The sequence below is a fragment of the Peptostreptococcus sp. MV1 genome (assembly GCF_000758885.1).
Taxonomy (GTDB): domain Bacteria; phylum Bacillota; class Clostridia; order Peptostreptococcales; family Peptostreptococcaceae; genus Peptostreptococcus.
In genome coordinates this window covers 1-46,805 of sequence record NZ_JRNB01000006.1, presented here as the reverse complement: position 1 = coordinate 46,805, position 46,805 = coordinate 1, and the positions used below count along the sequence as shown (strand labels likewise).

29 protein-coding genes and 2 pseudogenes are annotated in these 46,805 nt (G+C 29.7%); all 31 read right to left on the bottom strand.

The genetic code is table 11. From position 1 onward, the window contains the following. Window positions 1-160: 160 nt before the first annotated feature. The gene (locus HMPREF1639_RS00965; RefSeq protein ID WP_036762298.1) at window positions 161-5,278 is read right to left on the bottom strand and encodes a cell wall-binding repeat-containing protein; all 5,118 of its coding nucleotides are present in this window, start codon (window positions 5,276-5,278) and stop codon (window positions 161-163) included. A 104-nt stretch (window positions 5,279-5,382) separates the two neighbouring features. Then, the gene (locus tag HMPREF1639_RS00960) at window positions 5,383-6,045 is read right to left on the bottom strand and encodes a hypothetical protein (RefSeq protein WP_156955920.1); all 663 of its coding nucleotides are present in this window, start codon (window positions 6,043-6,045) and stop codon (window positions 5,383-5,385) included. A gap of 54 nt (window positions 6,046-6,099) precedes the next feature. Continuing rightward, window positions 6,100-8,841, bottom strand: a complete 2,742-nt coding sequence (locus HMPREF1639_RS00955; protein WP_036762294.1) for a hypothetical protein — start codon at window positions 8,839-8,841, stop codon at window positions 6,100-6,102. 215 nt (window positions 8,842-9,056) lie between these two features. After that, window positions 9,057-10,970: a lysine--tRNA ligase gene (lysS, locus tag HMPREF1639_RS00950; RefSeq protein ID WP_036762291.1), complete on the bottom strand. Its 1,914-nt coding sequence runs from the start codon at window positions 10,968-10,970 to the stop codon at window positions 9,057-9,059. 31 nt (window positions 10,971-11,001) lie between these two features. Continuing rightward, the gene (gene greA / locus HMPREF1639_RS00945; RefSeq protein WP_036762289.1) at window positions 11,002-11,487 is read right to left on the bottom strand and encodes a transcription elongation factor GreA; all 486 of its coding nucleotides are present in this window, start codon (window positions 11,485-11,487) and stop codon (window positions 11,002-11,004) included. Between the two features lie 291 nt (window positions 11,488-11,778). Beyond that, a complete protein-coding gene (locus HMPREF1639_RS00940; protein ID WP_036762286.1) occupies window positions 11,779-13,794 on the bottom strand; it encodes an ABC transporter permease in 2,016 nt (671 codons plus the stop codon). Continuing rightward, a pseudogene (locus HMPREF1639_RS00935) lies at window positions 13,784-14,404 on the bottom strand (ABC transporter ATP-binding protein); the annotation flags it as partial. The pseudogene HMPREF1639_RS00935 and the gene HMPREF1639_RS00940, both read right to left, overlap by 11 nt. Window positions 14,405-14,485: 81 nt before the next feature. Beyond that, complete coding sequence (locus HMPREF1639_RS00930) at window positions 14,486-15,289, bottom strand: KilA-N domain-containing protein (RefSeq protein ID WP_036762283.1); 804 nt, start codon at window positions 15,287-15,289, stop codon at window positions 14,486-14,488. 185 nt (window positions 15,290-15,474) lie between these two features. After that, window positions 15,475-16,995, bottom strand: a complete 1,521-nt coding sequence (locus HMPREF1639_RS00925; protein WP_036762281.1) for a recombinase family protein — start codon at window positions 16,993-16,995, stop codon at window positions 15,475-15,477. Continuing rightward, complete coding sequence (locus HMPREF1639_RS00920; RefSeq protein ID WP_036762280.1) at window positions 16,988-18,730, bottom strand: recombinase family protein; 1,743 nt, start codon at window positions 18,728-18,730, stop codon at window positions 16,988-16,990. Before HMPREF1639_RS00920 ends, HMPREF1639_RS00925 begins: the two co-directional genes overlap by 8 nt. Further along, a complete protein-coding gene (locus HMPREF1639_RS00915; protein ID WP_036762279.1) occupies window positions 18,723-20,441 on the bottom strand; it encodes a recombinase family protein in 1,719 nt (572 codons plus the stop codon). The genes HMPREF1639_RS00920 and HMPREF1639_RS00915 overlap by 8 nt, the downstream gene beginning before the upstream one ends. Before the next feature lie 98 nt (window positions 20,442-20,539). Then, window positions 20,540-20,707, bottom strand: coding sequence for a hypothetical protein (locus HMPREF1639_RS00910; RefSeq protein ID WP_000332792.1), 168 nt, complete (start codon window positions 20,705-20,707; stop codon window positions 20,540-20,542). 415 nt (window positions 20,708-21,122) lie between these two features. Then, on the bottom strand, window positions 21,123-21,533 hold the full coding sequence (locus tag HMPREF1639_RS00905) for an RNA polymerase sigma factor (RefSeq protein WP_005956601.1): 411 nt from the start codon (window positions 21,531-21,533) through the stop codon (window positions 21,123-21,125). A 239-nt stretch (window positions 21,534-21,772) separates the two neighbouring features. After that, window positions 21,773-23,137 (bottom strand): MATE family efflux transporter, encoded by a 1,365-nt coding sequence (locus tag HMPREF1639_RS00900; RefSeq protein WP_036762278.1) that lies wholly within the window; start codon window positions 23,135-23,137, stop codon window positions 21,773-21,775. A 41-nt stretch (window positions 23,138-23,178) separates the two neighbouring features. Beyond that, complete coding sequence (locus HMPREF1639_RS00895; RefSeq protein ID WP_052045363.1) at window positions 23,179-23,433, bottom strand: AAA family ATPase; 255 nt, start codon at window positions 23,431-23,433, stop codon at window positions 23,179-23,181. A gap of 2 nt (window positions 23,434-23,435) precedes the next feature. After that, a complete protein-coding gene (locus HMPREF1639_RS00890) occupies window positions 23,436-25,178 on the bottom strand; it encodes an ABC transporter ATP-binding protein (protein ID WP_036762276.1) in 1,743 nt (580 codons plus the stop codon). A gap of 1 nt (window position 25,179) precedes the next feature. Further along, window positions 25,180-26,892, bottom strand: a complete 1,713-nt coding sequence (locus tag HMPREF1639_RS00885; protein ID WP_036762275.1) for an ABC transporter ATP-binding protein — start codon at window positions 26,890-26,892, stop codon at window positions 25,180-25,182. Window positions 26,893-26,895: 3 nt separating this feature from the next. Continuing rightward, window positions 26,896-28,311, bottom strand: a complete 1,416-nt coding sequence (locus HMPREF1639_RS00880; protein ID WP_036762274.1) for an ABC transporter ATP-binding protein — start codon at window positions 28,309-28,311, stop codon at window positions 26,896-26,898. A 12-nt stretch (window positions 28,312-28,323) separates the two neighbouring features. Continuing rightward, window positions 28,324-29,010 carry an energy-coupling factor transporter transmembrane component T family protein gene (locus tag HMPREF1639_RS00875; protein WP_036762273.1) on the bottom strand — a complete coding sequence of 229 codons (687 nt, stop codon included), beginning with the start codon at window positions 29,008-29,010 and terminating at the stop codon, window positions 28,324-28,326. Further along, window positions 29,011-29,604: an MptD family putative ECF transporter S component gene (locus HMPREF1639_RS00870; protein ID WP_002842188.1), complete on the bottom strand. Its 594-nt coding sequence runs from the start codon at window positions 29,602-29,604 to the stop codon at window positions 29,011-29,013. It abuts the gene before it with no gap. Window positions 29,605-29,775: 171 nt separating this feature from the next. Beyond that, window positions 29,776-30,174: a hypothetical protein gene (locus HMPREF1639_RS00865; RefSeq protein ID WP_036762271.1), complete on the bottom strand. Its 399-nt coding sequence runs from the start codon at window positions 30,172-30,174 to the stop codon at window positions 29,776-29,778. A gap of 60 nt (window positions 30,175-30,234) precedes the next feature. Continuing rightward, window positions 30,235-30,357, bottom strand: a pseudogene (locus HMPREF1639_RS09670) (TetR/AcrR family transcriptional regulator); the annotation flags it as partial. 140 nt (window positions 30,358-30,497) lie between these two features. Next, entirely contained in the window at window positions 30,498-31,154 is a 657-nt protein-coding gene (locus tag HMPREF1639_RS00860; RefSeq protein ID WP_036762269.1) for a hypothetical protein, read from the bottom strand. Window positions 31,155-31,177: 23 nt separating this feature from the next. Then, the gene (locus HMPREF1639_RS00855) at window positions 31,178-33,349 is read right to left on the bottom strand and encodes a class I SAM-dependent methyltransferase (RefSeq protein ID WP_036762265.1); all 2,172 of its coding nucleotides are present in this window, start codon (window positions 33,347-33,349) and stop codon (window positions 31,178-31,180) included. A 67-nt stretch (window positions 33,350-33,416) separates the two neighbouring features. Beyond that, entirely contained in the window at window positions 33,417-38,789 is a 5,373-nt protein-coding gene (locus HMPREF1639_RS00850) for an AMP-binding protein (protein ID WP_036762262.1), read from the bottom strand. A 19-nt stretch (window positions 38,790-38,808) separates the two neighbouring features. Then, window positions 38,809-39,858 (bottom strand): Gfo/Idh/MocA family oxidoreductase, encoded by a 1,050-nt coding sequence (locus HMPREF1639_RS00845; RefSeq protein WP_036762259.1) that lies wholly within the window; start codon window positions 39,856-39,858, stop codon window positions 38,809-38,811. Between the two features lies 1 nt (window position 39,859). Beyond that, window positions 39,860-40,933: a hypothetical protein gene (locus HMPREF1639_RS00840; RefSeq protein WP_036762256.1), complete on the bottom strand. Its 1,074-nt coding sequence runs from the start codon at window positions 40,931-40,933 to the stop codon at window positions 39,860-39,862. After that, on the bottom strand, window positions 40,930-42,306 hold the full coding sequence (locus HMPREF1639_RS00835; protein ID WP_036762254.1) for a phosphopantetheine-binding protein: 1,377 nt from the start codon (window positions 42,304-42,306) through the stop codon (window positions 40,930-40,932). The genes HMPREF1639_RS00840 and HMPREF1639_RS00835 overlap by 4 nt, the downstream gene beginning before the upstream one ends. 24 nt (window positions 42,307-42,330) lie before the next feature. Beyond that, the gene (locus HMPREF1639_RS00830; RefSeq protein WP_036762252.1) at window positions 42,331-43,788 is read right to left on the bottom strand and encodes a condensation domain-containing protein; all 1,458 of its coding nucleotides are present in this window, start codon (window positions 43,786-43,788) and stop codon (window positions 42,331-42,333) included. After that, on the bottom strand, window positions 43,785-44,849 hold the full coding sequence (locus HMPREF1639_RS00825) for a Gfo/Idh/MocA family oxidoreductase (RefSeq protein WP_036762250.1): 1,065 nt from the start codon (window positions 44,847-44,849) through the stop codon (window positions 43,785-43,787). The genes HMPREF1639_RS00830 and HMPREF1639_RS00825 overlap by 4 nt, the downstream gene beginning before the upstream one ends. 22 nt (window positions 44,850-44,871) lie before the next feature. Continuing rightward, window positions 44,872-46,805: condensation domain-containing protein (locus HMPREF1639_RS00820; protein WP_036762248.1), on the bottom strand; the 1,934-nt coding region annotated here is incomplete at its 5' end.

Here is a 46,805-nt window from a genome sequence, read left to right as displayed (position 1 = left end):
TGATTTAAATTATACATGAGATTTGATGTGTGTTCCTATTTTTTTGCAAAAAATTCAGCGTTGGGAGAGAATTTTTTCTCTCACCAACGCTAAATATTATACAACCAAAAAAAGACCCAGGTCAGTACATATAGCACCACCTGGGTCTCTTCCATTCAATTTAGTTTATTAATTTGTTATACACGCTATTATTAATAGTATTTTTACCACCAACTACTATAATACTATCCTCATCTAAATTTTTAAGTCTAGACTTCACACTTGATGGTATACTATTTTTATTTATAAGAATAATAGGTGCTTTTGCAATGTTAGTTATTGCGCCTGCAGAAAGAGCATCTATTGAGTTATATCCATTTGCTAGTATTGCCTTTTCTAAATCCGGATAAACTTCATCAGCTATCTTTATAGCAGTTTCAAATCTATCTTTTCCTGCAATCCTCCTAGTTTTTACGTCTAACTGTTTTGTCATCCTAGCCTTCATAGATGAATTTCCACCAACGATTATCACTTCATTTATATCATTATCTTTTACAAACTTCTTAACAGATTTTGAAACATTGTTTCCATCTGTCATGACAACCGGTAGTGATTCACTTGTAGCCAAAGATGAAACAGTAAGAGCATCTGCATTCTTACGTCCATTTATAAGCACTAACTTGTTAGAACCACTATTATTTACCACTTTTTTCGCCAATTCTATAGAAGTAGCATATCTATCACTTCCAGAAACTCTACTTACAGCCAATCCCTTCTCCTTTAGCTTTTTCTCAACAGAAGAAGAAACAGAAGCCTTTCCTCCTACTATAACAACCTCACTGGCATTTAATCTTTCAATTTCTGATAATGTTTTATTAGGTAGGTCTTTGATCTTAGTTAGTAGGATTGGTGACTTTGACAAATCAGCATAGGAAGCGGCTACTAATGCATCTGCATCATTCATTCCACTAGCCAAAACTACTTTATCAGCCTTTTTAAAGTACGCTTTAGATATTTCAACAGATGTTTCATATCTATCATCACCAGATAATCTACCCTTCACTTCTACTTTTTCATCTTTTTCATCTTTATCATCCTTGCTTCCAATAAAGTTTGATTTATCAGTCTTTCTTGCCTTGCTCCAATCGAATCTTAGTATTGCAGACTGTGCACCAGCTCCCTGCTTGATTTCATCATATGAATGAATGTCACCCCGCTTACCACTTTTACCAACTGATGAAAGTGAATCCATAGCATCTACATTTACTCTTACATATATTTCGTCTTCTTTTTCACCCCTAGAAAATTCAAATATTTCTGGGAACTTTTTCCTTAAACCTTTAATCAAAGACTCATCTTCAATGTGCTTTAATACCTTCATTTCAGTTTTTTTACCATTTGAGTCTGGCGTCATATTTGACCCCTTTTTCACTTTTTCATCAAATACAAACAACTTTGTCACATGACCGTGTAAATTCATAAAATCTAAGCCTTTGAATTTGATTTGATATGTTGGCTTGCCTTTTTCAACCTTTACAATAGCAGTCTTTATTATGGCATTATCACCCATAGATGGTGTATTGTCAGCATATTCTGTTTTACCTACATGCATTAATCTTACCGGCACTTCATAATAAGCTAAATCCTTGTCAGCTTCCTCAACCTTGTCTATAGAAACTGAAACTTCGTCTGATTTTGAAGGATCCTTCTTTGATGTAGCCTTTACCTTTAGCTTAGTAGAGCTTTCTTTTGCTGCTATACTTAGATTTCCGTTTTTGTCGATATTTGTTGCTGTAAGTTCATTTCCAGATATACTCCAGTCTACAGCCTTGTCTTCATCAGACAAACTTTCACCCTCCACCTTGGCAGTTAGCTTATATGTTTTTCCTGCTTTTGCTTTAATGTTTTCTTGTTCAATCTTAACTGATTTTACTTTGGCAGGATTTTGAGGGTCTGGTGTTGGTGGGTTTGGTGCTGGTGGGTTTGGTGATTTTACATCTGATGTGATTATTACATCACCTAACCTTGAAAGACCGAATATAAGAGTATTTCCAACTATTCTAGCCCCCTGAATATTTTCTAACTTGTTTCCATTTACAAAATATGGCTTAGGATTCTTTAAGTCCTTGCAATCTACTTGATAAGTAAATATAGGTTCACTTCCTATACTTGTATCCTTTGGTATAGAAGTATGGATTAGTTTTGAAATTTCCTTACCCTTTAATTCAGCAAGATTCTTAATCTTTTCACTTACCTCTTTTAGTTTTTCATTATCCTTAGAAGTAGATATGCCTACATTTAACTTGGCATTGTCGCCTACATTGGCTAGGCTTACAGAAGTCTTCTTGTCCTTTGATACTATCTTCATATGCTTAGGTTGGTTGAACTCTACAAACTTCTTTTTTAAACTATCTATAGTTAAATCTTGTTTTCTATTAGTATTAAATTTTAAATCAGCAATCTGTTCTCCTTTTCCTTCACCTTTGCCCATATCCATAGCATCTACATTTACTCTTAGGTATATTGTATTTTCCCCCTCCTTAAAATCTGTATTTCCCAGATTAAATACATAAGGGAATAACATTTCACTTCCACTGCCTAAAGATTTACCTCTGTTGTAAGAAAGCATATCGCAAAGGATGTCATTTGCATGTCCTGTCTCGATCTTATTATCCTTAAATGAAAATAATTTTGTGAGTCTTCCTTCTACTCCTCCAGCCACTGTCCTCTTATCAAAGACTAGATATGCCTTTTTGACACCACCCTTTTCTGTGACAATCATCTTCTTATCATTAATAAGAGCATCTTCTGCCATAGAATGATACTTATTATTTGAATGATTAATTAGCTCTACTGGAATTTCATATGCAGAGTCTATATCTTCATAGATAGGTTTTGCAGCTATATTGTTATTATTCTCATCATATTTTGTCAAATCTCCACTTGGTGTCGGTGTCACAGTAGATTTCTTGATGACAAGGTCTGCTTGATCTGATTTTGAAGAATCCTTTTCTGATGTAGCCTTTACCTTTATTTTTTCTGCATCTTCACTCTTTGATACTTTAAGGTTTCCATCTTTGTCTATAGTAGTATCCTTATCATAACTTCCTACTAAATTCCAGTCTACCTTTTTATCTTCTGCCTTTAGGTTCTTTCCTGCTACATCTGCTTCAAGCCTGTAGCTTTTTCCTTTTTCTATTTGAATGTCTTTATCCTTGATTGTTACTGAATCTACACTTGCCTCTTCCTCTTGTGGTTCTTCACTATTTGGTTCTGTTGTAGATTTTGACATATCAGCGTCAATAGGAGTATATGGCATTTCATCTGGATAATTATTTACTTCATCCATTCCAAAATTCAAAAAATCGATATCACTATCAGTAATAGTACTTCCATCTTTTTTTACTAGATTTTCCTTTATTTCATTTCTAACTGCTTCAATAGCTTTTTCTGTTTCTGCATAACTAATCACAGGAAAAACTTTATTGATATTTGAACGATTCTCGGACTCAAGATTAAATACTTTAATTATACTATCATCAGTAAATATTTTGGTTTTTTCTTGGAAAAATTTCGATCTCATATCTCTTATGTGACCATTTTCATCCTTATTCATATAAAAGGCTTTAAATATATTTTTTCTAAAATTATCTAATTTACTATAATTCTTGTAATTAAAACCCTCATAGTTTTTCATGTCAGATATGTAAAAAAGGCATACTGGCACATAGCCATATTCCATCGCTTCAACACAAACAGACTGTTCAATAACCCATCTCTTATTCTCCTCTTCATAAGGTGTTTCTTCCTCATTTAAAGGAAATGTAGGTATCTCTATCTCTGCTTCATCGTATACATACCCTTCGTATGCATGCTTACAAAAAGTACCCTCCTTTTCGCATAACTTTTTAGTTTCAGCATCAGTTGAATACATTTTTTTTGCTAAATTATTTGTTAACAAGGGGTTAATCTGGTAAAAGTCCTGTCCGCCCATATACGATATTCTACCATTTAACCCATCCGTAGCAAAAAATGTCCTATTCATTTTTATCTTCAAAAAATACTTGTCGGCTCTTTTTATTATTTGTCCACATCTTTCTACACAAGCACCTTGTCCTTTAAGACCATCTGCCATGGATGCTTCAAGGCTTTGTTCAAATTCTTTCATATCAGATATAGGTTTGTTAGGAACCATATTTTCTTCTATATAATCAGAGTTTGCACTCTCTTTTACTACTCTCACTAGTACATCTTTTATTTTTTTAGGCTTGTTAAATTCTTTTTCTGTTGCCTTCCAAGAACTATCTAATTTAACATTGCAGATAAGTTTTAATTTATTATTTTCTTTTACAAATCCATTTAATTTAATTTGTCCATCTTTAATGTATGATATCCTTTTTTGTTTGTAGTAAGATATAGCTTCTTCAGCTTTCTTTTCCCAATCAGTCTTATCCTCTTTATACTCTTTATAAGCTAACTCAAAGGCTTCTTTATCATCTTTAATTTTTATATAATGCGCTATTTTATTCCTTAGTTCCTTATACTTTAATTGTTTGACGATATAAGGTTTGTACTGTTTAATTTTTTCATCAAATTTTTCTGATGTCATATCTCCATCATAACTAAGAACACCCTTATAAGATGACTTTACGCTTTTTGTGTCAACAAGTTCAAACTCAAACTTTAAATCGCTTATGTCATTTATAGACTTGTCAATTATATATGTAGCTTGATCAAGTCGTTCCAATCTATCTCCAAGAAAATAATCCTTAACCATAGTTTTATTACTAGGCTCAATTTTTTGTTTACCCATGATCAAACGTGCATTAGACAAGGCTATTTTTTGAGCATTACCAGGATTATCATAATGATTATCATAAAGAGAAGTCACATTAAATCTAAGGCTAACTTCCGTTTTACTGTTAGATATTTTTTTAAACTTTATATATTTTGTAATTAATACTTTAGCCTGACCTATTTCGCAATTTCTTATATAAAAGCTGTAGGCCTCGTCTAATTTTTTTTCATTTTCTTTACTATAATTACTAGAACTTCTACCTCTTAAATAGCTTACTACATCTTCTTGATACACGCCATTAAGTACTTCGTCCATTTTTTTTGTATTCTCATTATCTAAATATGCTAAAAAACGACCATCTACTATCTCTTCAACATCCTCTATCTGCTTAAATATTGCATTATCATCATCAGATTCTTGTGCATTTACCAGAGGTAGAAGATTGAAAATCATAGAAAAAGCCAACAACAAAGATAATAATTTGCTCTTTTTTTCTTTCATAATATTATATGGTGATAGGGCTGACGCAAAAACTCACCTTTATGCTCTCTTCCTCTATTGGTCAGCCTATCACTTTTCTCCTTATCTATTTTTATCTATTTTTATTACTCAACTATCAGTACGTTTGCCTTCTTGACATCCTTGCCTGCATTTTCTTGCATTGCAGGTACTTCAAAGCCTAAATACGCTCTCTTATATGTCTTGCCATATTTAGTTATTTCTCTTACTGGTATTTCAATTGTTCTTACTTTCATCTCTGTACCAGAACCACTGCCTACATATCTATACATCTGATCAGCTGGAACATACTGAGAAATTTCATCTTCATTTACTATCTTATACTGTGATAGAATACTAGTTTCCTCTACATTGCAATTATATTCTGTATCATCATTAGTAACAGTTATCCAATTGAATGTTGGTGAATAAACTATTTTATCTATATATGATGGTCTTTTGAACATTCCTGATGAAAATGGGGTAAATATAGCTTGCTTGAATGTTACTCTTACTTTTTCTTCTCCATTTACTGTTACAAGTCTAGCATTATGTTCAACAAGCTCATTAGCCATTGATTCTGCTTTTGGTTTCTTAATCCTCTTTTCTGATTTCCACAAGCTTACTGTTACTGGAGTTCCTTCATTTGGGTTATAAGTACTAGTATTTACTACTTCAGCATTAAGATCTTCAATTATTTCCGCTTCTGAATTCACATTAAATGCTGATAAAGATACTGCTGTTATTGCTACTGCCAAGGTTATTTTCATTATATTTTTTATTTTCATATTATATCCCTCCTATCATTTCTTCATAGTTATTGCTTAATTAAATACATAATACGCTACTGGCTCATGTGGATTCATTGCTGGCACTGAGAACATGGCATATACTCCTTCTTGATTTGGATCTTGTATAGGTATTTCAAATGTTTTTATCATTTTTCCCTGTGCGATACCAGTTGATATATTATATACCTCAAGTATTCTAACCGGTATCTCTGGATCGTCAGATGTTACATCATTATTTGGAAAACTCCACACATACTTTACATAAGCAGGTAAACCATTTATTTCAACATTCTTTTTGAATCCTAGTTTTGCATAGTAGTTTCCATTTCTTTTTACTATCTGTCCTTTATTTTCTATAGCAGGAGAAGCCATTGAGTTCGAACCATGATCTTCTTCTTTTACCAATCGAACATTTACCTCTTTTATTACTTCTTCATTCTCTTCTGGAAGTATTGGTTCTACCTTCCAATCTTGTCCCGGCTGCGGCTGAGGATCTGAGCCACCATTGTCATATGGTTGACCACCATCTACCTCTTGAGCATTCGCATAGTCAAGCCTCAATCTCAAAAACGGTCTGCTAGATCCCATGGCATCGTTTTCCACCTGTACTAGTATGTATTCTTCATTTGTACTGTCTCTGTCTATGCTGATTACCTTAGGGAATATGGCTTTTACACCATCATAGCCTACTGCCTGCATTGTTTCATCAATATTTGCTTCTTTTGCTTCTGCATTTGATGACATATTAGGATATACAAACAACTTTTCGAGATGAGCAAACTTGTCTCCAACTTTCATTTCTTTTAGTCCAATCGTTATCCTAGACTTTCCATCAGTATTTTTGACTATTGCCATATTTTGGAATACACCGGCAGCCATTGAAGGCTTATTATCCTTTTCCTTTAAGGCCTGTAGCGGTACCTTGTAGTACTTGCCTGCCGGAACTAGATTTTTAAGGGCTGTGTTTAGGGCTTCTATTTCTTCTACTATCTGACTAGGATCGTTTGAAGTCTTTACTATCTCCTTAGCCCTAGCAAGTTCAGCCTTTAAGGCTTCTACAGAAGTCTTGCTCTTTGATTGATATAGTTCTTCCTTGTCTGCATTCTCTATGACTATATTCAACCTATCCTTTAATTCTGCTACCGTAAGTTGAGGAGCTTCATTAAAGGCCCTTATTGAATTTTCTAACTCAAGATTTGCTCTTTCCAGTTTGAAGACATAATCATCATACTTCTTGTTTATCTTTTCAATCTTATTGTCTACTGATAAGATACCGTTTCTTAATTTTGTAGCATAACTTATATCCTTTAGTCCGGCATCCCCATCTAGTATATCTTGTGCCTGTGCCTTTAAATTATTAGCATCTCTTAGCGCAATTTGCTTTGCCTTACTTCTTCCATTTGGAACTATTATATACTTTGCATCCGATAGATTTGTATCTATCTTTACTAAACCGGCACTTGTCAACATTGCTGGCAATAATTTTGCCTTTGAGTTTTGTATCGTATATACAGCTATATCGTTTGCATCACTGTAGCCATCAACAGCCAACTGCTGAATATACTCTGGGAAACTTTGTCTGCTCAAAGGTTTATAGCTCTGATTACCTTCTCTTAGCTGAACATCAAATGCCTTATAGTTTGATATGCCTATATCATACATGGCATTCGAGCAGGCATTGTCATTGCCATTACTTATATTTATTGCACTGTCATATGGTATTGCGCTATTTGAGTCTGTAAGCGAAAAATTCCATGTTTGACTACTAAACCAACCCCCTTCAGAATATGAATTTTCTACCTTGTATACACCTCTTTTACCATAAGGTATTGTATATGCCTTTGTAGATAGCATAGCTTTATTATTTTCATCAAAGTATTTTACCTTCAATGTCAGCTGTCCACCATTCTTTCCCACATACTTTTTGACATCTTCCGGTTTGATATTTACGTTTTCATAGATAGTAGGTAAACCATATCCCCTAAAAGACAGGTGTTCTGCCTCCATAGAATTTGAATTTGGCTCACTACCATCTAGGGTAAACCTCAGTTTCTCTCCCTTACTTACACCAAAATTAGGCTTTCTAAATCTTAAATTTATTCCCTTTGTTTCACTCTGCATAAATTTACCTAACTCTCTTGAGTCGTAAGGACTAAGTTTTCTTCCGTTTATATTCATTACATATGGAAGATTTGACTCTTCAGCATTCATAGGAAAAATTTTTGTCTGTGCTGTAAATAATATGTCTGGGTTTTCTAGTGTATCTTCTGAATTGATTGTATCCTTAATTGATATTATGCAACCTTTGACATTACCTTCAATCTCACTCCATAAGTATACTTTGGAAGTCATAGAAGCTAATTTTAGATTTATCTTCCTCAATTCATAGTTGATACCACCAGCATTTCCACTCTCGACTACTGTTGATTGAAGATTTTCAGGATTTTTATATTCAGCTGTTCTTGTCACCTTTATATTGTCAATCCCTGATTCTTCCAATTGACCTGTCGATCTGTAATAATTATATTTTGAAAAATAGTAGATTTCTAAATTCATGCCATCTGCTGTCTTGTACAGCTTGGCCTGTGGTTCAATCATTCTTTTTAAGGAATATCCTGACGTACCAATTTCAGAAACCACCAAATTAGCAACATCGTTTGACATATTGATAGCCTTTGTTGGTGGGATTATCCAAAGTCCTGCCAACATTACAAGTGCTAGTGTCAAACAAGCTACTTTTTTCAAAACTCTTGTACTAGCTTTACGAAAAACCATTTTTGCATCACCTCTTTCAACTAAAAAATAGACTGGCTTTATGTAACGATAGCTAATTTCAGTTTCATTATATCATAAATTTCTATAAATTTCTATAAATTTCTATAAATTGCTTTAACTTTTTTTATTTTTTTAACTTTATTCACAAAAAGAATTCAAATCAAAAAAAACAATGTAGTATAATCACTACATTGCTTTTATATTTGTCATTTATCCTAATATAATTTTGCTCCTGCTGGAATCTTATCATCTACCATTAGAAGGTTTAGAAGCTCCTCGCCATCATAGTCGCATACTGCTGATATCAGCATACCACAAGATTCAAGGCCCATCATCTTTCTTGGTGGTAGGTTAGTGATTGCAACTAGAGTTTTGCCTACTAGCTCTTCGGCTGAATAGTGCATCTTGATTCCAGATAGGATTACCCTATCCTGGCCAGATCCATCATTTAGGGTAAACTTTAATAGCTTGTTAGACTTAGGTACTTCTTCACACTTTAGAACCTTAACTACCCTAAGGTCTGACTTAGAGAAAGTCTCAAAGTCTACGTCTTCCTCAAATAGAGGCTCTACCTTTACCTTAGATAGGTCTATCTTAACTTCCTTCTTTTCAGTTTCTCCATCAGCTTCTGATGAACCATCTCTTAGAGGCTTCATTGTTGGGAATAACAATACGTCCCTAATTGTTGTAGAGTTTGTAAGTAGCATGATTACCCTGTCTATACCTATTCCTAGACCACCTGTTGGAGGTAGACCTACCTCTAGGGCATTTAGGAAGTCTTCATCCATTTCACAAGCCTCATCATCACCTAGTTCTCTCTTTCTCACCTGATCTTCAAACCTACCCCTCTGGTCAATTGGGTCATTCAATTCTGAGAAGGCATTGGCAAGCTCCCACCTATTTGCAAAGGCTTCAAACCTGTCTGTCTTTCTTGGGTCTTCTACATTTCTCTTTGCAAGTGGAGATACCTCAACTGGATGGTGAGTTATAAATGTTGGCTGGATTAACTGGTCTTCACCAAATTCTTCAAAGAAGGCATTGATTACCTCACCCCTTCTCATGCCTGGAGTGATTTCTATACCCTTTTCTCTAGCTATAGCTAGGGCCTCTTCATCTGTGTTTATTTCAGAGAAGTCCACACCTGAATATTCCTTTACACACTCTTCCATAGTCATTCTCTTCCATGGTGGTGTGAAGTCTATTTCAGTTCCCTGATAGTCTATCTTCATACTGCCTGTAGCTACCTCAGCCATATGAGAGATTACATTTTCAGTGATTTCCATCATATCCTTGTAGTCTGCATAGGCCTGGTACAACTCTATAGCAGTATATTCTGGGTTGTGCTTCATGTCCATACCTTCGTTTCTGAACATCCTACCCATTTCGTATACCTTGTCAAATCCACCAACGATTAGTCTCTTTAGGTACAATTCGTTGGCAATCCTTAGGTACATTGGTATATCTAGTGTATTGTGGTGAGTGATAAATGGTCTAGCATTTGCACCACCAGCAATTGTGTTTAGTATTGGAGTCTCCACTTCTAGGAAACCTCTGTCGTCAAGATAGCTTCTTAGGGCCTTTAGGGCCTTTGTCCTAGTAAGGAAGGCATCCTTTACTTCCGGATTTACTATCAAGTCTACATATCTCTGTCTGTATCTTAGGTCAACGTCCTTTAGACCGTGGTACTTTTCAGGTAGTACCTGTAGTGATTTAGATAGTAGAACTAGCTTTTCTACGTGTACTGATACTTCTTCTGTCTTTGTCTTGAATACAAAACCTTCTATACCTACTATATCACCTAGGTCATATGACTTGAACAACTTGTATTCATCAGTACCTATATCATCTCTCTTTACATAGGCCTGAATCCTACCGTTCTGGTCCTGTAGGTGCATAAATGACGCCTTGCCCATTATTCTCTTTGACATGATACGTCCAGCTAGGCTGACCTTCTGACCTTCTAACTGGTCATAGTTGGCTATTACCTCATCTGAATGGTGAGTCACATCATATTTACTAATCTTGAACGGGTCCCTGCCCATTTCCTGAAGGTCCCTTAACTTGTCTCTTCTAACCTGCAGAACTTCGCTTAAATTTTCTATCTGACTTTCTGGCTTATTGTTTTCCATTACGTCCTCCTATTAATTTATTTTTCTTATATTATCTCTTTATATCTAAAACCTTAAGCTTGATTATTCCATCTGGAACAGTTACTTCAACTACTTCTCCCTTGCCTCTACCTAATAGAGCCCTTCCAACTGGAGATTCATTAGATATCTTGCCGTTGTATGGGTCGGCCTCTGCACTACCAACTATAGTGTACTCAACCTCTTCATCAAAGTCTTCATCATATATCTTAACTATAGATCCTATAGTTATAATGTCTAGGTTTACATTGTTTTCATCTATTATCACAGCTACCCTTGTCATATTTTCTAGCTTGATAATTCTTTCTTCTAGGGCAGCCTGCTCCTTCTTGGCTTCATCGTATTCAGCATTTTCTGAAAGGTCACCAAAAGATATGGCAACTTTTAGTCTCTCTGCAACTTCCTTTCTTCTTGTAGTTTTTAATAGCTCTAATTCGCTTTCTAGTTTGTCATAACCTTCTTGCGTAAGTATGATTTCTTTGCTGTTATTTTCTTCCATTTTGACCTCCATATAGATATTTATCTTATTAAATTTATTACTTCCATTTTTATCTTAACAAAATAAATTGTGTCAATATTTGACACAATTTATCATATATCCGCTATATTATAGTCTAAAATGGCCAAAAAGTCAAGGTTTTCTAGGGCTTTCAGTGTATAATCTTACTTGTAAAAATAAATTCTACCCTGATATGGAATTTACTATTTGCTTGCCGATTCTTATTGACAAAAGAAAAGAGACCCCCTTCTCATGGTAGGTCTCATCTATTTATCAATTAACTTTAATATATTAATTAACTATCTTGTAGTAAATTGAAGATGTAATCTTAAATAGGACTAGATAGAATACTATAAACGCCAGTATAACTATGGCTATATTTTTTATCAGTATCCATGCTGACCACACACCGAACAGGCCAAGCAAGGAAGACAATATCTTTGTCGCAACCGCCGTATGCACTATTGCTACAAACAGGGGTATAAATAGCATCCATATTATCTGACTGGAAGCAGTCTTCTTGATCATTTCCTCAGGTAGGCCTACCTTCTTCATTATCTGGTACTTGTCCCTATCCTCGTATCCTTCTGTCAGTTGCTTGTAGTAGGTAACCAAGACTGTTCCAACTAGGAACATCACCCCTATCAAAACACCTATAAATAAAAATCCTCCATTAAAGCCGTATATCTCATTTCTTATATCAACCTTTGAGTTTAACTTCATTCCTTTTTTCTCCAACAGATTTTTCATGTCCTTATTATAGTTATCAATTCCCTTGTCTCCAAGATTTTCCTTATCAATATCCCAACATATAGTCATATCTATAGGAGAAGCCTCTCTTTTGCCTTTAGTTTCCATATAATAATACTTGGCCATTCTTATAAGTTCAGAGTGATCTTTTACCACTATATAATAAGCATCAACTGCTATCTCATTTGGGCTTCTTTCTCCTGATTTAATGACCTTATAAGATTTTCCATTTATACTATACTTGTCATAGTTTAAAAGATGTTTATTGTTAGAAGATATTATCACCTGATCATCCTCTAACTTAATTCTATTTCTTGTTACCTTATTGTAGGTATCTATAGTCTCTATCTTTGCGTAAATGGGTATTCCTTTATCCTTATTATAATTTGTTCTCGTCAAAGGTAATAATCTATTATTTATCTTCATCATAGGAACAAAAGAATACTTACTCACATATATATTTTTTATATACTTCTCATCAACAACTGAATGTCTTATCAAATCTTGTAGTTCTCTTTCAGCCTTATTAATCTTTTCTATGCTATCGCTTGGTTGAAAAGAATTTTTGTAGTCTATAGAATAATCTCTATCCAAGTTTTTATCAACAACCCCCTCTATACCAGAGTATATAGACATAGTCGAGCCTATTGTAATTATAAGGGCTGTAGACATAACAGCAATGCTTGCTAGACCTATACCATTGGCCTTCATCCTATAAATCATACCAGATACTGACAAAAAATTTTTAGGTTTGTAGTAAGACCTTCTTAATTTCAACATCTTTAATACTCCTATAGAAATAGTCACAAACAGAATGTATGTAGCCAAAATCACTAAAACAACAGCTATAAAAAAGCTCTTTATACTAGCCAAAGTTCCATCTGTAGTAAGGGCAAGATAGTATCCTACCCCCAATAAGACCAAACCAATTAAAGACAACAATGCTCTTGCTTTAGGCTCTTTTTGACCCTTTCTTTGATTAGCCAATAAGTCCATTGGACTAACTGACCTTAAATTCAAGCAAGATACCATATACACAACTACAAATGTAAAGGCTATAAAAATTAGACACAATATAGCAGCGGACGGTGAAAAAGTATAATGCATCAATTTCACTGTAAGATCTTTCATTATTTTATTTAGATACATAAAGGCCAATTTCCCAAATATATGCCCCCCAATTATGCTCAAGGCACTTATAATCACAAAAATTAGCATTTCTTCTATAAATAAAATCGTCTTCGCATGCCTATTTTCCATACCCAGTATGGAGTAAAGCGCAAATTCCTTAGACCTTCTTTTAACTAAAAATCTATTGGCATACAAAATAAATACAAATGCGAATATGGCAACTATTACAGAACCAAACCCCATAACCATCGGAAGCGAAGAATGTCTTTTGATTACATATTCATTATTCATTAATGCTCTCATTATATACAATATAGCCAGCATCACGCTACTGGACAAGATAAAGGGTACTATCATAACCCTATTAACCCTTAGATTTTTTATAGCCAGGCTAGTCAATACAGATAGTTTAGACTTACCTCTCATCCTGACCACCCCTCTTTCCTAGCATCAGCATAGACTGGTTGATCCTCTCCATAAAAGTATGCTGGTCTTCATCACCTCTATATAACTCATGGTAGACACAACCATCCTTTATAAATAGGATCCTTGATGCATAGGATGCCGCCCTAACCGAATGGGTAACCATCAAAAGAGTCTGTCCATTGGAATTAATTTTTTTAAATAGATTTAATATCATTTCAGAAGATCCTGAATCAAGGGCTCCTGTAGGCTCATCTGCTAGCAATATCCTAGGATTTGTAATGATAGCTCTGGCTATGGCTATCCTCTGCTTCTGTCCACCGGATACTTCATATGGATACTTGTCAAGTAACTGTTCTATACCAAGAGCATCCTTTATTTGATTCAATTTAGTCCTCATCGACCTCTGTTTTTCTCCTGATAATACTAGTGGGAGATATATATTATCCCTATTGTTGAAGGTATCCAAGAGGTTGAAGTCCTGGAATACAAATCCTAGCTCATTTCTTCTAAAGGCAGCCAAGTCCTTTGGCTTCATATTGCTCAAGTTTTTGCCAGCCAAGTAAACATCACCTTCTGTCGGCTTGTCCAGACTGGATATTATATTCAAAAGGGTAGTCTTTCCCTACAATGTCAAGCAATTGTTACATAAAATTAGACGATATTTCTATCGCCTAATTTATATACAAAACTTTTATTTTAACTTTTTTATACGTTCACTTTCTGTTAGAATCCTCATTTGTTCAATAGCAATTGCATTTAATTTTTCTATCCTTTCAGTTGCATCCATTCCCTCATTTATAAAAACAGCATTTAAGTTCTCAAGATTTGATAAACACACTAATTGTGATATATCAGCATAGTCTCTCATATTTCCTTTTAACTCCGGATTACTTTCACGCCATTCTTTTGATGTCATTCCAAACAAAGCTACATTTAATATATCTGCTTCACTTGCATAGATATAGTTTATTCTTTCCTTTGATAATTTCTCAGGGACAAGTTTATTCTTAATTGCATCTGTATGAATTTTGTAATTTATCTTAGCTAAATTCCTCTTGATATCCCAACCTAATTGTTTTTGTTCTTCTTCTTTTAAGCGCTCAAACTCTTTAATAAGATAGAGCTTAAAATAAGGTGATACCCACGATGCAAATTCAAAAGCTATGTCTTTATGTGCATATGTTCCACCATATCTTCCTGCTTTGGCAACAATTCCGATAGAATTCGTCTTATTGACCCATTGTTTAACCGATAAAATAAAACGATTAAAACCTGCTTCATTTTTAATTCCCTCGAATTCGGTGGAATTAAAATTCGCATTATACATTTCTTCCCATATTCCTAAAAATTCAATTGTATTTTTATTCCTTAGCCATTTTTCTATTAGTGCCACACCATTTTCAAGATTTCTAACCATGTCGGTTAAAGAAATATAATCTCTATTATCTATGGCAATAATGCTAATTTCTGATCCTTCCACATTTATTTTAGACACAAAAATCACCTCACAATATCTCATTTTAACTATAATTATATCATTTTTTTGTTCCTAAATATTTACCTTATCAACTCATAGTAAACAGTACTATTTGTTTCCGCAAATTTTCTCGCCATTATTTTTATTTTGGCGTATTAAAATTAAAGTTGGCGAGATTATGAGTTACTTTTAATGCTATTCATCTATTTTTCTACAATTTCTCTTTCTCCACTTCTTGATACAACTATTTTATCAATAGAACTATCTACATAGGCTTTCAATAAATTATTCTTATCTAAGGAATTACCATCAAATTCTTTCTTCAAATCAATCTCCTCTGACTTCAATTCTTTCAACTTACTCTCCAATAATATCTTTTTATTTTGTATAAGAGATTTTTTCTTTAAATAGTCCTCTTTTGAAATATTTTTCTTTTTATAGTTTTCATAGATGATTTGTAAATTGCTGTTTAATATGGATATTTCCTTTAGAATCTCTTCTTTTACATTTTTGTGTTCTATAACTTTCTCTTCATTTAATGTATTTTGAATCTTAAAATCTTTTAATTTTGGTTTTATAAGTTCAATAATATCTTTCTCTTTGATATTGTTTGGTGTTTTCTCAGCTTTACATAAATTACAATAATAACTTTTATACTTGTATATTTTATCTGAATTCTTCTTTTGTCTACTGTCACATCGTAAACTCATATGTCTACCACATTCTTTACAAAAAATCTTATCAGAAAAAATAGAACGATTTTTGTTTCCTGTATATCCCCCAAAACTTCGTTTTTCTTTTATTTTCTTAACCTTATCAAACACTTCTCTGGAAATAATAGCTTCATGGGTATTTGGAAGTATTTTCCACTCCTCTTCAGGAAGTAAAATTCTTTTTCTTCCTCCTATTTTTGTTTCTTTGAATTTATTATATACATAATCTCCTGTATATAGTTCGTTCCTTGTAATCTGTGAGATAGCTGCGTTTGTCCAAACTCTTTTCTTTACCTCACTTCCAGTAATTAAATTTCCAGTATAATCAGAAAGTTTCAGTTCTTCTTTTCGTTCAGAGCGTGTAATGTAACCTTTTTCATTAAATATATTAGCTACTTGAATACACGAATATCCTTTTAGCAATAAATCAAAAGCTTCTTTAACTATAAAAGCTGTTTTTTCATCAATGATGATACTATGTTTATCTTTTGGATCTTTAATATATCCAAAAGGTGCTGCCCAATTTATATTTTTCCCCTGCGATTTAATTTGCCTAATAGAACCTCTTACCTTTTCAGATAATTCCTTACTGAATAAATCATAATACAATGTCTTAAACTGTGTATCTGTATCTAAGCCATTACCTTGTTCTTTTAAAGAATCATAGTTGTCATTAATAGCAATAAATCGTATTTTTAGAAATGGTAATATATTGCTTAAGTAATCCCCAAGCAAAATATAATCTCTTGAAAACCTAGACATATCTTTTACAATTATAGTTCCCACTTTACCACTCTTTATATCCTCAATAAGCCTTAAAAAGGAAGGTCTATTTGTATTAGTAGCAGAATATCCATCATCTACATATTCTTCTATTTCACAACTTTTTAAAGATGTTTCATTTTCAATGTAGCTTTTTATATAATCTCTTTGATTTGCTATACTTTCACTTTCATCCACTTTGTGATAATCTTCTTCAGAAAGTCTTAAATATATAGCTATCTTATTCATGCTCTACCTCCAACTGCTTTCCCACATCTTTATCAAGTTTAAACTTAAAATATATGGTAACCTGCTTATACTCTGATATTTCTATATGACTAATTAATGTATCGACCAATTCTTTATCAACTTCTATGCTTTTAGCATCCAAGCAGCAAAATAGTACATCTATAAATTCTATAATTTCTCTTTTTTTCTTTTTTATATTTCTTATTCTTTCAGCAAAAACTTTTAATTCATTTTTTAAGGTTTTTATTTGATTATTTATTTTTTTACTTTCTATTTTAAAATCACTTAAAAGAACCTCTCCTTTAACATAGTTTTCATATTGTTCTTGTAGATTGATCCTAAGAGAAGCAATCTTTTTATTATTTACATCTGTTTTTAGAGAAACTTGATTTATCTTTTCAGTACTTATATTTTCTAAATATATTTTTAGTCGTAATCTTTTATCCTTTTTATAAAAGCTTGAAACCAGTCTTTTTAAGGTATCTACTAAAATTTTATCTAGGTCTGTTTCGTATATTCTTACATGAGATTTTTCTAAGTTTAATCTATCTCCACCTTTACAATAATAACAATAGCAAATCTCATCATGATATTTCAGTCCTCGTGGTCCATATTGTTTTTTCAAATATCTGCCACAAACACTGCACTGTATGAGGTCGTCATACTTTCCTTCTTTTTTATGATCTCTTTGAATTTTTACTCCAACATTTTCTTTTCCGTCTTTTATTATGTTTTTCAGTGAATGGTAAGGTAGATAGTTTTGTTTTTTCTCCTTTATCTCTCTGATATTTTCAAATGTAGTTTTGTCTATTAAACCTTCGTGGGTGTTCTCTGTTATAATCCACTCTTCTTTATCACGAAACTTACTTTTCCTACTTGGATCATGTCTATTTGAGTATACTCTTTGAATCAAATTCCCAATATATACTTCATCAGAAAGCATTTTTGATATATGAGAAATATCCCATTGTTTTGTATCGTCTTTATCCTTAAAAATTTTACCTGTTCTTTTATATTCATCAGGTGTTGTATATGTTTTAGTCAATTCTCTTGCTATTTGCATATTGGATTTTCTTTGACTTGCCATATAAAAGATAAGTCTTACTACATCTGCTACCTGTTCGTCCATCACCAGAACTCTTTTACCATCAATTTTATCAACCTTATAGCCATACGGAGCCATCGCTCCTATAAAAGACCCTTGTTTCATTTTTATTTCTTTAGAGGCTTTTATTTTCTTTGAAATATCTTTTGCGTATAAATCATTGAAGATATTTTTTATTGCTATTTCATAACTCTGATCTGATTTTATACCGTCTTTAGTATCTAGATTATCATTTACGGAAATAAATCGAACTCCCAAAAATGGAAATACTTTTTCGATATAGTTTGAGATTTCTAAATACTCTCTACCAAACCTTGACATATCTTTTACGATTATACAATTTATCCTACCTGTTCGGATATCTTCCATCATTTCAATAAATGCAGGTCTTTTAAAATTTGTTCCAGAATACTCATAGTCCTTGTACACTCTTAAAATCTTTATATCTTTTTCGTTTGCAGCATTTATACAAAGTTCTTCCTGCATTTCAAGTGAATTACTTTTATCCCTGTAAGCTTCCTTTCTTTCCTGTGATAATCTAGCATAAATACCGGCAATGTATATTTTTTCAATCACTTTTCCAACTTCTGTTTCTGATTGTGATATATGCCTATTTTTTGTTCTAGCCACAGCATACCTCACTTTCAGCACTTACAAGACTTTTATTCATAACAGTGGGGATAGTTTTTGACTTCCTGCTTTTATCGATACTTTTCTTTTTTATAGTGTTAGTTTTAATATCAGGCTTATCCGTTTTTGTCATTTCTTCAAGTAAAGACAATTCTTCAGTATGATTAAATCTAACATCTATCGTCTTATATTCAGAAATAAAAATTTTATCAATAAGCATCACAACAGACAATCTATCTATTTCAGATAAATTTTTATACTTGTTAATGTCGATGATCCAACTCTTATTTTTGTCAATCTTCTCCTTAGTATCTTCCTGTTTTTTTAATCTATACTCGATACTTTCATCTAATTTAGTCAATTTCTCTGTATAGTTTTTCCTAAAAAGTTGATATTCTTCTTTACTAATAACATCTTCTTTAAGGTCAAGGTATAGGGAAGATAAGAGTTCTTCTGTCATTGCTTTTTCTCGTTTTAGTATAGGAATTTGATTGTCTTTCAAATTTTTATTTATATCTATACGTTGAACTTTAGAATATAGATTTTCATTAAATTCAATGTAGGACTTTATTATTTTAGATACTGCTTTTATCAAGGTTTCTTCTTTTATGCTGTGTCTTGTGCAAGATTTTTCCTTGTTGTACTTTGAACAGATATAGAATATCTCTTCTCTTTTTTTATACTTTACAGTCCTTCTAATCAAAGAACTTCCACATTCTTTACAAAAAAGCATTCCTGTAAAAATATCAATTTTGTCCTTTCCACGAGAGTTATTCAAATCTCTTTTTAACATCGTATTTGCAATAGTAAAAACTTCTTTACTTATAATTGCTTCATGGGTATTTTCTACTCTTATCCATTCTTCTTTCTCTTTTTCTATCTGCTTTTTATTTTTGTAACTTAAAGTAACACTCTTTCCTTGTAAGGTATTTCCAATATATACTTCATTTTCTATAATTCTATTTACTGTCTTTGCTGACCAGGTTCCACCTTTTGTGTTTTGAAATCCATTACACTTAAATCCTTGACTTTCTTTATATTTTCTTGGAGTTAAAACTCCTAAATGATTTAGTTCATCTGCAATTGCCTTTGAGGAATATCCCAAGAGTTTCATATCAAATATATTTTTGATAATATCCGATATCTTTTTATCAATCACTAACTTGTTTTTATTCTCCTCAGACTTTTTATATCCATAAGGTGCAAAAGCACTGATAAAATCTCCTTTTTCTCTTTTTATCTTTTGAGAGCTTTTTACCTTATTGGAAATATCTCGGCAATAACTATCATTGATGAAGTTTTTTATAGGAAGTATAAGATGTGTATCGTTTATACCTGCACTTTTACTATCGTAATTGTCATTTACTGATATAAATCTTATACCGTTTTCCGGAAATATTCTTTGAATATATTTTCCAGCTTCTATATAATCTCTTCCGAATCTCGATAAGTCCTTTACAATAATTGTATTGAACTTTCTATCATAGGCAGCCTTTATCATTTCTTTAAAATTGGGACGATCAAAATTTGCACCTGAATATCCATCATCTACATACTCTTTGACTATTGGAATTTGATTTCTTCTTGCATAAGAGTTTATAATTTCTCTTTGATTGGATATAGAGTTACTTTCTGTTTTTTCACCATCTTCTTTTGATAATCTTAAATACATAACTGCCAAATTTTCTTTTGGTAAATTGTTTTTAAACATAAAAAAGCCTCCTTTAATTCGATTTACATACAATAAATCAAACCAAGGTTAGGCTTCCACGAAAATATTATAACGCTCCTTATATTTTTTGTCAGCCCCTAATAGACAGAAAATTTTTCTTTGATGTATTCCTCTACTAAATTTTCTAAGCTAAATCCATTTTCATTAAATTTAACTTCTATGTTCCAACCATCAATTTGATTTATCATCTGTTTATCTTTTTTATCTGTTTTCATTTCTGTATTTATATTATGTTCATCACACATAATATCTTCTCCTTATCTTTAATTTTTTTAAGTTTTTTGACATTAACAGGCGTGTAGGTCACGACATTGGAATTTCACCACCGCCCCTTTTCAAGATGAGCCGGCAACAACTGTAGAAGTATCATTATCCCCATTTGCTTCAATGCATCAGTTTCCTAGGCTGAATATATAATTTCTTTTTGTCGCTCGTTTTCTTTTATCCTTCTTTTAACTAGAGTATTTATTTAAACCGAAATCCTTATCAGCAGAAAAGTTATGGCGAAGAAATTATAAAGCTCCACAAATGGTTAATGTCCTGTCTTGGTCTATTCAGTTGTCAAGGTTCAAAATTCTTTCAATTTCTTTTTTATATAAAAGAGGACAAAATTCCCCTTCACTTTATAAAGGAAAATTTGCCCTCTTTGGTAACCAGAATTTATAGTTCTTCTATAAATTTCTTTAGTTTTTCTAAAATTTTATCTCGTCTTTTAATTAAAGTTGGATGTGAGATATTTTTAGTCTTTGCTACTGCACGAAGTGTTTCATCATTGAAATATAATCTTTCTATGATTTCCCGTTCATCCTTATTTAACTTTGACATTGCATTTCTTAGTGCTTCAATCATCATTTGTGTAGCTACAACTTTTTCAACATCAACATTTTTATCTTCTAGATTATCTTCAAAATTCCCATCGTGATTTAGAGACGAAAAAAATAGCAAGTGGTTTTTCTTGTCCACCTGCTCTAAATATTTTTCGTGTTCTCTTTCTTGCCAGTAGACTTTGTATATCTGCTCACTTACTTTGATTTTTTGCCCACCGACATAAAGGTAATATTCTTTTGTCATTTATATTTCCTCCATTCTTTTTTTGTCTTTATGTTTTCAGACAAAAAAAGGAGGACTCCTGCTCTTGGGCATGGTTAGTCCTCTAGAATGAAAGAAACTCTTTCTAATAGTAATTGTATTTAATTTTTTAACTGAGTTATCTAACTTGTAAACAGCGTAAACCAAAGAAAAAAGGTAAATTTACTTTAATTATATTTTTTTGCATATTTTACCTCCATTCTTTTAAATCAATCCACTCATTATTCATTACTTGAATTTTTCAAACCAATTTTATCCATCCTATTTAGTTCCCCAAACATCATTACTACACCAACTATTATCATAATTAAATCTACAAGGGGTTCAGCAAACCATACTGCTTTAACGCCAAATATCATTGGTAAAACAATCATGGCAGGTACGAACAAAAATAACTGTCTTAGCATTACTATTATGCCAGCTTTTTTAGCGCTTCCTATTGATTGGAAGAATGTTATAGTCATTACCATTACTCCATATAGGATAAAGATAGAATAAAATAATCTAAAGTTCCCTATCCCTTGAGTTATAATACTTTCTTCTACTCCAAATAAGGAAAGTATATTCTTTGAAAATGCTAATGCTGGTATCCAAAATATTGATGCAAGAACTAATCCTCCGATAGAAAATACTTTCATAGCTTCTTTTACTCTGTCGTATTTTTTCGCTCCAAAATTTGTACCAACTACAGGTTGTAAACCTTGACTCATTCCCCAAAGTGGAATGAATGAAAAGGCATATATTCTAAGTGTTGCTGCCATCAAGATAGCATTTGTATCTCCGCCATATTTAAATGACATTTTATATAGCATTGTTTGTTGAATCATAAATAAAATTTGCATCATCATAGCAGATGACCCTACGCCAAACATTTCTTTTTTTATTTCCTGATCAGGTTTGATTTTATTTATTTTTACTGCTTTACTTTTATATTTGAAGTAATGGAGTGTTATTATCGCTTGAACAAATTGTGCTGTAATAGTTGCAAGTGCAGCCCCTTCTATTGCGTATTTTCCCATTAATTTCATTAGAATGGGATCAAGAATTATGTTTAAAAAAGCCCCTAGCCCCATAATGAGCATTGCTTTTTTCATTAATCCTTCTCCACGCATAACCATGTTTGCTGATTGAGTAAAGTTTACAAATAGAGAACCAATGAAAATTACTCGTAAATATCTGATACCATATTCTTTAATTTCTCCACTTGCTCCAACCATATCTAAAAAATGTGGTGCAAGTAAAATTCCGCCTATTGTAATAATTAATGAGAATAGAATAACCCAAAAGATTAAATTTCCCATAATTTTATCAACTGTTTTTTGGTCACCCTTTCCTATAGCTCTTGATAAAACTGATGCTGAACCTACACCTATGAGTGTAGATACTCCACTATTAAAAAAGGTAAGTGGCATAGCTACACCACAAGCTGTCATTGCAGTTTGTCCTATAATATTTCCTGCAAAAATTCCATCCATTAGTGGATAAAGACCTATTACTATCATTCCTATTACAGCAGGGACAGATAATTGAAAAAGTAAATCTATGGGTCTTTTTGTTAATAATTGTTCTTTCATATCTTGTTTCATAAAATTACCTCCTTTTTTCGTCCATATTTTTTAAGCAAATTTTAAGTTTGATTGAAGAATTCCCTAATTTTTTCCATATTCTTTTCATCTTTAATACCATGCCATTTGACTTTTCCATTATCCATAAACATAAAATAATCACAACAACATTCTACTAATTCCGGATCATGTGTGATAATAAAAATAGTTTCTCCGTCCTCTTTAAGCCTCATCATTTCATTAGAAACTTCTTTCATATTCCTAAAATCCAAACCACTTGTAGGCTCGTCAAAAATTAAAATTGATCTATTACTCAAATTTAAATCTTCCACTTTTCAGATTGTTTTCTGATTTCAATAAAATCCTTATATATTCCATGTTTAGATGCAAGTTCACTATGTGTTCCTACTTGTTTTATAACACCGTCTTTTAAAACAACTATCTGATCTGCATTTTTTACAGTAGAAAGCTTGTGTGCAATTACAATAACGGTTTTGCCTTTTAATAAGTTTTTCAAAGCAATCAATAATTCTTTTTCATTTTCTGGATCTACGCTTGAAGTTGCCTCATCAAGAATTATAAATTTACTTGGCTTTAACATAGCTCTCGCAATAGATATTCTCTGGCGTTCACCTCCCGATAGGTTTGAACCCCCTTCTTGCAAAACAGTATCATAAGCTTGTGGCAATTTCATAATAAAATCATGGCACTGAGCTTTTTTGGCAATATCTATCATTTCTTCATCTGTTGCATTTGGATTACCAAACTTAATATTGTTTTTTATGGTATCATCAAAAAGATACACGTCTTGAAAAACAAAGCTAAAATTTGAAAGCAATTCATCATACTTGTACTGTTTAATATTTAGATTTCCAACTTTTACTTCGCCAGAATTTACATCCCAAAACCTCGCCATTAAATTGCAAAGTGTTGTTTTACCACTTCCTGAAAATCCAACAAGAGCAGTTGTTTTTCCATCTGGAACAAGCATACTTAGATTATTGAAAAGATTTTCTTTTCCATAAGAAAATGAAATATTGTTCATTGATATTTCTGCTTTATCTACTTCTGTCATTTCACCTTCTTCAATTACAGGTAAATTTCTTAAATTTATAACAGTATTAAGATTTCGTACAGCAACACCCTTAATACTCTGCATACTTCCTGCTAATTCAAATCCAGAAAAAACAACAAAACTCATAACAATTAATATAATAGCTTTAGTAACTTCAATATCCCCTGATAAATATCTTATTATAGAACTAAAAATTATCACACAAATACCAAGTTTAAATACTAACAAGAATAAAAACTGTGTTGGAACTAAAATTTTTTCTACAGCAAGGAAACCTTTGCGACTTTTTGTAATACTTTCGTTTAGTTCCTTAACTGTATTTTTATCTTTTCCAAATGCTTTAGTTATTCCTATCCCATTTACATACTCAAGCATTTTTTCACTTAAATCCAATTTAAGTCCTAACAATCTCTCTGTTAGTTGATCTGTGCTTTTTTGTGTGAATAAGTTTACTAAGGTTCCAACAATCAAAGTCAACAATATAATTATAGCTGTTGCAAAATCATAAGGTAGTATGAAAATAACCATAATTAGTGTCTGTATTGTACCTACAAGCATTTGCTCAATAATAAAAACTCCTATTGTTTCAAGTTCACCTATAACAGTTGACAATGCTCCTGCTATATTCCCTAAAGAATTTGTGCTGAAATATCCCATGTTTACATTTTTTAAACGATCACCAATATATAATCTATTTTCTGCTCCTAAATTGTACGAAGCAATATATTTGTTTTTATCAGCCAGATATCCAAATATAATTTTCCCCACCAAACTTATAGCTGCAAAAATAAAAACAATATACACATCTCTCATTAAAATGCTTTGGTTCGTAAATATATTTTCACAAATTTTGGTCAAACATAATAGAATTGCACCTAAAGAAACTCCTTCAAATACTCCCTTAAATACATCAAAAATGAGCATTTTTGTTATTTTATTTGAATATGACCCTGACACCTCATATAAAGTTTTTATCAATTCTCTCACTTTATATCACCTCGATTTCTTTAGATTCTGTATATACATCCCACATTTTTTTGTATCTCCCATTTAACTCGAGTAATTGTTTATGAGTGCCTTCTTCAATTACTTCTCCATTATCCACCACAATTATTTTATTTGCATTTACAATTGTAGATAACCTGTGAGCTACCATAATCACTGTTTTATCTTTAATTAACTTATCAATAGACTGTTGAATAACTGATTCATTGTCAGGATCAGAATATGCTGTTGCTTCATCAAGTAGTACAATAGGACTATTCTTTAAAAAACACCTAGCTATTGCAATTCTTTGCTTTTCTCCTCCAGAAAGATTTGCTCCTCCCTTCCCTACAATAGTTTGATATCCATTTGGTAGGCCCTTTATAAAATTATAGCAACTCGCTTTTTCACAAGCCTCTTTAATTTCATCCATACTCGCATCTTCCTTCGCCATCTTTAAATTTTCTAATATTGTTTTATTAAAAAGAAAGTTTTCTTGCGACACATAGCTAACAAGCTCCATATTCTGTTTTAAAGGCAATTCGTTCAAATTTGTTTTTCCAATCAAAATTTCTCCATTAGAAACATTCCAAAATCCTGCGATTAGTTTTGTAATAGTAGACTTTCCACTACCTGAATTTCCAACGATTGCAGTTAACTCATTTTCATTTGCTTTAAACGAAATATTATTTAATACATTCTTTGACTCTTCATATGCAAATGTAACATCTTTAAACTCTACATCATAAGATTTTATATCTCTTACTTCTTCTCCTCTTTTTAAGTTAGGAATTTCCATTATTTTTTTTATTTCTTCAAATACAACTTTTATATTTGCTATTGTTTCCATATGACTCATAGCTTTTATTAATGGTTTATATGAAGCATATGATAGCAATATACACATGATAAGAGTCCCTACTTCAACACTACCCTTCATAAAGAAATACAAGGAAGCTGGTAAAACAAAGACCATAGTTGACGGGATAGTTTCCATAGTTGCTGTCATTGAAAAACAAACACTCAAGTACCAATCAAGCATTGCGTTCTTATTTTCTTCAACAGTCTTTCTAAATTTCCCAAATGATGATGCTGATTTATTAAATGCTTTTATAACTTTAATACCATTTACATATTCAACCATTGTCGTATTCATAGCTTTAGCTGCTTCTTGGTATCTTTTAGATTTTTCTTCATAACCTCGCATCATTAACATTGAAAACAATAATCCCAATGGAATTGTAAGTAAATTCGCAATTCCTATTCTCCAGTCCATTATAAAAATTGTTATGACCAATACTATAGGAATGAATATATTAGCAATAACTTCAGGAATCACATGAGCAATCGGTTTTTCCATTTTATCAAGTGTTTCCACCATAAATTGAGACCACTGTCCGCTGCTTTTTCTTTCAACTTCTCCCATAGAAATTTTACTTAATTTGTCAGCTAATAACTTTCTTTTATCTTCAATAATCCTGTAGGCAAGATTATGAGAAATAATAGTAGATATTTCATGAAATAATATACTTGCTAAAAATCCCAAAAATACAGCAAAAATATATGGATAATAATTATTTAAATTTGTATTTTTTGCAACCAAGTTATTAATAATGGCTGCTACAGAAAAATAAGGTATTACACCAAATCCTACTCCTATTATCGCAATGAATACAGCTGCGAAAATCTTGCTTTTATGTCCCTTTAAGATATCCATCTTTTACCTTCTTTCATAAAATCTTTTTATTCTGCCATCGCAAATCTCCAATAATTTATTACATGTACTATCAATCAATTCATTATCATGCGTAACAATAAATATAATTTTATTATTTGAAAATTCTTTAATGACTTTGCTTATTTCGAGCATATTTGTATAATCAAGTCCACTCGTTGGTTCGTCCAAAATAATAATTTCTCTATCCATTAACATCCCCAATGCTACAGAAAGTCTCTGCATTTGACCTCCTGATAAGCACATAGGATGACGATTATCTAATTTTTTAAGATCTAATTTTTCTAGAATATTATCTATTTGCTTTTCATCTATTTTAGAATCAAATAAACTAAATTCATCTCTTACAGATTCAGAAAAAAACTGATGAATTACATCTTGCATAACCATATAACAAAGTTTTCTTCGTTTTTTATATTTTATGGGACTTCCTTTATAGCTTATTTTCCCTTCGTTTTCTTTCAACAGTCCACATAAAATTCTCATTAATGTTGTTTTTCCTTGACCATTTTTACCTGTGATTGCAATAATATCTCCCTTGTTTCCGGAAATATTTATCTTATCTAAAATTTTTTGTTTCTTATTTTCATATTCTAAATTTGAAACTACAAAGTCATCAGATTCACAAAATGTGACAGGATTTGCAAAATCATCATTTTTCTTTCTTATAAAAGTTCTAAGCCCTAGTTTCTTTCGTGATTCGTTACTAATCGAAGAAAATTCCACATTTGAAAAAACATATTTTATTTTTCCGTCTTGTAAATAAATAGCTCTATCAATTAAATCCATTAAATAATAAAGTCTATGTTCAGAAATAATAATTGTCTTGCCCTGAGCTTTAAGATTTATAAGCATCTCTCTTATTCTTTCAATGCCATACTCATCAATATTTGCAGAAGGTTCATCAAACACATATACATCTGGATTGGTAGCATAAATAGATGCAATAGCAAGTAATTGCTTTTCTCCACCTGACATCATAAAAACATTTCTGTTTTTTAATCTTTCAATTCCTAAATCACGTACTACTTTAAAAACTTGTCTTTTTATTTTATCAGGGTTTTCACCTAAATTTTCTAATCCAAATGTTAGTTCACTATCTGAATCTAAATTAAAAAACTGTGTTTTGGGGTTTTGAAAAATTGTTCCCACTTTTTCAGAAATTTCATATATCTTCATTTGTTTTGTGTTTATCCCATTTATAAAAATATTTCCTAATAAATTTCCCTCTAAAAAATGAGGAATCAATCCATTGATTAATTTTGTTATAGTTGTTTTCCCAGAACCAGATTTTCCGCATAATAAGATAACTTCTCCTTGATTAATCTTTATTGAAATTTTCTTTAACTGATCTTCTAAGCTTCTCTTATAGGAATATGAAGCCTCATTTATATTAATCATGTTTCGTACCTCTTATAAAAATAACTTGAACTTTACATTAAAGAACATCAGAATACATAATAGAATAATTATTAGATCCCAAATGTTAAATCCTGCATCATCCATAAAAGTCTTTCTTGCAGGATTTTCTATCCCTCTTACTGTAATAGCTTGAGCTAATTCATCTGCGGTATTAGAAGCTGTAACTATTAAAGATATTAGTCCTAATTGTATCTTTTTAAATCCAGTCACGCCTCTTATTTTTATTGCGTCTGAGATTAATATTTTTTCTTCTCTTAAAGATGGAAAATATCTGATAGCTATTGCTAGAGAAATAATTAGGCTTTTTGGAAAATGCATCATTTTTAAGGCATACATAATATTTCGTATAGGATTAGTTTTTATAAGAATTTGACCAACTAAAAAAATCGGTATTAACTTAGGAGCATGAATCACCAATAATCCAAAATGTGCTGATATGACATCTGGTAGAAACGGCAAAACAAAATATTTCAATCCCTGTAATAATACAAACATAGATAATGCCTTTAAAGATATTTTAACAAGTCCCATAAATAAGGCTATAATAGCAGCCATTAAAAGAATAAAAACATCTAATTTTAAGCTATTATTTGCAAAGCTAATAATACTAACTGAAATCAAAAAAATGATTTCAGTTAGTGGATTTAGCTTTATAATGCCTCTTGTAATACCCTCCATTTACATAATTCCAGCTTTTTCAAAACGTTTTTTGAACATTGCTTTACCTATATATGCACCAATGACTCCTCCAATAAATGCAGTAATGATCATCCCGATAAGTGTTGGAATTGAAATTAAAGTTTGTAATTTATTTACATATTCTGGACTCATTCCCATTTTAATAATAGATTTCATATAAGATTCTTGGAACAACCACATAGGCAATGGTGAGCCAATCAACCCAATGCAAATCAATCCTGAAGATACTATTACGCTTTTTTGACTTTTATATCCCAAAATTTTTCTAGTAATTTCTGCTAAAACCCCTGCAATAACGCAAGTTATGACAATTGTAAAAGTGCATTCTCCTATAGCAAAATATATAATCCCTGTAATTGCTATCAAAAGTAAAGCCGTTCCTGGTTTTGGCACCTTAGAGACCAACAACATGTAAATAAAATTACATATTATGCCTGTCATTGCTGGCCATAATAACCAAAGTATCGGAGAAAACACAGGAATAAACATTACCGCCATGGATAACGCCATATAAATCACTGAAAAAATGCCGATGTTAACTAAATCTTTTGTTTTTAATTTTGATTCATTCATTTGAATACCTCCATTTAAATTTTTATATTTATTTACCAGTTACAATATGATTGATTCAAAATAATCTTTACTGGTAAATTTTTTTTATTTTTGTTTACTTTCCATAAAACGCAGAAAATCGGGATTAACCCGATTTCAAAATTTATTATTTTTTAATTTTATATTATGTTTTCATTTAATAATCCTCCTCCAACCAAAATTCATTGCTGCCTCCATCATATCGATAAAATTTAAGGCTTCATTATATGGATACCTATGTGTGATTACCTCAAATAAAGGCGTACATGCCATTGTATAAAGAACATGAAGTTCATCATCATTCAAATCATTTACTTCAATCTTTTTTTCTTTAAGAATCTCAATTAATTTCTTAGCGCCCTGCACTTCAAGATTCACTAAATCATGACGAATTGATTCAAATTCCGTACCATGAGAACAGTTAAACAGAAGATTAACTATAGGATCGTTTTGGTAAATAAATTCCAATAATTCCCTATTACTATCATCAGATTTTTCTCCAAAAGCTTGTAAACCATTTACTTTAATTTCTTCAATCGCTTGATTTGTCAATTCTTTACTTCTTCTGTATAAGTGATTAAGTATAGGACTTACAAGTACTTTAAAAATATCTTCTTTAGATTTAAAATGCTTATATATTGCACCAGGCGTAATTCCTGCATTTTTAGCAATAGTGCGAATAGAAGCCTCTTCGAATCCATGCTCTGTAAACTCGCTTTTTGCACTTTTTAATATTTTCTCTATTGTAACATCTTTGTCTCTCAGTAAGTTTCACCTCCCAAATTAAGATAACACCGTTTACTATATTTTAGCATAAAGAAGCTAATAAAGTCAACAATCACTATCAATTACATTTTTTTATGATAACATATTATTTAATTATCTATAAATTCTCTTGTTAGGTCCGCTACTAGTTTCCATTCTGGATCAAGCATACAATCATGACACACATCGTCTAAAACAACAATTTTTGATTTATACAACTTAGCTGATTCTATTACTGATTCTCCGAGTAAACAATTGTCATTTTTAGAATATATGGTTAATATTGGAACATTAAATTCTATTTTTTTAATTGAGGAATAAATAACAGGCAACATTCTTATGCTTAGAGGTTCCTTATTCATTTTATCAATATACTTTTTAGCGTTATTAACTCTTCCAGAAAAAAAGAATTCTTCCCTTGTCAACTTAATATAATTCTTATTAGTAAAGAATAAATTTTTAATCCTGTTTTCAATTGGAAATGGCATTAAAAAAACCATTGATTTCGGCACACAATCTTTATAAGTTTTTAAAAATTCATTTATAAACAAATTACCCATAGAATGTGTTATAAAAATAAACTCTGTATCAATTTTTTTAATATTTTCCCTTAATATTTTCATAGAATCTTTTAAATTTTTAGCTTCTTTTGATAATGCATGCACATGTAAATTGTATCCTTTTTCCTTAAAGTATGGTATAAAATGTTCATTCCAGCACCATTCATAATGAAAAGCTCCACATACTAAAATAATTGTTTCTTTCATGACTACTTATTTATCTCCTTTTTTTATATTTTAACAACAAATAATTGTTGCCCAAATTCATACAAGGCGTGTGTATTTTTAGGATAAGTAAGAATTTGTTTTTTATCAAATGTATCCTTTAATAAATCAAGCCATTCTAATCTATTTAAAAATGTTCTATTTTTCTCTAGCCTAATATCTGTTGGTTTTGTCATCATAAAAACTTGTGAAACAAGCATTTCAGGAGGTTCCTTAACTGGTTCTGCAATTAATATAAGACTATCTTTTTTTACAGTATTATATATCTCTCTCAATACTGTATTTAATTTTCCAGAATTATTTAATACACCTACAGCTATCACTATATCAAAAGTTTCCTTTCCTAACTTTTCCAAATCTTTATCTATATCAATCTTTTCATATTCAATGTTACTAACTACATTTTCATATTTGCTTTTTGCACACTGGATAAAAAAATTCGATATATCTGTATATTTATATAATACTTCATCAATCAAATTTTCATCTATTAATCTTTTTAATACACTATCTGTAGTAGCTCCTATTCCAGCTCCTATTTCTAAAATTTTTATCTTATTAATTCCACTAGAATATTTTTTTACATAATCAGATATAGTTATTGCTACTAAGTCATTAATATATCTATATACCATGTTGTTCTTATATAATGCCTTTGCATATTTCAGGTCTCCCTCAGGAAATAATATAGAATTACATTTTTTCTTTCCATCAAATAATTCTTGTAAATATTTTATATTTTGATTTATATAATCTATAGACAACGGATCTCCTAATTTCCAATCCCATAAGTTCTTTGCATCTTCATAATATCTATCAATATTATTTTTATTCACGACTTTACGCAAATAACAATTATTATTTTCTAGATGTATAAATTCATTTTCGAATAATATATTTAACCATCTTAATATAATATTTTTATTTCTACTATTAAAGTTTTTTTCAATAATCTCATTTATATTATATTTGCGATTACAATCAATAAAAACACCATTATTTTGAAAAAACAATATCATGGACAAATATATATACATATTTATCGATTCTAAAAATTTATTTACATGAACATGATCTATAAATGAGTACCTTCTTTCAACATCTTGTATAGAATGAATATTCATTAAATTAGGTGTTTCATACAACCACTCATTTTTTTCTAAATTTGAGGATAAACATGAGTTTTGTTTTATTGTAAGGTCATCTTTTAAATCAAACTTTCTTACTAAATATTCAAATTCATCAAATAATTGAACATCTTTAATAATCTCGTGTACCTTTGGCAAATATTTTCTTCCATCATTCTTCATATTATTTAAAAAAGTGATCTGTTTTTTTACCAAAAGTAATAATTCATCATTTAAATCTGTTTTATTTTCGACTGTAAAAGATGTTTTTAAATTTAGTAGTTGTTCTGCATTGTATAAATTTATATTTATGTTATCTTTATCAAAAAATAAATTTCTTCTATTTTTCCAGATAATTATATTTTTAAAAATTTCTAAAATCAAACTACCATCTTCAAATACAAACTCCAATTTATTTTCATAGTATTTGCATCTGTTATTAATATTTATAGGATCATATACTTTAAAGCAAAATGTTATTTCCGATATTTTCCCACTAATAGTAATAAATTCATCATGACTAAATGTTTTTATATCAAAACAAAAATTCTCATTAAGGCTTGACTTAATAATTTTAAAAATAGAAAATAACATATCTTTAGATATAAACGAATCAATATATATTATTTTTTGTTCTTGCATTATTTGTTTCGCTTTTCTTATAAACATTTTTGAAATTTCTGTTTCTTCATATAAATTTCTAATAAGATAGTAACAGTTTTTACTTTTTATTTCCTTTAAATATTTTATTGTATCTTTTTTACTTTTAGGAATTTCTTCAATTACGTTTATTCCTCTATTTAATAGATAGCGAACAATATCTACATCTCTATTAATTTCAGAATTAAATGGAACATATGCAAGTTTAGTATTATTAGGGATATTTTTTATATTTGTAAAAAGTGGCAAATTATTAAAATATGCATCTCTAATTGTTGTCTTAGAATTAACTTCAAAAATTCCTGATATTTCAATTATATCTTTTAATTTAAATAAAGATTCTACAATAAAATTTCCTGATACTTTTCCACAAATAATTGTTTCTATCATTTTTTCACCCCCCACAAAACGATATACTTTCTTTTTTAAATATTTATTATAATATATACTTTATTCTCTATATTTCGCTCGACATATTTTCATTTAACATATTTGCTAAAACTTTTGAGTTTGACTTTCCTTGTACTGAACTATAATGATTGCCTGGTATATAAAATTTTCTAATATCGCCAATAATTATATTCTTCCAATTTTCAGCTAGGATATTAAAGTGCTTATATGCCCCAACATTATCTTTTGCTATATAGTAATCTATATCCCCAAAATATATTTCAGGCATAAATTTTTGAGCATTAAATGACTTTATGAAAATTTTATACATATCTAAAAAAGATTTTTTTGTAATTGAATTTCCCTTATTTTTTACTAAATTATAATATAATTCAAATCTTTTTTGTTGAGATAAAGAATTTAATTTTTTTACATAAAGTATATCTTCTTCGAATCGCATTTTACTCAATATATTATTAACCGTCATTGCATTCTCATAATTATTATCCATATTAGAAAATGCTATATCTAATATATTTGTTTCTTTAAATCCTATATCTGAAATTTCAATATTAAATGCTTGTAAGAAATTAAATTCCAATAATAATTCATCATAATTATAATTTAACAAGCTTCCACCTTCTATAACTGCTAAATTATCTACTAAAATTCCTGCTTCTAATAATCTCCTAGAAACTTCTATTGCAACTACCCCGCTAAAGCTATATCCTATTATTTGAACATTTGTTGGAGAAAATTTTTGTATTTCTTTATAATACTCATTTGCCAATTTTTCAACTAATTCATCTGAATTTATATCTAGATACTTACCTATATCTGATACACCCATCAATAATATATCTCCTTTATTTTGAGAACATAATTCCATTGCTAAATTTTTTAAATTTTCAAGATTTCCAAAAGCTCCATGTAATATAACTCTTAATCTTTTATCCTCGATGGCTGCACTATATTTTTTTGAGTATATAAATTCATCATTAGAAATATTATGCTCTGTACCGTTTCCGCCTTTCAATAACTCAGAAATCCTATAAAAAGTTGGTTCATCTATTAATTCTCTAAGTATAGATTCAAATGTGCTACTTGATTCAATGCTTTTTATAATTTCAGCTGCTATTTGAGCTAAAATCAATGAATCAGCTCCACATTCATATAAATTCTTATTTAAATTTAATTCTTCTTCATCTAAAAATTTAGCACAAATATTCAATACTTCTTTTGGTATAGATGTTTTTTTTGAATCAAAATTAATAGATTCATTTTCTGCACATCTCAAATAATCCGTTTCATATGAAAAATTTTTCTTTATGTCAACTATACCATTTGAAGTCAATTTGAATTTTTCTAAAAAAGTTATTTTGTCAGGCATCAAATCAATAGGTAAACATATCTTAAGATTATTATATATTTTCTCTCTATTGATAAAAGAATAATCACTTTTAAACTGTTTTATAAACAAAACCATTCCTAATTTCTCTATAACAGATTCTTCTCTTGGTAAAGTAAAGATTTTTTCATTGTTTTCATATAATATATTTTTCCATTCTTCTATTGATAAGAAAAATTTGTTTTTCCTTAATGAATCTAATGGTTTTTCCATCATAAATACTTGAGATGCAATTATCCACGGTTCATTACGTATAGGCTCAGAAAATAGTAAGTATCCCTTAGGCGCACATATATTTCTTATATAATTTAAACTACTTACAACATCTTTAGCATTTTCTAAAACATAAGCGCCAATTATTATATCAAAATAATTGTATTCTATTCCAATTTTTATAGGATCTTCATTAATGTCCAATTGATAGATCTTAACATTTTTATTATCTTCAAACTTCTTTTTAGCTTTAGATAAAAAATATTTCTTTCCATCTGTAAAATGATATTCATAATCTACACCATTTAATAAATCTATTATTTTTTCAGATGTTGCCCCAGTTCCGGCACCTATTTCTAAAATTCTTATTTTCCTATGATTATTATTTTTAATATACTCATTAATAAAATTACAGTAAAAATTATTAATAACAATAGAATTTATACTTGTATTATACATTGCATCAGTGTAAATATCAGAACCCTCAGGATATAATATATTTACTGGATCAATCTTCCCATTTAAAATTTCTACTAAATTATCCGTGCTGTCTTTGACATACTTTAAGTACTTCAAACTATTATCATTTTTAACATCCCATTTTAAAAAAACTTTTGTCCATAAATTAGCAATATCATCATATGTCAAAATAGACTGAATTTTATAATCTCCATTTTCAGCATATATTATATTTTTTTCTATCAATTGATATAACCATCTGTCAATTATCCAATTATATTTATTATCATTTAATTTCCTTTTTCTTTTATATAAGTCAGAATTTGGTTCTTTTTTTAATATGTCTGTATCTATCATTGCATTTAGTATAGCATTTAAACATATTTTATCTCTTATATCGCATAATTCCCTATATTTGTTACTAAATAAGTATTCCTTATTTTTAATATCTATACCCTCATTATTATTAAATAAAGTTTCATAATGCGAATCTAATTTATCATCTCTGTCTTCTCTAGCAATTGTTACTACTGATTCAATAGGAAATTCTTTTTTATTTTCATTTACCATTACAATAGCATTTGAAATTACTTTTTGCTTAATTAAAGCATTTTTTATCTCCTCAAGGTCTATTCTATTGCCTCTTATTTTTACCTGAGTATCTTCCGTACCTAAAAATTCTATTTCTCCACTTGATAAATAGCGACCCAAATCTCCAGTAGAATAAAGTCTGATCTGCTTTAGAGGATGAATAAAGAACTTTTCTTCTGTTAATTTTTTATCTCCTAAATACCCTTCCGCCAAGCCTCTACCAGCTATATATAAATTACCTTCGCAATAAACTGGACAATCTTCAAAATTTTTATCTAATACATAAATTTGTTGATTAGTGAGCGGTTTCCCATACGGAATGCTTTTCCATCCCTTTTTAATACCTTTATATTCATGATAGTTAGACCATATAGAGGCTTCTGTAGCACCTCCCAATACTATTATTTTAGATTCTACAAAAGTTTTTTGCACCGCATTAGGCATATTTAAAGGAATCCAATCTCTTGATAGCAATATTAGTTTAATAAAATTTTGTTTTTTTGATAAATTTTCTAAATAATTTAAATATGGTTTCATTAATTCTGGTACCATATTTAATATAGACACAGAATTTTCTTCAATCAATTTATCCCAATGAGCAGGATTTAAATACTCACTTTCATCAGGATATACAATAGTTCCTCCAACTGATAGCATTCCAAAAATATCATAAACAGATAAGTCAAAATCTAATTTTGATATTCTTAATATGCAATCTCTCTCAGATATTTCAAATTTTTGATTTATATCATATATAGTATTAAATACTGCGCCATGATTTATTACAGCACCTTTTGGATTTTCAGTAGTCTCTGACGTAAACATGATATAAGCTGCATCAGTCGAATCGATATGTTCTATATTAAACATATTTATCAAATCTAACCTATAATTTACATCATCAATGTTCACAAAATTTCTTTGTCTACTATCATAACAACTGACATTTGTCAAAATAACTTTACAATTACATTGTTTTAAAATATTCTCTAATCTTTTTTCTTCTATATTAAAATCTACCGGAACATATATAGCTCCTACCATAAGTATTCCAAGAATAGTATAAACTTGACTTTTATTATGTGGTAGTTTTACAATTATATGCTCACCTTTTTTTACATTTTTTTCTTTCAATGCTAAAGCTATAGATACAGACTTATTATATAATTCTTTATAAGAAATTGAACCTCTAGAGTCTATAACAGCCGCCTTATCTGGATAAGATTTTACTTTTTCTATAAAATCTTCTAATAATGTCTTATTATTAATTTTTTTATTTGTAGCATTAACTTTTTCTCTAATTTCACGTTGCCACTTAGGTAGATTAATTTCAAGACGTTTCTCCCAAAATTCTTTATTGTTCGATAAATTTATTAAAATCTTCTTAAACTCACTAAACATATCCTCCAACATATCATCTTCAAATATTCCTTCACGAACATCCCAATTAATCTGTAAACCTAATTCAGTATCCATAGCTTGACAATCAATAAATACTTGCGGTGTTTGAGATATTCCATACACATATCTTCCTATCAACCTCTTTTTAATTAACCCTATTGCACTTGTAAATACATACGGTGCTAAAAATTCTTTGGAGTTATGCAGTTTAGCAATATCTCTTAATATATTAACTCCAGGATATGCACTATTATCTATTGAGCTGAATAATTCTTTATTAACTTCTCTTGCTAACTCTGAAAAAGATTCTTTTATGTTTTTTATCGAAATTACCGATGTATTTGTAAAATCTCCTACTAAATATTCTATATTTTCCCCTAAATTTTTCTTGTTAAATAAAGTTAAATTTATAAGAAATTCTTTTTCTGTACTCCATTTTTTTAGTACTTCACTATATACAGTCAATACTGACGCTGTCGGTGTTAAAGCATGGTTTTGAGCTAAAATTTTAAATTTATCCCACATATCCTTATCTAATGTTAAAGACAATCTTTTAAACTTACAAACATCCGTTTCTTTTAGCGTTTTTAAAGGTATTACTGGAGATGTCTTTAATTTTCTAGTCTTTTGACTCCAATATGCTTTCGCCTTCTTGTATTCCGAGTTTTCTTTTGTCTTTTCTTCACTTATTATATAATTCCTAAATGATATCTTAGATTGTCTATCATTCTCTATTCCTTTAAAATACTTCATCTCAAACTCTAATAGAAGTTGCCATATACTTGACCAATCACATATCATAAAATCCATCGAAAAGTGTAAAATTGATTTTTCTCCATAATTTGATACTCCAATATCAAACATTGGCCATTTTTCTAATTGATAAACTTTATCCTCTAACTGTTCTCTAATAGATATCCTATCTCCTGTAACAACCTCATATTCTGGAACTTTTTGTAGTATTTTTTGATAACCTTCTTTAAATATAACTGCCCTCAGCATTTCATGTTTATTTATCAAGTAATTCCATGTATCTTGTACTTTTGAAACGTCTAAATTATCATATAAAAATTCTTGATAAATGTGACAAGATACATTTCCATATGAATGTAAGTCATCTCTTCCATAAAGATATGATTTCTGAACTGGAGATAATGGAAATGGTGCATAATCATCTTTAACATCATATTTATTCTCAAGTTTTTTAATGTATTCTTTAAGTCCATCTTTATTTAATTTTAATTCCATTAAAATATCTTCATCTAACTGACCATTTATGGATTTATATTTTAACTTTTCACCATCAACATACAACTCAATACCTTGCTTAGAATATTTTTCAATTATTTCTTTATAACCGTTCTCCATTATTTACCTCCTTATTAAATTATTCATCAAAAATTTTTATATCACTCAGCAAAAGCAGCTTCTCTTTACTAGTCTCCATAAACTTTGCATATCCCGCTTTTTTCTGCAAAATTTCCCATTTTTTAGATGTTGATAGTTCCCTGTTTACTCGACGAATATCAAGTTTGCCTGAATTCATATATTTCTTCATTTTAATCAATTCTGCTGTTATTGAATCAATCCAGTATGTTTGAAAAAATTTTGAAGTACTCGTTTCTTTTAAAGAATTCAAAACCTTGTAGATTGACTCTTTACCTATATTTAAATCGTCTTTAGCTCCTTTTAAATATGTTCTTGGACGCCAAGCAACATCTCCATACGCATCATTTAGCGATAATACTCCATCTTCATAATAAAGTTTAAAACTATACATTAATTGCATATTGTAATCAGGTGTTTTGGGATTTAATTGATTATTGAATTCTATTAAAATAGGTAATTTCCCTATATTTCCATATAATATATCAAATGGGCCTAATCCCTTTATTATATTATTATCCAACTCCAAATCACCTAAAATTCCAGAAATAGCTAATAAATCCAAAGCTACATATGATAATTGTGTAGAAAAAGAAACGCTTATATATTCTAACTTAGAATATATATTTAATTTTTTTGCATACACTGCAAAGCTCTGCATATTTGATAAATTTGAATATAGATTTGCAGTCAAGTAAATAAGGTTTTTCTCTCTTGCTAGCTTATAACATTTATATAAATGTTCTTGATAAACAGGTTGCTCTTGAATTACGTTTATTCCTTTATTTAGTAAATCTATGCACAATTCTGTTCCATCCCCACCTGTTCCCTCACTTCTAACAATAACGCAAGCTAAATCTATATCTGATGGCAATTCTTCAACATTAAAATACAGTGGTACATTATATTTCTTTGAAAGTGTCTTTGACCTTTCACTTCCTCTTCCGATAATACCTGCAATTTGAAAATCTGATTCGGCACTCTTTAATGCTTTTAAATAAAATTCTCCAAAATTCGTGCCACAAACTATGGCTTTCAATCTTTTTTTCATTTTATATTTCTCCTTCAAAGATATTATTCAATTTCAAATTTGTTCCTTTCATCAATTTGTAATAAAATGTTGTATCCATTTCCATCATCTTATCAAGTAAACTATTTAATAAAGGAAACTCACTCATATCTTTGATTTCAGTTTTATTACCATGTTCTAGAGCTAAAATAGAAACAGCTGCTACTGTTAGAGCCGTTAATCTAGTTGGTGAAATGCTTTTTAAAATCATATTAGCATCTATAGTATTTTTATTTTTTATTCCTGTTGCCTCTAAGATAAATCCGCCAAATTCTTTTTTTTCAATATTATCCAAATTGGATAAATCCACTAATTTTTGTGCCATTACATTTATATTTTCAATGTTATCAGAACGAATATTCTTTAAAAAATTGCAAACATATCCGTTCTTTATGCACATATAGAATATGGCATTTTCCACACCTATTTGCCTACAAACTTTAAGAGTTCTTTTATCAATATACGGAAATGGCACCCATCTTTCGCTGCTTATTGGCAATGTTATTGTTTTATCTCCTGCCAAATAGGGTTCTATCTTTCCTGAATTTAAGATTGATCTTGCATAAAAACCATCTTCACTTAAATATCTCAAGTATTCTTTGGCTGCATTATAAGTAAATTCCCCATTAGAGGCGTAATACATTTGAAAACTAAGGGTTTTATCAAAAACTCTAGAAATAATAACTGGCAATGCTTCTATTAATCCTGGCGATGAACCAACTCCATGATATATTGTTCCTCCTTCAAAAACAGATTTCTCATAGAAATTATAATAACTTAAGTCAATGAGAATACATTTGTTTTTATTAACTGTATCTATTAAATTAAATATTGATGAATCTGAATACCCTGAACAGTTTATAATACAGTCACATCCATCAACAAACTCAATACAAGTATTTATATCATCCAAATCTATAAATGCAAAAGTATTCTTACTCTTATAAACTTTTTCTTTTCTTCTATATCCCAACTTTATATCTTTGATTCCATAACCATTCAAAATTTTAGTACATTCTGAACCAATATCTCCAGTAGCTCCAATTATTCCTATCATATTTCACCTTCTACTACCTCCATACCTAACTGTTTTGAATTTATCAAATTTAACATTTTTTCAAATTCAGGATTTGAAAAAATTTCATTTAATGTGAGTTTGCATTTTAATCTTCTTTCTATCTCAACTAGAAGCTTTGTTGCAGATAAGCTATTTCCTCCAAGCTTAAAATAATTAGAATTTCTATCTACATCATCTATATCCAAATTTTGCATCCATATTATTTTTAAGATTTCTTCTAAATTTTCATTATAATTTTTTAATTGTTCTTTTATTGTTGTTTTATCAGAGACATCCACATTAAAAGAGTCCAATGACAGCAAAACAATCTTCTTATCGAAATCTAACCCAATTTCATTTTCTAAGTTATTTATCAACTCAATATGATCTGTATAGTTTTCTGATTCGAGATAATAAGCAATATTATTTTCTATCAAAAACATAGTATTTTTAAAAAAATATTTTTTGGCTATTTTCTTAATGTAATCAACTTTATAAAAAAACTGCGTACGTTTTTCAGTTTCTACATCAAGATTTTTTTCTTGAAAAAATATGGCTGTAAGTACAGATATTGGATCCATTTTACCAAAATCAATTACATGAATTTTTCCGTTTCTTTTTAACATTAGTTTTGAGGTTTTGAAAAAAGATTCAACGTCTTCAATTTGATGTAAAAAATTAACAGAAATAATGTGATCAAATCTACTTAAGTAATTATCTTTCAAAAATTTCTTATCATTGCAATCATTTAATAAAATTACATTGTTTAAATCTTTAATTCTGCTGACTAAGTTATCTTTTATTATGCAATCTACATCATTAACAATGCCTATTGTTAACCTTTTAATATCTTTACTTTCATTATTGATGTTTTTAATTAATTTATCTAATAAGCTCTCAGTAAACTCACTTCTAATGCCTAGTTTTGCTGGGGATATTTCATTATCTAAAAGCAAAAGCTCTTTTTTATTATTATTCTCAAGTATATCTACAAATAAATTCTTTTTTAGTTGTAGTTTTCTATATAAAGAATCCTCTGCGATTTTTACTTCATTCATCTCATCTGCTTTAAAATCTTTCACATATTTCAACCAGTATTTAATTATATTTTCATTCTTGTTGTCTATTTTTATTTTTTTAACATTAATTTCAGTTAATAAATCTAATAAAAATTTTTGGACAAAATACTTTCTCTTTTTTACTTCATTGTCTGTATTAATATTATCAATATAATTTATCTTAAATTCCGATTTATCTTCCTCTAATTCTGGTTCAACCAGGAGCGTTTTAACATTTTCTTGTGAGATTATTGTTTTATATTTACCACTATAAATTCTTTTTTGATACTCAATATTAAACTTTTTTCTTTTCATATTATTCCCTCCATAGTTGATTTATCAAAAATTAGAGCATATTTCATTTGAAACATCAATATACTTACCTACCATCCAAATAATATCCTCTTCATATAATAACTCATCTATATAATCAAAAGTAATCACAATACTATCATCAATCATTCTTATATGATGATCTAGATAAACTTGAGGTGTTTGACTTAATGAACATATTTCATGAAATCCATTTTTACAATTGCTATAACTCTCTCCAATCATGCAAGTAACTACTATTGGAAACAATTTATTTATTCCATTCTCTTGCCTAGCTTTATTTATAACATTAATCCCATCAAAACATCTATATTCTAATAACTTAAATATTTGTTTTTGGGTTTTTTTGATGGACTCTAATATAGATTTATATTCATCTTTATAGCTAATTAATCCTATATTTGTAAATTCTCCCAACAATTCATCTGCATTTTTAACTACTGGTAATTTCCCAAATAATGTTGTTGTTATTGTTAATTCGTCAGTCTCAATTAAGTCAGACAATACTTTCATATAAATAGTGATTAAAATAGCAGACAACGTTACACCTCTTAGTTTTGAATAATGTATTAAATTGTCAGTTTGTTCTTTACTAAAACGATATTCTTTTCTTTTAAAATTGTATTCTTCTAAGTCATTAATCGGCATTTTTGTTCTTAAATTCGGTGCTTTTGGTAGTGTTTTTATCATTTTATTCCAATATTTTTCAGCCTCATCTAAAAGTCTCTTATTAAATGCAAGTTCCTTATATATTCTTAAATTCATTACATAATCTTTATAAGATACATCGGAAAAACTTATTTTTTCTCCTTCGTATAACGCAAAAAGCTTATATATCATATTACCTGCACTCCACGCATCTAATATAGAACAATCAAAACTTATGTGGAGTACATCATTTTTATTCTCGCCATTAATTTTCTTTCCAACTACGAATTTAAACATAGGCCATGTTTCGATATTATACTTCATATGCGATAAAATCTTTCGCATTTTATACCTATCCTCTTTAGAATTATATTGATATTTAAAAACTTTATATTCAGGAACTTTTTCCAGAATAATCCCTCTACCATCCGATAATAAAATCAATCTTAAAATATCATTTTTTCTAATCATCAAATTAATGTTTTTTTCAAGATTAGCAATATTTAAATTTTGCTTTTCAAATTCAATATAATAATGAGCATTAACTTTATTTAAAAATTCCCCATCTACTTGTCCAGCCATATATGCCAACTGAAGTGAACTCAATTCCAAAGTGTTTTCTTGTGCTTTTGATAAATATCTGAGTAAATCCTCTTTGTTAACTTTAATTTCGTTGATTACCTCTTCATTGTATAATTCTTTTTTGATTCTATATTTTAATTTTTTATCTTCCACAAACAAAAACATTCCCTGTTTTCTCAGCTCATTTACATAATCAAATAAATCTAAGTCTGTACTATCATTTTTTAGTTTCATTTTTTCATCCCTAAATTTTTTAAAGCTTGTAAATGGTTAAGATGTTCTTCACCAAATTTAACATTTTTAGGAAACCCTATTTCTTTCATTATTTCTCCCCATTTTTTCGAAACTATTATTTCCTTTTGCGTTCTTGTAATATTATTTTTTCTTTGTTTAACATTTTCAATAAATTTTTCAATTTCTTTCCTTATGGCATTCGGAAAAACATCATAAAGTATAGTTTCATATGTCAAGTTACTGTAATTTGCCAAGCTAAATTTTATTGGCTTATTTAAATAATTAACATCAATTTGTTTTGAATCTAACACAATATTATCAGATATATTCATTCTATCCCTCCATATTACAGATCCAAAGGTATCTTCAAGATCTAATCTTCCACTTTTATAAAAAAAAGTAATTTTATGAAGAAGATGCATATGGTTATTCCCATCCACATCAGAAACCTCATTATGAATTTGTAAGTTTACATCCAATTGCCCATTTGACAAAACAACACGATTAAAAGGGTATCTTTTCTCTGTTAACGTTGGAATTATATTAAAACTTCTAAGAAGAGGTAATGCTTCGTTCAGAATACATATCAAAGAATAAAGAAGTTGCGAAGATGTCATGATATCTACATGTTCAAGAACATCTTCTTTATTTAAATATTTTGCAGCTTCAATAAATTTTTCAATAGTTTCCAATGAATTATATAAATTCCCTACTATATAACATGAGTTGAATTCATGAGCCAACTTTAAGCAGTTCTCTATCTCCCTATAATGAATTGGATGTTCCTGTATCACATGAATTCCTTTTTTTAAGAGACTCTCTGACAATTCAGTTCCCTTACCTCCCAATACAGAAGATTTAATTATAACAAATGCAATATCTATATTTCCTGGAATAGAATCTACATCAACATATAGTGGAACATTATGTTCTTCTGCACACCTCTTAGAACGACTACTTCCAAAAGCTAATATACCTACCAATTCAATATTATTTATTTTTTTTATCGCATTTATATAGGATTGACCAAAAGTTGTTCCACAAACTATCGCTTTCATCATAATGTTCCTCTCTCCAAATACATCATTTCAAAAAATCCATCAACTTTATTACCAAATTTTCAATATATGGAGTTTCCATAAATTCCCCTAATTCTAAATGAAAACCATATCGTTCCATTAATGTATTAGATAGTTGTATCATATTTAAAGAATTCCCTCCTAGTTTAAAGAAGTTATCTTCTTTTTTTATTTCTTCAATTTTTAAAATTTCTTTCCAAATTTCTGATATAGAATAAAGTAGCTCAGTGTTCAATTTATCTTCTGTTTTCTTGTTTGATTTATGAATATCTTCATCAGGTTCATTATTTTGATAAACTGATAAGTCTTCTCTAATACATACATTATTTTCAGTATCTTTATTTTCCTTATAATTAATTTTAGTGGAAAACGCATTGGTATTATTTATTATAGTATCCAATAAGTTTCCATAAGACTCAAACATCCTATCTAGCAACTGTGCCGTAAATATTTCATCAATGGAATCCCAAATTATTTTTAATTTGCCGTCCATTTCCATAACTTGATGATCAAGCCAAACTTGTGGTGTTTGAGAAATACTATATACAAGTTCTCCTAGCCAAGCATCTTTCCTGCCTTCAGACAAACCTAATCCACTTGTAAATACTATAGGCATTAAAGAATATCTATTGTTAGAGTGTTTATTTCTTAATTCTCTTCCAAATTCTACAGCACTATATGAATTGTGTTTTGTATCTTCTAATAATTGTTTTTGCAACATTTTGGATTTTTCTAGCAATGAATCGCTAGTACAATTTTTTACTTCAAGAAATGTTAGGTTAGTAAAATCTCCTATGATTTTATTTATATCCGGATGAATTTGTTCCTTGTTAAACTGTGTAATATTTAATACAAATTCATCATTTAATGAATATTTCCTAATTATTTCAGAAAATAATGTTATTAATAAAATTGTCAATGTTATGTTATTTTCTCTTGCGATTCCTTTTAATTTATTCAATCCATAAGAATCAATAATTTTTTCTCTTCTATTAAAAGTTTGTTCTTCTATATCACTTTCTAACTTTGCTATTTCAAATTTAGGGGCTTCCAAAAATCCATTCAATCTATCCAGCCAATATTTTTTATCAACTTGATATTTAGATGTGTTTTTTACTTTTCTAATTTCTAAAACATAATCTCTAAATGAAACATCTGGTAATTCCTTATAAAAATTTTCATCATTATATCTTAATTTCAATTCATCTAGAATATAGAACATACTCCAACCGTCTAAAATAATATTATCTAAACTAATATGGAGTCTGGATTTAATTTCATCTAAAATGCTAAGTTTGAAATTAAATATAGGCCATTTATCTATCTTTAATATTTCGTGAGACATAATATCTCTAGTCAGTTTTAAAGCTTCCTCTTGTTCAACCTTATTAAGACATGATAAGTTATTAATATCTAACATAAATGGTGGAACTTTTCCCAATATCTGTTGTGTTCCATTGTTTAAAATTATCGCCCTTAACATAGAATGATACTTAATCATATCATTTATTACCTTTTGAAGTTTATTAGGCTCAATATTCAAACAATCTAATTCGAAGTAACAATGTGTTGCTACTGAACCTAAAGAATACATTTTGTTTCTTCCTATCCAATATGCAAATTGCACATCCGTTAATGGAAATGGCTCATTTATGTTTTTAAAATCATGTACAATTCTTTTATATGGTAAATGTCTATCTTTTTCGATTTTCTTAATAAACTCTGAAAAATCTCTTAAAATAGGATATTTAAAGATATCGCCAATTGATACTTCTACGCATAATTCTTTTTGAATTTTTGAAACAACCTTTGTTGCTGTAAGAGAATCTCCCCCTAATTGAAAATAATTAGAAGTAAACGATACATTTTCATTATTTAAAATTTCTTGGTTGATTGTATAATCAATTTGTACAACTGAATAAAAAAATGATTCATTGC

What these genes read in the sequence shown, in the direction of transcription:
- HMPREF1639_RS00830 (WP_036762252.1), bottom strand. Translation starts at nt 43,788, where the DNA reads ATGAAACTAAAAAATGATAGTACAGACTTAGATTTATTTGATTATGTA.
- HMPREF1639_RS00955 (WP_036762294.1), bottom strand. Translation starts at nt 8,841, where the DNA reads ATGGTTTTTCGTAAAGCTAGTACAAGAGTTTTGAAAAAAGTAGCTTGT.
- HMPREF1639_RS00870 (WP_002842188.1), bottom strand. Translation starts at nt 29,604, where the DNA reads ATGAATGAATCAAAATTAAAAACAAAAGATTTAGTTAACATCGGCATT.
- lysS (WP_036762291.1), bottom strand. Translation starts at nt 10,970, where the DNA reads ATGGAAAACAATAAGCCAGAAAGTCAGATAGAAAATTTAAGCGAAGTT.
- HMPREF1639_RS00840 (WP_036762256.1), bottom strand. Translation starts at nt 40,933, where the DNA reads ATGATAGGAATAATTGGAGCTACTGGAGATATTGGTTCAGAATGTACT.
- HMPREF1639_RS00905 (WP_005956601.1), bottom strand. Translation starts at nt 21,533, where the DNA reads ATGACAAAAGAATATTACCTTTATGTCGGTGGGCAAAAAATCAAAGTA.
- HMPREF1639_RS00855 (WP_036762265.1), bottom strand. Translation starts at nt 33,349, where the DNA reads ATGATAGAAACAATTATTTGTGGAAAAGTATCAGGAAATTTTATTGTA.
- greA (WP_036762289.1), bottom strand. Translation starts at nt 11,487, where the DNA reads ATGGAAGAAAATAACAGCAAAGAAATCATACTTACGCAAGAAGGTTAT.
- HMPREF1639_RS00875 (WP_036762273.1), bottom strand. Translation starts at nt 29,010, where the DNA reads ATGGAGGGTATTACAAGAGGCATTATAAAGCTAAATCCACTAACTGAA.
- HMPREF1639_RS00850 (WP_036762262.1), bottom strand. Translation starts at nt 38,789, where the DNA reads ATGGAGAACGGTTATAAAGAAATAATTGAAAAATATTCTAAGCAAGGT.
- HMPREF1639_RS00885 (WP_036762275.1), bottom strand. Translation starts at nt 26,892, where the DNA reads ATGGATATCTTAAAGGGACATAAAAGCAAGATTTTCGCAGCTGTATTC.
- HMPREF1639_RS00965 (WP_036762298.1), bottom strand. Translation starts at nt 5,278, where the DNA reads ATGAAAGAAAAAAAGAGCAAATTATTATCTTTGTTGTTGGCTTTTTCT.
- HMPREF1639_RS00960 (WP_156955920.1), bottom strand. Translation starts at nt 6,045, where the DNA reads ATGAAAATAACCTTGGCAGTAGCAATAACAGCAGTATCTTTATCAGCA.
- HMPREF1639_RS00910 (WP_000332792.1), bottom strand. Translation starts at nt 20,707, where the DNA reads ATGTGTGATGAACATAATATAAATACAGAAATGAAAACAGATAAAAAA.
- HMPREF1639_RS00860 (WP_036762269.1), bottom strand. Translation starts at nt 31,154, where the DNA reads ATGAAAGAAACAATTATTTTAGTATGTGGAGCTTTTCATTATGAATGG.
- HMPREF1639_RS00835 (WP_036762254.1), bottom strand. Translation starts at nt 42,306, where the DNA reads ATGAAAAGAAAAAAGTTTAATATTGAGTATCAAAAAAGAATTTATAGT.
- HMPREF1639_RS00915 (WP_036762279.1), bottom strand. Translation starts at nt 20,441, where the DNA reads ATGTTTAAAAACAATTTACCAAAAGAAAATTTGGCAGTTATGTATTTA.
- HMPREF1639_RS00940 (WP_036762286.1), bottom strand. Translation starts at nt 13,794, where the DNA reads ATGAGAGGTAAGTCTAAACTATCTGTATTGACTAGCCTGGCTATAAAA.
- HMPREF1639_RS00825 (WP_036762250.1), bottom strand. Translation starts at nt 44,849, where the DNA reads ATGATGAAAGCGATAGTTTGTGGAACAACTTTTGGTCAATCCTATATA.
- HMPREF1639_RS00900 (WP_036762278.1), bottom strand. Translation starts at nt 23,137, where the DNA reads ATGAAACAAGATATGAAAGAACAATTATTAACAAAAAGACCCATAGAT.
- HMPREF1639_RS00925 (WP_036762281.1), bottom strand. Translation starts at nt 16,995, where the DNA reads ATGAATAAGATAGCTATATATTTAAGACTTTCTGAAGAAGATTATCAC.
- HMPREF1639_RS00880 (WP_036762274.1), bottom strand. Translation starts at nt 28,311, where the DNA reads ATGATTAATATAAATGAGGCTTCATATTCCTATAAGAGAAGCTTAGAA.
- HMPREF1639_RS00845 (WP_036762259.1), bottom strand. Translation starts at nt 39,858, where the DNA reads ATGAAAAAAAGATTGAAAGCCATAGTTTGTGGCACGAATTTTGGAGAA.